Source organism: Thermus caldifontis (genome assembly GCF_003336745.1).
Classification (GTDB): domain Bacteria; phylum Deinococcota; class Deinococci; order Deinococcales; family Thermaceae; genus Thermus; species Thermus caldifontis.
In genome coordinates this window covers 1-42336 of record NZ_QGMX01000020.1, presented here as the reverse complement: position 1 = coordinate 42336, position 42336 = coordinate 1, and the positions used below count along the sequence as shown (strand labels likewise).

Here is a 42336-nt window from a genome sequence, read left to right as displayed (position 1 = left end):
GGACGGGCCACCACCTCCAGCTCCAGTCCCAGCCCCCTAGCCTCCCCCCGCAAACCCCGGTAGCCCCAGTCCACAAAGAGCTTGCGCACCCGGGGCCACAAGGAGAGGTCCATCCCCAAAAGGGACGCCTGCCCACCCCACTTGTCGTGCTCATTGGCCGGGTGGACAAAGGCCTTCAAGAGACGGCCCCCCGTGTCCGTCAGGATCTGCCGCTTTCTCCCTTTGACCTTCTTCGCCCCGTCGTGTCCCCGGGGCCCCCCTTTTCACTCGTCTTCACCGACTGGCTGTCCATGACCAGGGCACTCGGGGAGGCATACCTCCCTTCCCGCTCCCGGTCACGACGGGCCAGAACCTGAGCTACCTTCTCCCAAACCCCTTCCTTCTGCCACTTGCGAAAGTAGTGGTAGACCGTGGACCAGTGGGGCAAGTCGTGAGGCATGGCCCGCCACTTGATACCGTTTTCCAGGACGTAAAGTATGGCGCTGACGATCTCCCTCCTCGGCACCTTAGCGGGTCGGCCACCGGGCTTGGGGGCGGGGATCAACGGCTCCAGGATGGCCCACTCCGCGTCCGACAGGTCACTGGGGTAAGATCTCCGTGTAGAAGCCACCCTTCAAGCATAGCAGACTTTTACGACAGTCTCTTACTCTTGGCCTTATGGCACTGGTTTTGGTGGCGTGTCCCCAGCAGCTTCCTCCACCGCAGGCTAACGCTTCTCCAAACGAAACCGGCCAAGCACTACAAACCTTAGCCACAGAGATTCAACAGGCCATTCAAGAGCTTGAAAACGCCTTCAAAAGCCTTTTCCCCCAGCAACTTTCTGGGCAGAGCCTTGCCTTGGGGCAGACAAGCCTTTCCGATGCCCTGGAAAACCTAGCCGAGCTCCGCTTGGAAAGCATCTTTTCTCTGAAACCTCAGGGGCTTTATCCCCTAGCCATCTCCTCCTTGCCTCGGGGAAAGGTTGAGTGCGTAGGGGGGAACTGTAATCAAGTGGGCCCCTCCGACGACTTGGAGCTGCGCTTCAAGCAACAGACCACCGACCCCTGGAACAAGGCTTTGGCGGACTGGGATGCGTCCACCAAGGGAACCCCCTCCCCCACCGTGGAAACGCATCAGCCCTGGGATACGCAGAACACCCAAGAAATGCCTACCAAGGCCTTCTTCGCCGTGGACTTCGGCGAGAACGGATCCAATGAAGGAGAAGCTACCTTCACCGCCAGCTGGCGGCCCAGCACCTGCCTGAGCGGCAAATACCTTCTGGAGCCGGTAAGCCTTACCCTGAAGGGCTTCCTAGACCACCCTAACGGTAGCCAGCGCTTGGCGGACCTCACCAATCTCAGCGTCACCACTAGCGCTACCCGCTTGGCCCTAGAATGGAATCTCAGCCTTTTGGCCCAAGGAAATAACAGCGCCCTCCACACCGAGGGCCAGGTGGTGGTAAACGGCAGCTCCACGCCGGGGGCTTGCGGCAACCTGCTGGAAAACTTCAACGCTTCCTCGGGTGAGGTTTCCGTTGATCTGAGCACCCGTAACAGCTCTTTGCACCTCGGTTTCCAGGTGACCCAAGTGGAGGAAAACACCGGGCGCATTCACATCCAAAACGGGCTCTTGCGGGTGGACAGCAAGGTGGTGACCTTTGAGGGCATCCTGGACGACCAAAACCACAACTGTGTCCCCGGGGAGAACCTAACCCTGCACTTTGCTGGGGACCAAACCATGAGCTTGGAAGACTTCCTCATTCAGCACATGGGTGCCCAGCCTTGTAACCAGCCATAAGCCTTTACCCTCCTCCATGCCCCCGGCTTGAAGCCGGGGGCTTTTGCTAGGATAAGGGGGATATGAAGCGGATTCTCCTCTTCCTTACCCTTTCTCTAGGCCTCTCCCTGGCCCAAGCGCCCGCCTACCCGGAAAACACCCTGGGCCTGGGGTATGCCCCGGACAAGGGCCTGTACCTGCAAGGAAGCGCCCTTTTGCCCTTTAGCCCCTTGGGGATTGACACCGGGCTGGACCTGCAGGCCCTCCTTTCGCAAAACCCCGAGGTCTTCGCCTTTTTCAAAGCGAACCTCTTCCCCGGCCTAGTCCTGGCCGACCTCTACACCTCGGTGGGGCTGGGGCTGGACCTCCGCTACCCCTTTGGCGTGCACCTGGGGCCGGTGGTGAGCCTCGAGGTGCCGGGGGGTGCCCTTTCCGCCTATGGGGGACTGGGCTACCAAGGGGGCTTCCACCTGGCCTGGGGGGCAGGCTTCAGGTTCTACCTGGAACCCCTGGCCCTGGAGGTTTCCGCCTCCGACCGGTACCCCTTCCTCCTAAGCCTCCTCTACCTTTGGTAACCCGTGCGGCGCCTTCCCCTGGTTCTCTTCTCCCTCCCCGCCCTCCTCACCCTGGGGGTTTTCATCCTCTACCCCTTTTTGGATGTGATTCGCTTTTCCACCTGGGAGTGGTCGGGGCTTTCCGAGCCGAAACCGGTGGGGCTAAAAAACTACCAGGATCTCCTGAGGGACCCCGCCTTCTTTGGAAGCCTCTTTGTGACCCTGAAGTTCATGCTCCTGGCCCTGCCCCTTTTCGTGGGGCTTTCCCTGGCCTTGGCGGTGGCCTTGGAAGGAGCCCCCTACGAGCGCCTGGCCAAAAGCCTCCTCTTCCTGCCCGGGCTGGTGACCCTGGGCGGGGCCACCTTGAGCTGGTACACCCTCTTCACCCCCGAGTACGGGGCCCTGGCCCAGTTCCTGCCTATCCCTCCGTGGGACCGGGAGGGGTTTTGGGCTTTGGTGATGGTGGTCCTCTTCACCCTCTGGCGGCACCTGGGGTATGGGGTCCTGGTGGCCTCGGCCCGGCTTAAGGCCATCCCCAAAACCCTTCTGGAGGCGGCCTATGTGGACGGGGCAGGGCCTCTTGAAGCCTTCCGCCACGTGGTCCTCCCCCTCATGCGCCCGGCGGTGGCCTTTTTGGTGGTGGTGGGTACCATCCTCTCCTTGCAGTCCTACTCGGCGGTCTTCCTCCTCACCCGGGGCGGGCCCTACGGGGCCACCCGGGTGTTGGGCTACTACCTTTACGAATCGGGGTTTGAGAACTTCCGGTTGGGCTACGCTGCCGCCGTCACCGTGGTCATCCTCCTCCTCACCCTCTTCTTCGCCTACGCCCAGCTAAGGCTGTTGCGTCACGGGGAGGAGTAGCGGTAGCGGTTTAGGCCCTGAAGATGGGCCTCAAAATCGGTGCTTAGGAAAAGCTGCCCTCGAGCGTGGAAAAAGTAGAGGTAAGGCCGCCCCTGGGCGTCGGTGCGTACGGGGTTGAGCACCGCAAGGAGGGCCGCCCGCCCGGGGTTGCCGATGGGCCCCGGGGGAAGCCCGGCATAGCGGTAGGTGTTGTAGGGGGAGTCGTGGGCGAAATCCCCCGCCTTCCGGGAAAGCTCGGGTAGCCGCTTGCCTAGGGCGTAGGCCACGGTGGGATCCGCCTGTAGGGGCATGCCCCGTTCCAGCCGGTTCAGGAAAACCCCGGCGATCTTGGGCATCTCCTCGAGGCTCCCCGCCTCCGCCTGGACGATGGAGGCCAGGGTCACCCAGGCGTGAACGGAAAGCCCCCTCTCCCCCAAAAGGCGCTTTACCGGAGGGGTAAGCTCGGCCTCAAAGCGGCGCAGGAGGGCCCGAAGCACCTCCTCGGGGGTGGCCAACAGGTCAAAGGTGTAGGTGGCCGGGAAGAGGTAGCCCTCCAAGGTCCTTCCCTCCACGTAGGGGGGGCGCAGGGCGCCAGGCTCCTGGACGAGCCTTAGGAAACCATCCCCATCCAGGCCTGCCTGGGAAAGCCTTCTGGCGTAGTCCACCGCCCTTTCCCCTTCGGGGAAGGCGAGGGTCACCGTAAGGGGCTTCTCTCCTCCCGTAAGGGCCCGGGCCAGGCGGAAGGCCCCCTCCCCCTTAAGGCGGTAGACCCCGGGAACCAGCCTCTTGGCCCGCCCGGAGAAGCGGAGGTAGGCGGAAAAGAGGTGTCCGGAGCGCAAAAGCCCCGCCTCCTCCAGGATCCTCGCCACCTCCTGCCCGGTGGCCCCCCGGGGGATGCGCACGGTGGCCTCCCTCCCCGTGGGACCCAGCAGCCAAAGGGCGTAGAAGAGGAGGAGGGCGAAGGTGAGGAACAGGGCCACCACCCCCCGCCAAAGCCAGCGCCTAGAGCCTTCCCGCAAGGTAGTCCTCCAATAGCACCACGGCGCTCATCTCGTCCAGGCGGCCCTTCTCCTGGCGAACTCGCTTGGGGGCGTGTTTTAGGCGCCTGGCTGCCGCCTGGGTGGTGTAGCGCTCGTCCAAAAGCTCCACCTCCACCCCCTTGGCCCTAAGCGCCTCCACCAGGGGAAGGACCCGCTTGGCCTGGGCGCTTTCCTTGAGGTCGGTGCGCAGGGGAAGGCCCACCACCAGCTTCCCCACCCCCTCCCGGCGCACGAAGTCCAGGAGGGCCGCCACATCCTCTTCCAGGCTTTTCCGCACCAGATAGCCCCGACCAAAGGCGAAGGGGCTTCCTTCCTCCCCCACCGCCAAGCCGATCCTGGCCTCTCCCACATCAAGCGCGCCCAGACGCATACGGCACGCTACGGTCCGCCAAAACCACCCCCAGGTAGAGAAGGGCAACCCCAATGGCCCTTCCCACCTCCTCGAGGCCCACCACCCCGAAGCGGTTCAAGGTGCTGGTGGAGGCCAACGCCAAGGCCGCCAGGAAGATGAGGGCCGTGCCCTGGGCCCTAAGGAGGTTTTTCCGCCAGAAGAGCAGGGTGGTATAGAGGGCCACCCCCGCCATCAGCACCGTGCCCAAAAGGTTAAAGGGAATGGTCCAAAGCCGAGGCGAGGTAAGGCTGGGCTCAGGAAAGGCCTTGCCCGAGGGGGCATAGGGGAAAGGAAGCTGGGAAAAATCCAAGGGCGTTGCCAGCACCAGGTAGAGCCCATACAGGATGAAGGGAAGAAGCACCCAAAGAAGCCCCCGGGCCGCCCTCGGGTTCAGAAGGGCCAGGCTCCCCAGGCCCAAAAAGGTCACCCCGTGCATGGCCCCGGCGAGGTACCAAAGCCGGTAAAGAAGGGGGTTCCAGGCCCCTAGGAGCTTGGCCAAAAGCTCGGCGGAAACCGCCAGGGCAAAGAGGAGAAGGCCCAGGGAGTAGAGGGCGTTATGCAGGGAAGGGCGCATGCGGTAGCGCCCAAAGGTGAGGCCGAAAAGGGCCCAGGAGAGGGCCACAGCTAGAAGGCTAAGGGCTAGTGCCATGGCGCCATTTTACCCCAGGATACGGGGAAGGGGTTTAAGTACCTTCCCCGTAAAATACCCCCATGCCTGCACCCATCCGTATCCATCTGACCCCTGAGGAGGACCGGCTTCTCCTGCAGCTGTCCAAGGACCCCGGCGTCCACCCCAAGACCCGCAAGTGGGCCCTGATGGTGCGCCTTGCGGGCACGGGGTGGACGGCACCCAGGATTGCCCGCTTCCTGGGCCTTGACCCCACGGGGGTGCGCCAGGTGTTGCGCCGCTTCCTCCGGGAAGGACTTCCAGGCCTGGCCTATCGCAAACCCCCAGGGGCCAAGGCCAAGGTGACGGATGCTTTGGCCGAAGGCCAAACACATTTGCGTAAGCAAGAGGAGATACGGGCCTTCCTGAGGACCTGCCTGGCGGAGGAGCGGACATGGACCATTTCCCAGCTGCGGGAGGCGGTGTGGGAGCAGTTTGGCCTGTGGTTGGGGCACAATACCCTTCACCGGCACCTGCGGGGCATGGGGTACGTGTGGAAGCGGACGCGGTACGTGCCGGCGGGCAGGCCCAGTCCCGAGGAGGAGGCGGAGTTCAGGAGGGCGGAGGCGGAGGCAAAAAGGGGGCAGAGGCTGGGGTGATGGCGGTGGGGTACATGGACGAGGCGGGCTTTGCCCTTTCCCTTCCTCCGGCGTACACCTGGGTGCGGCGGCGGGAGAGCAAAGGGGTGCCACGGGTGCGGGGGAAAGGGGGTAGGCTGAACGTGCTGGGGCACCTGGTGTGGGACGGGGAGGGGTGGCGGCTTTGGTACGCCCTGTGCCGGGGGAAGGTGGGTGGGGCGGAGGTACGGGCCTACCTGGACCGGGTGGCGGAGGGGCTAGGAAAGCCTTTGCGACTCTTTTGGGACCATGCTTCCTTTCACCGGAGCAAGGAGGTGAGGGGTAGGGTGGAGGATTGGGGGAGGAGGGGGTTGGGGCTAGGGTACCTACCGCGGTACTCTCCGCACTGGAACCCCATGGAGACGGTGTGGCGGCGGGTGAAGGGGTATTTGCTGCCGAGGAGGCACTACCGGGACCTTGATGAGTTGGAAAAGGCGGTGCGGTTGGCCCTGCAGGCCCTAGGGGGAGTGGAGGTGGTTTTCTAAGGGGAAGGCACTTAATACCACCCCACCCTGGCTTGGGCCAGGGTGGGGCCCCAGAAAGGCCCAATCGCGGGAGTACCTGACGAGGGAAATGGGTAACCCTACCCCACTTCGCAACTAGCCCGTGGCCACGTGGGTTCCGGTACGCCCTTTCCCCAAACCAAGGGAGCGAGAAAGGATTTCGGCCCTAGGGCAAGAGGTGGGGAAGGGCCTCCCGCGCCTTCTCGGGGGATAGCCCACCCCCTTGGGCCAAGGCCCCCTTCCCACCCCCCCGGCCCCCAGCCCGCTCGGCGAGGGCCCGGAAGAGGGCCCCCGCCTCGAGGCCCCTTTCCTGGGCCCTGGGGGAAAGCTTGAGCACCGCCTGGCCTCCGCTCAGGACCAGGGCCACATCCGCTCCCCGTTGCACCAGATCGTCCGCCGCCTGGCGCAAGGCGGCCATGTCCACCCCGGGAAGCTCCAGCACCCCGTAGCGCAAATCCCCTTTCTCCAAGAGGGCGAACTCCTTCTTAAGCTCCGCCTGCACCAGGCGTGCTTTGAGGCTTTCCACCTCCTTCTCCTTGGCCTTGAGCTCCTGCAGGAGCTTTTCCAGGCGCTCCTCCAGCTTTGCCTCCCCCACGGAAAGCCGCTCGGCCAAGGCCCTAATCCGGTTGAGGCCACCCCGGGCGAAGCGCACCGCCCACTCCCCGGCCACCGCCTCCAGGCGCCTCACCCCTGCGGAAACCGCCTCCTCCTTCTGGATGAGGAAGGCCCCGATCTCCCCCGTGCGCCGCACGTGGGTGCCCCCGCAAAGCTCCTTGGACTCCACCCCGGGCAGAGGGCTTCCCTCCACCCGCACCACCCGCACCACCTCCCCATACTTCTCGCCGAAAAGGGCCATGGCCCCCTCCCGCTTGGCCTCCTCCAGGGGCAGATAGCGCCAGGTGACGGGGAAATCCGCCATGATCCAGCGGTTCACCAAAAGCTCAATCCGCTCCAGCTCCTCTTCCTTGAGGGGCTCGGGGTGGGTGAAGTCAAAGCGCAGCCGGTCCGGGGCCACCAGGCTTCCCGCCTGGCGCACATGGGGGCCCAGGACCGCCCTCAACGCCGCATGGAGGAGGTGGGTGGCGGTGTGGTGGCGCTCCGTATCCCGGCGGGCGGGGTCCACCACCGCCCGCACCCTTTCCCCCACCCGCAAGGTCCCCTCCTCCACCCTGGCCCGGTGCAGGAAGATCCCCTTTTCCGTCTTAAGGGTGGTCTCCACCCTGGCCCGGCCCATGGGCCACTCCAGGTGGCCAAAGTCCCCGATCTGCCCACCCCCTTCCGCATAGAAGGGGGTCCGGTCCAAAACCACCTGGACCTCGGTGCCAGGGCCCGCTTCCTCCAGGCTTTGGTCCCCGGCCAAAAGGGCCAAGACGGTGGCCTCCCCTTCCAGGGTCCCGTAGCCCAGAAACTCCGTGGCCCCCCTTTCCGCATAGAGCTCCTCCAGCACCTGGGCGCTTTTCTTGAAGATCTCCCGCTCAAAGGCCATGGCCGCCCGGGAGCGCTCCTGTTGCTCCTCCATGGCCCGCTTGAAGCCCTCGGTGTCCACGCCAAAGCCCCTCTCGGCGGCGATCTCCACCGTAAGGTCCAGGGGGAAGCCGTAGGTGTCGTAAAGGCGGAAGGCCTCCGCCCCCGGCACCACCTCACCCGGCTTGAGGCCCGCAAGCAGGGTGTCCAGACGCCTGAGGCCCCCTTCCAGGGTTTCCAGGAAGCGTTCCTCCTCGAGGCGGATCTGCTTCTCCACCGCAGGCAGGTTGGCCTGCATCTCCGGGTAGAAGTCCCCCAGAACCTCGGCCACCACCGGGGCCAGGCGGTGGAGGAAGGGGTCTTGCAGGCCCAAAAGGTAGCCATGCCTCAAGGCCCGGCGAAGCAGGCGGCGGATCACGTACCCCCGGCCGGTGTTGGAGAAGGTCACGCCATCGGAAAGGGCCGCCACCACCGCCCGGACGTGGTCCGCGATCACCCGGTGGCTCACGGATGCCTTCCCCTCGTAGGGCTTACCGCTCCAAAGGGCCACCCGCTCGATGATGGGGTAGAAGGTGTCCGTGCGGTAGAAGTCCTCCACGTCCTGCAGGATGGCCGCCACCCGGTACAGGCCCATGCCCGTGTCGATGTTCTTCTGGGGCAAGGGCTTCAGGATGCCGGGGCCGGGAATGGGGCCTTGGCGGTCGTACTGGGTGAAGACCAGGTTCCAGATCTCCACGAACCGGTCCCCGCTTCCCGTGTTGGGACCCGTCTCGTCGGGGGTGCCGAAGGCTGGGCCCCGGTCAAAGAAGATCTCCGAACAGGGGCCCGAAGGCCCATTGGGCCCATGGGTGATGGCCCCGCCCGGCCAGTAGTTCTCGTCCTCCCCAAAGCGGCCAATCCTTTCCTCAGGCACCCCCACCAGGTCCCGCCAGATGGCGTAGGCCTCGTCGTCGTCCTCGTAGACCGTGACCCATAGCCGATCCGGATCCAGGCCCAGCCACTTGGGGTCGGTGAGGAACTCCCAGGCCCAAAGGATGGCCTCCTTCTTGAAGTAGTCCCCGAAGGAGAAGTTGCCCAGCATCTCGAAGAAGGTGTTGTGCCGGGCGGTTCTCCCCACGTTCTCTATGTCTCCAACCCGGAGGCATTTCTGGCAGGTGGTGATCCTTCGCCACTCCTTGCCCCCGAAGATGGGCTTGGCCCCCAGGAAGTAGGGCTTTAGGGGGGCCATGCCTGCGGAGGTGAAAAGCAAGGAGGGATCGTTTTCGGGGATGAGGCTGAAGGAGGGCAGGCGCAGGTGCCCCTTGCCCTCGAAGAAGGACAGGTACTTTTCCCGGATCTCCGCCGTGCGCATGCCTTTGATTATAGGCGGTAAGCTAAGGCCATGACCGTCCAGATGCGCCGCTACCGGTTGAAGGAAGGCGCCAAGGAGGCCTTTCAAAAGGTGTTCCTCGAGGTCATCGTCCCCTTGCGCCAGGCCACGGGCTTCCAGGTGTTGGGGGCCTACTGGATCGGGGAGCGGGAATTCTTGTGGTTCGTGGGCCACGAGAACTTCGCCGAGGCGGAAAAGGCCTACTACCATCACCCCGAAAGGCAGAAGGTGGACCCCAGCCAGTTCCTGGAGGAGATGGAAACCCGTTTTGTGGAAAGGCTTCTTTAGCCCCTTCTCTGTAGGCCCCTCCACACCCCGCCCTGCGCCCAGGGGGTAAGCTTGGAGGCGTGGAGCTTTTTCGCCTGGTCCTCCGCAACCTCTTGGCCCGCCCCGTGCGCAGTTTCCTCACCCTCTTGGGTGTGCTCATCGCCACCACCAGCATGGTCCTCTTCCTCTCCTTCGGGGAGGGCTTAAGGCGCTCCTTGGCCCAGGAGCTATCCCGGGTGGGCCCTGCCATCCAGATCGTCCCCGAGGGCATGGAGGGGTTTGGGTTTTCCGGCTACCCCGAGATCACCCCCAAGGAGTACGGGCTGGCCCAGGAAGCGGGCAAGGAACTGGGCGTGCGGGCCATCATCCCCACCCTTTTCCTAGCCCGGGGCGGGTTTGACCCCCAGAGTAGCTTCTTCTTCCAGGGCCTACCCGAGGGCGTGGCCCCGGACCTCCTCTACCCCGGGGTAAGGCTCCAGGCTGGAGGGCTCCTCCCCTCGGAAAGGGGGGCCATCGTGGGGGGCAAGGTGGCCAAGCGAAGCCAGCTTGCCCTAGGAAGCCCCCTCAGGCTTTCCCCCCGGGTGGAGCTTAAGGTGGAGGGCATCCTGGAGGAAAGCGGGGGGCTTGCCGATAACCTCATCTTCGTGCCCCTGAAGCCCCTCCAGGAGGTCTTGGGCACGGAGAACTACACCGCCTTGCTGGTGGCCCTAAACCCCGGGCAGAAGGCGGAGGAGGTGGCCCGGGCCCTCGAGGCCAGGCTCCCTGGCCTCAAGGCCCAGACCACCGGGGACGTGATGCGCTTTGCGGAAAGGGCCCTGCGCATCAGCGACCTGGTGCGCTTCGGCATCAGCCTGGTGGCCTTGGTGGTGGGGGGGCTTTTGGTGGCCAACACGGTGATGATGTCCGTGTACGAGCGCACCCGGGAGTTCGGGGTCATGCGGGCCCTCGGCGCCAAGCGGGGCTTCATCTTCCGGCTGGTGGTGCTGGAGGCCCTTCTCCTGGCCTCCTTCGGGGGGCTCCTGGGCCTGGCCCTGGGAAGTGCGGTTTCCCAGGCCATCAACCTCTACACCCTGGACCAGGTGGGCCTTGCCCTTTCCGCCGTCACCCCAAGGCTTTCCCTCTTCGCCCTCCTGGTGGCCCTGGGGCTTGGGCTTTCCGCAGGGCTCCTTCCCGCCTACCACGCCAGCCGCATACCCGTGGTGGAAGCCCTGGGGAGGGTCTGATGCCGCTACGCCTTGGCTTTGCCGTCAGCCTTTGGAAGGATGGGGAAGCATGAGCCTCTTGCGAGCGCAAAACCTCGGCAAACGCTACCGGCAAGGCGATAGGGAGGTGGTGGCCCTGGAAGGGTTCACCTTCGCCTTCCCCCAAGGGAGCACCGCGGTGGTGGGGCCTTCGGGTAGCGGCAAAACCACCCTCCTTAACCTCCTGGCCGGCTTTGACCTGCCCACGGAAGGGGGGGTCTACCTGGGGGAGCTGGCCTTGCACCGGCTTTCCGAGGACCAAAGGGCGGAGGTGCGCCTCAAGCACATGGGCTTTGTCTTTCAGCAGTGGAACCTGATCCCCACCCTCACCGCCTGGGAGAACGTGGCCTTCCCCCTTTTCCTGGCTGGCCTTCCCCCAAGGGTCCGCAAGGAAAAGGCCCTGGATCTTTTGCAAAGGGTGGGCCTTCTGGAAAGGGCCCACCACCTGCCAAGCCGCCTCTCCGGAGGGGAGCAACAACGGGTGGCCCTGGCCCGGGCCCTGGCCCTGGACCCTCCCATCCTCTTCGCCGACGAGCCCACGGGCAACCTGGACGCCGCTTCCCGGGAGCAGGTGGCGGCCCTCCTCTTTGAGGCAGGGCGAAAGCGTACCCTGATCCTGGTCACCCACGACCTGGAGCTGGCGAGCCAAGCAGACCGGATACTGCACCTAAAGGGTGGGCAGCTCCAGGCCGTTGAAGAACTAAATGTTCCGCAAAGCTAGCACCTCGAGGGCAGGCTGACGATTCCCGTCGCAACTGATCCGCCGAGGGGCGGCAAGAAAGCGGAGCTCATAGCCTAACCCTTTGTACAGATCCACGATGCGTTTTGTGGCTTGGTTTGAGATAACCACTGGGCCAGGGTGTGAGGAAAGCAACTCGGCCAGGTCCACTTGGTCTTGCCAAGAAAAGCCATCGGGAGCATACTTGGTGAACTCCACATCGTAAGGAGGGTCTGCGTAGACAAAATCCTCCGGCTCTAAGCTCACTTGGCGGAAGTCTAAAGCCGTGAGCTCAAAACGGGCAAAAAGCGGCTGGTAATCACGAAAGTCACGCCTATAGGTGATGGTCTTGTATTTTCCGAAGGGAACGTTGAACTCCCCCTTTTTGTTAAAGCGGCAGAGGCCGTTGTAGCCCGTACGATTCAGGTAATAAAACAACTCTGCGGCTTCCTTGGTAGCCCATAGGCCTTCCCGTATCAAGTCGTTAAAGCGTTTTCTGTGTGTATAGTACAGGTTCTTATCGTTGGCGAGGGGTATGTCCACCACCAAACCCCTTTGAACCCACCGATAAAAGTTTATCAAGTGGGGGTTGGCATCGTTCAGGCGAGCCTTTTCGGGCAGAAGGCCCAGGGTTACGGCCATACCGCCCACAAAGGGTTCCACCAACGTGCGATGACGATGCAGGCCATATATCTCGTTAAGGTAAGGAACCAACCAACGCTTACCCCCCGCCCACTTGAGGGGAGGCGGCAAACCCCCCTCCTCCCCTGAACCCGTCTTCGCTGGAAAGAGCAACGGGAGACTCATCTTCCAAAAAACTCCCGCAACCAAGTTTCCAAAAAAGCTTCGTGCACAAAACCCTCTGTCAAGGCCCACCTATAGACTTTTCTATTAAAACCACTCCCTCCAAGCACCACCACAGAGTGAACCCCAAAAATACGGTCCCTTCTCGCCTCTTCTGCCGAACGAAATAGCTTGTCTTCGGCTGTGCCCGAGCTGGTTTGCCATTTGCATTCAATAAATAGATAGGGGCGGCCCTCGGAGTCCAATACCGCCACATCAACCCTGCGGTCTCGGTCTCGTACTACACTCCCATGGGGAGAAAGATACTCGGTTTCTACACGAAAGCGTTTTTCAAGCCCCATCTCTGAGATCACCTTCTCCACAAGGAGCTTTACCCTCTCCCGAAAAACCTGACCCGAGGCCGACATGACCCCATTTTACCCCAGGGACATCTGACCCCTTTTCTTGAGGGAGAATAAGCCCTATGGGCAAGCGGCTCGTGGTGATCGGTGGGGTGGCGGGCGGGGCCTCCGCCGCCGCCAAGGCCAAGCGGGAGAACCCGGACCTCGAGGTGGTGGTCTACGAGAAATCGGGATGGGTTTCCTACGGGGCCTGCGGCCTGCCCTACGTGCTTTCCGGGGAGATTCCCCGTCTGGAAAAGCTGGTGGCCCGGACCCCGGAGGAATTTCAAAAGCAAGGGGTCCAAATCCACACCCGCCACGAGGTGGTGGACGTGGACCCGGAGCTTAAAACCCTTACCGTCTTTGACCACCAGGAGGGCCGCACTTTCCACGACCGGTACGACCACCTGGTGCTGGCCACCGGGGCCAAACCCACCCTTCCCCCCATCCCGGGCACGGAGCAGGAAGGGGTCTACACCCTAAGGAGCATGGAGGATGGGGAGAGGATCCTTAAGGCCCTGGAGGGGGCCAAACGGGCTGCCATCCTGGGGGCAGGGTACATCGGCCTCGAGGTGGCCGAGGCCTTCCGCAAGCGGGGCCTCGAGGTCACCCTCCTGGAGCTCAAGGACCGCCCCCTACCCCACTGGGATGGGGAGGTGGGTCATCTTCTAAGGGAGGAGCTGGAGCGGCACGGGGTGGAGGTCTGGACCGGGGTAAAGGCGGCGGCCTTCAGGGGCCAGGGCCGGGTGGAGGCGGTGGAAACCTCGGAAGGGGTGGTGCCCGCCGACCTGGTCCTGGTGGCCACGGGGGTCAGGCCCCACACCCTTTTGGCCCAGGCCATGGGGGTGGCCTTGGGCCCCACGGGGGCCATCGCCACCGACGAGAGGATGCGCACCAACCTGGAAGGTGTCTACGCTGCCGGGGACGTGGCGGAAAGCTTCCACCAGGTGCTGAAGCGCCCCTACTGGCTTCCTCTGGGGGACGTGGCCAACAAGCATGGCCGCACCGCCGGGGCGGCCATCGCCGGCAAGGAGGCCCGCTTCGCCGGGGTGGTGGGCACGGCCATCTTTAAGGCCTTCGGTTTGGCGGTGGCCACCACCGGGCTATCCCAGGAGGCCGCCTCAAGGGAGGGCTTCCAGGCCAAGAAGGTCTTCATCCAAAGCCGGGACGGGGCCCATTACTACCCGGGAAGCCAGCCCCTTTGGGTGGAGCTCATTTATGAGGATGGGACGGGAAGGCTTCTGGGTGGGGCGGTGGTGGCCCATGGGCACGGGGCCCTGCGCATCGATGCCCTGGCCGCCCTCCTGCACCAAGGGGGCACGGTGGAGGACCTGCTGAGCCTGGACCTGGCCTACGCCCCGCCCTATAGCCCCGTCTGGGACCCCCTTCTCATCGCCGCCCAGCAAGCCAGGTAACCCCAAAGCCAGGCTGGGGTCCCCCGTAAATCCCCGACAAGGGTGTAATACCACCCCACCCTGGCTTGCGCCAGGGTGGGGGCCCCGGAAAGGGCCTCCGGTAGGCGTCACCTCGTTGGGGCTTAGCGAAGGAAAAAAGAGGAAAGGGTATAAACCGGTGTAGTTAAGAGGGGAAAACACCATCAAGGGGTGTTAAGCCTCTTGCCTTACACCCTACACTGTAACTTCTCCCAGCTCCAGACTGGGCTTGGGAGGTGAGGGATGGATCCCTTAAGCATGCTGACCCCCGAGATGCGGCAAGAGGCGGAGGAGCTTAGGCGGGAGTGGGCCACCAACCCCCGTTGGAAGGGGGTGAGGCGGGACTACCGCCCCGAGGACGTGGTGCGGCTTCGCCCCAGCGTGAAGGTGGAGTACACCCTGGCCAAGCGAGGAGCGGAAAGGCTCTGGCAGCTTCTGCACGAACGGCCCTACGTGCACACCTTCGGGGCCTACACCGGGGCCATGGCGGTGGAGATGGTGCGGGCCGGGCTGGAAGCCATCTACCTCTCCGGCTGGCAGGTGGCCGCCGACGCCAACCTGGCCTGGCAGACCTACCCCGACCAGTCCCTCTACCCCTATAACTCCGTGCCCCAGATCGTGAAGCGCCTCAACAACGCCCTGATGCGCGCCGACATGATCGAGCGCTCCGAGGGCAAGGTGACCCGGGACTGGTACGTGCCCATCGTGGCCGACGCCGAGGCGGGCTTTGGCGGGGCCTTGAACGTCTTTGAGCTCACCAAGGCCATGATTGAGGCGGGGGCCGCCGGTATCCACTACGAGGACCAGCTGGCCTCGGAGAAGAAGTGCGGCCACCTGGGGGGCAAGGTCCTGGTGCCTACCTCCCAGCACATCCGCACCCTGCAGGCCGCCCGCCTGGCCGCAGACATCATGGGGGTGCCCACGGTGATCATCGCCCGCACCGACGCCGAGGCCGCCACCCTGATCACCAGCGACATCGACGAGCGGGACAGGCCCTTTATCCTGTCCGGGGAGCGCACCCCTGAGGGCTTCTACCGGGTCAGGAATGGCCTCGAGGCGGGGATCGCCCGGGCCCTGGCCTACGCCCCCTACGCCGACGTCATCTGGATGGAAACCTCCAAGCCCGACCTGGAAGAGGCCCGCAAGTTCGCCGAGGCGGTGAAGAAGGAGTTCCCGGATAAACTTCTTGCCTACAACCTCTCCCCCTCCTTCAACTGGAAGAAGTTCCTGGACGACGAGACCATCGCCAAGTTCAACCGGGAGCTGGGGGAGATGGGGTACAAGTTCCAGTTCATCACCCTGGCGGGCTGGCACACGGTGAACTACTACACCTGGGAGCTGGCCAAGGGCTACAAGACCCGGGGCATGCCCGCCTTCGTGGAACTCCAGCAGAAGGAGTTCCTGGCCCAGGCCCAGGGCTTCACCGCCGTGAAGCACCAGCGGGAGGTGGGGGCGGGCTACTTCGACGAGGTGGTCCTGGCCCTCACCCAGGGGGAGGCCTCCACCCTGGCCCTCAAGGGCTCCACCGAGGAGGCCCAGTTCAACGAACCCGTGCACTGAGGCCAGGCCTTTCGCCCCTTCCTACCGCCCCCAAACCGGGGGCGGTTTAATCTGGGTAGGCTGTAGCCACACCGGGGCTGGTATAGTGTAATCACCATGTCGGATGCGAATACACCCTGGTTGCGCTATCTGGAGGAGCTCCGCCCTCACCTCAGGGGCCGGGACCACCGGGGCAAGCGGGGCTCCTTGCGCTGGCTGGAAGCCCTTATGACCGAACGGGGGGGCAAGGCGGGGACGGTGCGCAACATCCTCTACAAGGACCTGGGAAGCCCCGAGGAGAAGGAAAGGCTTTACGGGGTCATCGCCCAGCTATACCAGGAGGCGGGCCTCCCACCCCCCCCTCCCCCGGCGGAGCTTTTCCTAGAAAGCGCCCGCAAGACCCTGGGCCGGGACAAACGCCGTATCTTCCGCCGTTTCCTGAAGGAACTGGAGGCCGGAGGTAAGCCTCAGATGGTGGTGGTGGGGGGGCCGGCCACGGGCAAGGGGGTTCTCTTGGCCGCCTTAAGCCGTGCCCTCTCCGCCCTGCCGGGAAAGGAACCCTTTCTCCTCAACCTGGGGGGGGAACTGGCCCAGGCCCTGGTCCCCTTGGCCGAGGGCTTGGGGGCAGGGGAGGAGGTGCGGTCCCTTCTGGCCCAGCTTTCCCCCACCCAGCCCTACATCCTGCAGGGGGCCTTGGAACAGGAGGTCCTGACCCTTTTGGCCCGGGGCCTGAACCGGGAGGGGCGCCCCCTCCTCCTGCGGGCCGAGGCGGAGGGCACCCTGGAAGGCCTCCCCCTGCGGGGCCCGGACGGCACCCAAAGGGGGCTTGCGGCCTGGCTGGAGCCTTTCCTAAAGGCCTTGACCATCCCCTACGTGGCGGCCTTAAGCGAGCCACCCCCCACCCTGCCCCACCAACCCCTTTCCCCCCCGAGCCGGGAGGAGGCCCGGCGCTTCGTGCGGGAGCGGCTTCCCCACCTGTCCCCGGAGAGGCTAGAGGCTTTGGTGAACCAGGCGGGACGCAACTTCGGGGAGCTTTCCCGCTTGGTGCTTCTGGAAGCCGCCAAGCACGATCCCCAAACCCCTTTGCAAGACGACCCAGCCCTCAAACCCCTGCTCCTGGCCCTTTCCGCCTTCAGCCCCGAGGCCGATCCCGCCTTCCCCGCAGAGCTCTTGGAAAAGGCCCTGGGCAAGCCTCTGGAACGCCTTTCGCAAGCGGAAAGGGCCCTTTTGGACTGGGTAGGGGAAGGCCTGGTGCGCCCCACCTTAAGAAGCCTCCTCCCCCAGGAGGCCCCCAAGGAGCTCCACCGCCTGGCCCTCTCCTTCTTCCCTAAGGAAAACCTCTTCCGCAAGCTGCATCACGCCTACAAGGCGGGGGAGATCCGGATACTTTTGGATCTTCTGCAGGAGGACCCTGCCCGGCTGGCCCTCCTTCCCGGGCTCTGGCAGGAAGCCCAGGCCTGGCCCCGGGAGGACCTCGAGGCCCTGGCCGCGGTGGTGGTGCGCTACCGGGCCGTCTTGGGCCAGTACGCCCACCCCGAGGCGGAGGAGGCCCTCCGGGTGCTCTCCGAGGCCCAAAGCCCCTCCTTGCGCACCTGGGCCCGCATCAAAAGGGCGGAGGCCAAGGCGGACGCCGCCCTTTACAAGGAGGCGGAGGAACTCCTCCCCCCCAAGAAGGACCTCACGCTCCTGAACGAAACCGCTCAGGCGGAAGGGCTTTTGGTCATGGCGGCGGTGGAGCGCTGGAAAGGGGATTACGAGAAGGCGGCCCGGTTCGTAGAGGAGGCGCAAGGGCTTCCCGTGGCCCCCTTCCTCCAGGACCGGGTACACCTGTGGCGGGGCCTGGTGGCCAAGGACCTGGGCCGCTACCGGGAGGCCTTGGAGGCCCTTTCCCAGGTGGGCCACGACCCCCTCCTTCTGGGAAGGGCCCGCTACCAGATGGGGGACCTCCTCATGCGCCTAGGAAGCCTCGAGGCCAAGCCCCGCATGGAGGAAGGCCTAAAGGCCCTGGAGGAAGGGGGTGCCCCTAAGGACGAGGTGGCCCGGGTAAGGGCCCGCTACGCCACCCTCCTGCGGCGCCTGGGCCTCTACGAGGAGGCGGGCAAGGCCATAGAGAGGGCCCTGGCCGAAGCGGAGGACCCCTTCACCCGGGCCCGGGTGGAAAGCGAGGCCGGGATCCTCGAGGCCGCCCGGGGCCGCCCTTTTGCCGCCCTACGGCTTCTGGTTTCGGCCGAAGCCTACTTTCGCACCACTAGGGAAAGGCCCAAGGAGGCCCGCTACCGCCACCTGCGCACCCTCTTCCGCCTAGGAGCCACCTATCTTCTCCTGGAGGCCGGCCAGCCCTACCGCCCCCCCTTCCTTGGGGGCCTTACCGCCCCCACCGCCTTCCGCCTTCTTCAGGACCTCCTGGCAGAGATTCCCGAGGAGCCCACCGAGCGCTATACCGCTCTCCGCCTGGACACCCTTAGCCTCCTTTCCCTCCTCCTGCCCCCGGAAGAGGGCAAGGCCCTCTTAAAACCCCTCCTTCCCCTGAAAAACCCCTACCTGGAAGCCCAGGCCCGCCTGGGCTATGCGGAGGCCCTGGCCCGGGGAGGCTGGTTTGGGGAGGCCCTGGCCCAGGTGGTGGCCCTGCCTCCCCTCGAGGACCCAGGCCTCCTGGCCCAAGCCCGGGCGGTGGAGATCCTGGCCCTTTTGGGCCTGGGGGAGAAGGAGGCCGCCTGGCAAAAGGTTCTGGAGGTGAGGAAAAGCCCCCTTCCCGAACCCCTTCGCTTCCAGCTGGGCCGGGCCCTGGGCCGCTTCTGCCCCGAGCTACAAAGCCGCCTGCCCCCCTCCCCCCTGGCCCTCCCCGAGGCCCTGGGCTTCCACCTGGCAAATCCCGACTAAATCACTATACTTTAGGGGGTGAAGGGTCTATACTCTTACTGCGAATGGGTCGCAGTAAGAGCCCGACCCAGCATCAGGAGGCAGAACGATGAACCAGCTAGAAATCCGCGACCTCTGGGCTTCCATTGACGGCGAGACCATCCTTAAGGGCGTGAACCTGGTGGTCCCCAAGGGCCAGGTGCACGCCCTCATGGGCCCCAACGGGGCCGGCAAGAGCACCCTGGGCAAGATCCTGGCCGGGGACCCCGAGTACACGGTGGAACAAGGGGACATCCTGCTGGATGGGGAGAGCATCCTGGACCTCTCCCCGGACGAGAGGGCCAAAAAGGGCCTCTTTCTGGCCTTCCAGTACCCGGTGGAGGTGCCGGGGGTGACCATCGCCAACTTCCTGCGCCTGGCCCTCCAGGCCAGGCTGGGCCGGGAGGTGGGGGTGGCGGAGTTTTGGACCAAGGTGAAGAAGGCCTTGGAGCTTCTGGAGTGGGACGAATCCTACCTCTCCCGCTACCTCAACGAGGGCTTCTCCGGCGGGGAGAAGAAGCGCAACGAGATCCTCCAGCTCCTGGTCCTCCAGCCCACCTACGCCGTCTTGGACGAGACCGACTCCGGGCTGGACATCGACGCCCTCAAGGTGGTGGCCCGGGGGGTGAACGCCATGCGGGGCCCCAACTTCGGCGCCCTGGTGATCACCCACTACCAGCGCCTCTTGAACTACATCGTCCCCGACCGGGTGCACGTGATGATGGACGGGCGCATCGTGGCGGAAGGGGGCCCGGAGCTGGCCCTGGAGCTGGAGGCTAAGGGCTACGAGTGGCTTAGGGAAAGGGTAAAGGAGGGGGCATGAGCGAGGTAGACCTGAAGGCGCTGGGCGAGGAGTACAAGTACCACTTCGTGGACGAGGTCAAGCCGGTCTATATAGCCGAGCGGGGCCTCACCCGAAGGGTGATCGAGGCCATCAGCTACCACAAGGGGGAGCCCGAGTGGATGCGGAAGTTCCGCCTGCGGGCTTTGGAGATCTTCCAGAAAAAGCCCATGCCCACCTGGGGCCCCGATCTTTCCGGCCTGGACCTGGACAACCTGGTCTACTACGTGAAACCTGCGGAAACCCGGGACGCCAAAAGCTGGGAGGAAATCCCCGAGGAGATCCGCCGGACCTACGAGCGCCTGGGCATCCCCGAGGCGGAAAGGAAGGTGCTCGCCGGGGTGGGGGCCCAGTACGACTCGGAGATGGTCTACCACCGGGTGAAGGAGGAGCTGGAGCGGCAGGGGGTCATCTTCGTGGCCATTGAGGAGGGGATGAAGAAGTACGAGGACCTCTTCAAGGAGTACTTCGCCAAGGTGGTGCCCCCGGAGGACAACAAGTTCGCCGCCCTGAACTCCGCCGCCTGGTCCGGGGGCTCCTTCGTCTACATCCCCCCGGGGGTGAAGGTGGAGCTCCCTTTGCAGGCCTACTTCCGGGTCAACACCCCCGAGTTCGGCCAGTTTGAGCGCACCCTGATCATCGTGGACGAGGGGGCCGAGGTGCATTACATCGAGGGTTGCACCGCCCCCATGTACTCCAGCGAGTCCTTGCACACCGGGGTCATTGAGATCGTGGTAAAGCGGGGAGCTAGGAGCCGCTACACCACTATTCAGAACTGGTCCACCAACATGTACAACCTGGTGACGCAAAGGGCCTTGGTCTATGGGGAAGCCTTCCACGAGTGGCTGGACGGCAACCTGGGCTCCAAGGTAACCATGAAATACCCCTCCAGCTACCTCCTGGAGCCGGGAGCCCGCACGGAGATCCTCTCCATTGCCTTTGCCAAGACCGGCCAGCACCAGGACACCGGGGCCAAGATCCTCCTGGGAGCTCCCCACACCTCGGGCACCATCGTTTCCAAGAGCATCTCCAAAGGGGAAGGCCGGGCCAGCTACCGGGGCCTGGTGAAGGTGCTGGACGAGGCCAAGCACGCCAGGGCCAACGTGGAGTGCGATGCCCTTCTCATCGACCCAGAAAGCCGCACCGACACCTATCCCTACATCGAGATCGAAGAGGACACCGCCCACGTGGGCCACGAGGCCACGGTGTCCAAGATGGACGACGAGCAGATCTTCTACCTCCAGACCCGGGGCCTTAAGGAGGACGAGGCCGCAGCCCTCATCGTGCGGGGCTTCATTGAACCCATCGCCAAGGAGCTGCCTTTGGAGTATGCGGTGGAGCTCAACCGGCTCATCGAGCTGGAGATGGAGGGCTCCGTAGGCTGAGGGTCCCCGTCAAGAGCCTTAACCTTGGCGCTAGGAGGATTCATGCAGGTACTGGACAAAACGCAGGTGGAAACCATCTCCCGGGCCCTAGGGGAGCCGGGCTGGGTGCTGGAGAAAAGGCTAAAGGCCCTCGAGGCCTTCGCCCGTCTGCCTTACCCCAGCAAAAAGGAGGAGGCCTGGCGCTACACCGACCTTTCCGAGGCCCCCCTGGAAGGGGAGGTGGAAACCCCCAAGGGGCTTAGGCTTTCCCGGGACGAGCTTCCTGAGCTGGTAAAACACCGCCTGGAGAGGACCGATGTTTCCGGTTTTCTGGTCTTCGTGGGGCCGGATTTGGTCTACGCCGAGGTCCCCGAGGAGCTTTTGGCTAAGGGCCTGGTCTTCACCAGCCTGGCGGAGGCCCTTAAGGCCTATCCCGCCAAGGTGGAGGCCACCCTGTTCCAGGGGGTGTACACCGAGGACAAGTTCGCTGCCCAAAACGCCGCCTTCTTCACCCACGGGGCCTTCCTCTACGTGCCCGCGGGGCTGGAGGTGGAAAAACCCCTGGGGGTCTTCAAGGTGCTGGAAGGGGGCAAGGCCTCGGCGGGCCGGAGCCTCCTCTTCCTGGAGGACAACGCCCAGGCCGCCTACATAGAGGAGTACCTTTCCCCCGATCTTTCCCCCACCCTGCATCTTTCCGCCACGGAGATGGTGCTAAGGCCCGGGGCGCGGCTGCGCCACGCCCACGTCCAGACTTTTGGCCACGGAGTCTGGCACTTCCACCGGCAAAGGGCTCTACTGGAGCGGGACGCCTCCCTAAACGACCTGGTGGTGAACCTGGGTGGGCGCTACGCCCGGAGCGAGGTGGCCTCGGAGCTATTGGGCCCGGGGGCGGAAAGCGAGATGCTGGGGCTTTACTTTGGCCACGGCCAGCAGCACTTCGACCATTACACCCTGCAGCACCACGTGGAGCACCATACCCGAAGCGACCTTCTCTACAAGGGAGCGGTGAAGGACGAGGCCCGGGCGGTCTTCTCCGGCCTCATCAAGCTGGAACGGGGGGCCCAGAAGACCGACGCCTACCAGGCCAACCGCAACCTCATCCTCTCCCCCACCGCCCGGGTGGATTCCATCCCCCAGCTGGAGATCGGGGCCAACGACGTGCGGTGCACCCACGGGAGCACCACCGCCCCCGTGGACGAGACGCAGCTTTTCTACCTCCAGTCCCGGGGCCTATCCCGCAGCCTGGCCCAGGAGCTTTTGGTCAAGGCCCACCTGGCGGACGTCCTCACCCGCATTCCCCTTAAGGCCCTAAGGGCTCACCTCGAGGCGGTGATCGAGGAAAAGGTTAGAATCTAAGGCCATGTGGACCCCGGTAGCCAAGCTGGGCGATCTGGAAAACGGCAGGCTGGTGGTCAAAAGGCCCGAGCACAAGAAGCCCATCCTCCTCCTCTACACTGGGGAGGAGGTCTTCGCCCTGGAGGACATCTGCACCCACGATGACGGCCCCCTCCACGAGGGGGAGGTGGAAGACAGCCAGATCCTCTGCCCCCGGCACGGGGCCCGCTTTGACCTGAGGACGGGCCGGCAGACCCTCCCTGCCCCCAAACCCGTGAAGGTCTTCCCCGCCAGGCTCGAGGGGGAGACCATCCTCCTGGACCTTTAGGCCACGCCTTTCCCCTGGGCCCCAAGGAAAACCTGGGGGTCTTTGTCCTTGACGTCAGGAAGGGAGAGGGGGTAAGGTGGGAATACCCACCCCACCTGGGGTGGGGGGAGGCGAAGGATGCTGAAGCTCAAGGTAGAAGGCATGACCTGCAACCACTGCGTGATGGCGGTAAAGAGGGCCCTCATGAAGGTGCCTGGCGTGGAGAGGGCCGAGGTGAGCCTGGAACGGGGCGAGGCCCTGGTGGAGGGGAAGGCGGACCCCGAGGCCCTGATCCGGGCGGTGGAGGAGGAGGGGTACCGGGCCGCCTTGGCGGGTTAAGGAGGCCCTGTGCCCCGCGACCACCTTCACCTGGATCCCAAGGTGCGGGAAGAGGCTAGAAAGCGCCTTCTCTCGGCCAAGGGCCACCTCGAGGGCATCCTGCGCATGCTGGAGGATCCCCACGTCTACTGCGTGGACGTGCTCAAGCAACTCAAGGCGGTGGAGGGTGCCCTGGACCGGGTGGGGGAGATGGTCCTAAGGGCCCACCTGCGGGACCACGTGGCCACCGCCCACGAACGGGGGGATGTGGAGGAGATTGTGGAAGAGCTGATGGAGGCACTTAAGTACCGTTAAAGCCAACCCATCCGGTCCTTGAGCGGATGAGGGGATCTCCCAAGTGAAAGCAGGGGGTTTGCGCAAGGCAAGAAGGGATCTAAAGCCATGGCACTGGAAGTAAAGGTAGGGGTAAAGGGCATGACCTGCGCCGCCTGCGTGGCGCGGGTGGAAAGGGCCTTGAAAAGGGCCCCAGGCGTGGAGGAAGCCCGGGTCAACCTCACCACCGAGGAGGCCTTTTTGCGGCTACAAGAAGGCGTGAACCTAGCCGAGGTGCTCAAGCGGGTGGAGGAGGCCGGCTACGAGCCCGTGGTAGCCCGGACGGAAATCCCCATAAGGGGCATGACCTGCGCCGCTTGCGTGGCCCGGGTGGAGCGGGCCTTGAAGAAACTGCCTGGGGTCCTTTCGGCAAACGTCAACCTGGCCACGGAAAAGGCCCGGGTGGAGTACCTGCCGGACACCGTGACCCTCCCCCGCCTGCGCCAGGCCATCCGGGAGGCCGGCTACGAACCCCTGGAGGTAGCCCAGGAGGAAAGGAAGGCTCCCGCTTACCCCACGGATCTCCTTATCGCCTTGCCCTTTGCCTTCCTCACCCTCCTTCTGGCCATGGGGCCCATTCTCCTTCCCCTCCCCCACGTTCCCCCTATCCTCCAGGTCCTCACCGCTCTACCCGTGCTCTATGCGGGCCGGCGTTTCTTCCGCCAGGCTCTGGCCGAGGTGCGCCACCGGGCTTTGGGCATGAGCACCCTGGTGGCCCTGGGGGCGGGAAGCGCCTACCTTTACTCCTTTTTGGTCCTTCTCTTCCCCACCCTCTTCCCCGAAGAGGCCCGCCACCTCTATTTGGAAGCGGGAGCGGTGATCCTGGCCCTGATCCTCCTGGGCAAGCACCTGGAAGAAAGGGCCAAAGGCAAAGCCTCGGAGGCCATCCAGAGGCTCCTCGCCTTAAGGCCCAAGACCGCCCGGGTGGTGCAGGAGGGGGAGGAAAGGGAAATTCCTGCCGAAGCCCTCATCCCCAACGACCTGGTGCGGGTGCTTCCTGGGGAGCGCATCCCCGCAGACGGGGTGGTGGTGGAGGGCTTCAGCCATGTGGACGAGGCCATGCTCACCGGGGAGCCCATCCCCAAGGCCAAGGGACCAGGGGATGAGGTGGTGGGGGGAACGGTGAACGGGGAAGGCCCCCTCCTCATCCGGGTAAGCCGGGTGGGGGAGGCCACGGTCCTGGCCCAGATGGCCCGCCTGGTGGAGGAAGCCCAGGCCTACAAGCCCCGGGTGCAGGAGGTGGCGGACCGCATTGCCAGCGTCTTCGTGCCCATCGTGCTCCTCATCGCCTTGGCCACCTTCGCGCTTTGGCTCCTCCTGGGGCCTGGTCTCTCCTACGCCTTTGTGGCCCTTCTTTCCGTGCTCCTCATCGCCTGCCCCTGCGCCATGGGCCTCGCTACCCCGGCGGCCATCGCTGTGGCCACGGGCAGGGCAGCCGAAATGGGCCTCATCTTCCGCAAGGGCCAAGCCATAGAAGGCCTGGCCCGGGCGGATACCGTGGTCTTGGACAAAACGGGGACCCTCACCCAAGGAAAACCCACCCTCACGGAAACCCTTGGGTTCGCCCTGAAGCCCGAAGAGGCCTTGCGGCTTGCCGCCGCCTTGGAGCGAGGGAGCGAGCACCCCATCGCCAAGGCGGTTCTAGAAGCGGCCAAAAGCCTTCCCCTACCCGAGGCCGAGGGGGTGCGGGTCCTGCCCGGGGAGGGCATCGAGGGGGTGGTGGAAGGGAGGAGGCTTTACCTGGGAGGTCCGGCCCTCATGGAGCGGCTCAAGGTGGCCCTTCCCGAGGAGGTCCAGGAGCTATCCCAAAAGGGCTACACCCCCCTTTACCTGTCGGATGGGGAAAACCTCCTAGCCGCCTTTGGCGTCTTTGACCCCCCCAAGCCCGAAGCAGAGCGGGTGGTGGCCGCCTTGAAGGCCCTGGGCCTCAAGCCCGTCCTCCTCACCGGGGACCACCCCATCCCGGCAAGGCGGGTGGCCGAAGCCCTAGGAATCCAGGAGGTCCTGGCCGGGGTACGCCCTGAGGGCAAGGTGGAGGCCATACGGCAACTTCAGGCTCAGGGGCGGAAGGTGATCTTCGTGGGGGACGGGATCAACGACGCCGCCGCCTTGGCCCAGGCGGATGCGGGCATTGCCCTGGCCACGGGCACGGACATCGCGGTGGAGGCAGGGGATGTGATCCTGCTTTCGCCCAGTCTCTGGGGCCTGGTGCACGCCATCCTCCTCTCGCGGCGCACCTTGAGGACCATCTACCTCAACTTCTTCTGGGCCTACGCCTATAACCTCCTCCTCATCCCCGTGGCGGCAGGGGTCCTCTACCCCTTCACCGGGCTTCTCCTAAACCCCATGCTGGCAGCTGGTGCCATGAGCCTCTCCAGCCTCTTCGTGCTCACCAACTCCCTGAGACTGAAAGGATTCCAGCCGCGGAGCTTAACCGGGGCTTAACCAACCCCGGCTAAGGTGCACAGGGGAGGTGAAAGGTATGTGGTGGTGCGGAAACGGGTGGTACATGGGTTGGTGGGGGCCCCTTCTCGGACTTCTCTGGTTCGTCCTCCTGGGCCTTTTCATCTACTGGCTGGTCCGGAGCCTGGTTCCAGAGCGGCGGGATAGGGCCCTGGAGATCCTCAAGGAGCGGTACGCCCGCGGGGAGATCGACAAGGAAACCTTTGAGCGCATGAAGCGCGAGCTCTCATGAGGGTGCTTCTGGTGGACGACGACCCAGCCCTCCTCGAGGTCCTGGGGGCCTACCTGAGGGGGGCTGGGTTTGAGGTTTTGGAGGCGGGGGATGGGGAAAAGGCCCTGGAGCTTTTTCCCCGGGCCGACCTCGTGATCCTGGACCTCATGCTGCCCAAGCTGGACGGCTTTAGGGTCCTGGAGGAGGTGCGCCGGAAAAGGCCCGAGCTTCCCATCCTCATGCTGACCGCCAGGGGGGAGGAGGAGGAAAGGGTGAGGGGATTGGAGCTGGGCGCCGACGACTACGTGGTCAAGCCCTTCAGTCCCAAGGAGGTGGTGGCCCGGGTCAAGGCCCTCCTCAGGCGAGCCGGCCTGAAGGAGGAGCTCAGCTACGGCCCCCTCTGCCTTCTTCCCAAAGAGCGGAAGGCCTACCTGGAGGGCAGGCCCCTTTCCCTTTCCCAGCTGGAGTTTGACCTTCTTCTCACCCTGGCCCAGCACCCGGGCATGGTCTTCACCCGGGAAAGGCTTCTGGAAAAGGTGTGGGGGCCCGACTTCCCGGGCATAGACCGGGTGGTGGACGTGCACATCGCCGCCTTGAGGAAGAAGCTTATGGACGATCCGGAAAACCCCCGGTTCATCGAAACGGTGCGGGGTGTGGGATACCGCTTCCGGGAAACCGATGCGCCTCAAGATAGCTTCGCTGATCTTCGCTAAGCTCTTCCTCAGCCATCTCCTGGTGGCCCTCCTGGCCTTGGTCCTGTTCTTCCTCCTGGCGGAGGCCCTGGCCCCCTCCTTCTACCGGGGGCACGTGGAGCGCATGTATCACGCCCTCTCCATGATGGGGGGGCTCATGATGGGCGAGGCCTTGCGACGGGACCTCGAGGAGGGTCTGCGCTCCACCCTCACCACCGCCCTCCTCGCCGCCCTCCCCCTATCCGTGCTTGGGGCCGCCCTCTCCGCCTCCTTCGCCAGCCTGCGCTTCTCCCGCACCGCCAGGCTTCTGGCGGAGGGCAGCCGGCGCATGGCCCAGGGGGAGTACCGGGTGCGCCTTCCCACCCTCGAGGAGGACGAGCTGGGCCAGGTGGCCCTCCACTTCAATCGCCTGGCCGAGGCCCTGGAAAAGGTGGAACAAAGCCGGGTAGAGCTGATCGGCACCGTAGCCCACGAGCTCAGAACCCCCCTATCCGCCCTGCAGGCCTACGCCGAGGCCCTGGCGGACGGGGTCATGGAGCCGGAAAAGGCGGCGGAAAGGATCCAGCAGGAGGTGAGGGCCATGAGCCGGCTGGTCCGGGACCTCTCCCTGGTTTCCCAGGTGGAGGCAAAAGCCGTGGAGCTTCACCCCAGACCCCTGGATCCCAAAGGCCTCCTGGAGCAGGCGGCGGAGCGCTTCCGCCCCGCCTTCCAGGCCAAGGGGGTGGCCCTGGAGGTGGGGGCCCACTCCCTCCCCCTGGTCTGGGCCGACGAGGAACGGACCCTCCAGGTGCTCGCCAACCTGCTTTCCAACGCCCTTCGCCACACCCCAGAGGGAGGAAGGGTGAGGCTTGGAGCGGAGGCCATGGGCCAGGCGGTGGTCTTCAGCGTGGAGGACACCGGGCCCGGCATACCCGAGGAGCATCTCCCCCACATCTTTGAGCGGTTTTACCGCATTGACCCCTCTCGCAGCCGCCAAGACGGAGGAACGGGGGTGGGGCTCACCATCGCCAAGGGTTTGGTGGAGGCCATGGGGGGAAGGATCTGGGCACAAAGCCGGCTGGGCCAAGGAAGTGTTTTCCGCTTCACCCTGCCCCTTTACACAGGCTTAACGGGAAAGGCTTAGGGTGGAGGCCATGAAGAAGCTTCTGGCGCTTGCCCTCGGCGTGGCTTTAGGTGTGGCCCAGGCCCCTAGCCCCGAGGCCCTCAAGGGCCTGGGGCCCGAAGAGGCCCTGGCCCTGGCCAAGCGATGGCGGGAGGAAGGGCAAAAGGTGGTGAGCTACGTAACCCCCGAGGCCTTCTTCTTCGAGTTCCCGGACGGCCGCAAGGCCCAGGTGGCCCTCAGGGACCGCTTCCTCCTGGCGGTGGCCCCTTATGTGAGCCGGACCCACCCCTGCCAGGTCCACTACTTTTCCAGCTGCACCGGGGAGCTACAGGAAGAGGTCTTTGAGGTCCGGGTGCTGGAGGGAGAAAAGGAAGTCCTCAAGACCCAGCTCAAAACGGGAAGGGACGGCTTCTTTGAGCTATGGTTGCCCCGGAACCGCCGCTACACCCTGGAGATCCGCCGGGGGAACCTGGTGGCCACCGGCTTCGTGACCACCTTCAGCCAAAGCCCCACCTGCCTTACCGGCTTCCGCCTTACCTCACGGTAGAAGGCCATGCGCCCTCTCACCCTCCTTCTCGCCCTCGGCTTCGCCCTGGCCCAAACCCCCTTGGGCCCGGTGCCTACCCGCGACGTCCACGCCCTTTTATGGCACCCCTCGGGAGCCCTGTTTCTGGGCCACCATGACGGCATCGTTCTATGGGATACCAGCACCCCCCAGCACCTGGTGCGACGCCGAGACTGGGACGCCATGAACCTGGCCTGGGACGGCAAGCGCCTCCTGGTGGCTGGGCACTGGGTTTATGCGGAAAGCCGGGACCTGAAGCGCTTCCGCGACCTAAAGCCCAAGGGCCTTCCCGCGTTAGACCTCCACGCCTACGCCATAGATCCCAAACGGCCTGAAGTCCACTACGTCCTCGAGGCCACCCACGGCTACTTCCGGAGCCAGGACGGCGGGCAGACCTGGAGCAAGCTTCCCGCCCGGGGCCTGCCCAAAGGGGGGATGGCCTTTTTCCTGGTGGACCAAAGGGGCCGCCTCTGGGCTTCCCTCATGGAAAGGGGTCTCTTCCTGAGCGAGGATGGAGGCGAAACCTTCCGCCCCATTTCCTCCCCAGACCCCGCCCCGGGACCCCTGGCCCTCTCCCCCTCCGGCACCCTGTATCTGGGAGGAAAGCTCGGCCTCTGGCGGCGGACGGAGGCAGGGTGGCGCAGGATCTGGCAGGGGGCGGTGTTGGCCCTGGCCGCCCATCCCCAGGAGGAGGATTTGCTGGCCTGGGTGGACGAAAGGGGCACCCTCTGGCAAGGGCGCTGAGGGCTATCCTTTCCAAGCCACCCCGGCCACATGCGGGGCTACCAAGGGAAGGGGCAAGGCGAAGGCCTCAGCCTCCACCCGGGCAAACCCGGCCTCCCGGATAAGGGCTAAGGTTTCCCGGTTGGGATGGCACCCATCCCCTAAAAACGCCCATAGGGGGCAGAGGAGGTCCTGGGCCCGGCGCAGGCGGGACCCCTGGGGGGCGGCCACGTGCTCCAGAAAGACGAAACGCCCCCCGGGCCGCAACACCCTGAGGATCTCCGCCAACGCCCGCCTGGGTTCCCCCACCGAGCAGAGGACCAAGGTGGCCACCACGGTATCCACGCTTCCCTCCGGCAGGGGAATGGCCTCCGCCTGGCCTAAAAGGATTTCGCCGGGAAGCCCCTTGAGCTTTAGGGCCCTTTTCAGGTGGGGGTGGAAGTAGGGATTGGGCTCGAGGCCAAGCCAATAGACCCCATCCGGCATGTAGGCCAGGTTGATCCCCGTTCCCGGGCCGATCTCCAACACCTTGCCCGCCAGGCCTCGCAAAAGCTCCTTCCGCCAGGGTTCGCTTACCTGGGCGTGCCCCCGGGAAAGGGTGGGTAGCAGCGCGGCGAAGAACCGAGCCCTTAAGCCTCTCCTAGCCCCCATGCTTCCCATACTAGAGGTCCCAGTAAAGCACCGTGTCCAAAAGCCCTAGGACTACCCAAGCGCCAGGAGCCCTCTTCGCATGCCCATCAGCTTAAGCGCCAAACGTTAAGCGCCGGTAAAGCCCCTTTACGCCAGCTTAACAGTACCGGCCTAGGGTATAGGTGGAGGTGGATCGTGGGCATGATGGGTTGGGGCGGCATGGGTTTCGGGTGGTTCTTCGGACTTCTCAACATGCTCCTGGTACTGGCCCTCTTGGGTCTTCTCCTGTACCTGGGCCTTCGGACCTGGGAACGGGGAAGCGGGGAACGGAAAAGGGATGCGGCCCTGGAGGCCCTGCGCCTCCGGTACGCCATGGGCGAGCTGGACGAGGAAACGTACAGAAGGTTGCGGAGGGAGCTGGAAAAAGGAGGTGAGGCATGAAGCGTTACGGTATAGCCTTAGGGGTTTTGACCCTTTTGCTTTTGGGCCTCGCCCTTACCCAGGGCATGATGGGAGGCTTTGGCCCAGGAATGATGGGCTACGGCCCCCACTACGGCCCGGGAATGATGGGCGGCCACGGGATGATGGGCATGATGGCGGTCTACCCCCCGGAGGCCCAGCCCATCCCCCAGAAAGAGGCCAAGGCGCGGATAGAGGCTTACGCCAAGCGGCTTTACCCAGGAGCACGCCTTAAGGACTTTATGGCCTTCAGCCAAAACTACTACGCCCAGGTGGTGGACGAGAAGGGGCAGGGGCTTTTTGAACTCATCGTGGATCGCTACACCGGAGTGGTTTCCCCGGAGCCCGGGCCCAACATGATGTGGAACACCCGTTACGGCACGATGGGCGGCCCCGCCGGGACACCGGCCCGCTTCTCCTTAGAGGAGGCCAATAAGCTGGCGCAAACCTTCCTGAGCGATTATCTCCCCGGTGCCCGGGTGCTGGAAGCTGGGGCTTTCCCCGGGTACTACACCTTTGACTTCGGGCGCAAGGAGGTGGAGGGCATGCTTTCCGTAAGCGCCTACACAGGGGAGGTTTGGGTCCACACCTGGCACGGCTTCTTCCTGGGAGACTAACCCCGGTTGGGCCCTTGCCTGGGGAAGCCACCCCGGGCAGGGCCTAGGGCCTTTCCCATACCCCCTTATATGGCTCGTTGCAACCTCCAGGAAAGGCCTTCTCCCACAGGTTCCGCTACACTTAGGTAAGGAGGGTATCATGACGGATCTGAAGAAAACCCTGAAGACCAGCCTGGCCGAGGCCCGGACCCGCCTGGAGGCCGCCTTGAAGGAAGAGGGCTTCGGGATCCTCACGGAGATTGACGTGGCCGCCACCCTGAAGGCCCGCCTGGGCCTGGAAAGGCCCCCTTACCTGATCCTGGGAGCCTGCAACCCCAGGCTGGCGGCCAGGGCCCTGGAGGCTCTGCCCGACATCGGCCTCCTCCTTCCCTGCAACGCCGTGCTCCGGGAAGGCGGGGAAGGGGTGGAGATCCTCCTCCAGGACCCCAGGGGCATGTTCCAGGTGCTCCCTCGGGAAACGCAGGAGGCGCTCAGACCGGTGGTAGAGGAAGCCAGAAGCCGGTTGGAGAAAGCCTTGGCCAAACTCTAGGGGGACCTTTATACTCCCTTTACAAACCTTCGCTACCCTCTGGAGGTATGAACGCGAACCGTCGGACCCTTTTAAAGCTTACCGCAGGCCTCCTTCTTTCCCCCTTGGCCCGGGGCCAGGCCTCCTTTCCCGAGCCCCCAGTGCTCAAAAGCCAGGACGGGGTCTTACAGGTGCGGCTGAAGGCTGCTCCCACCCCTGTTACCGTGGCCGGGCGGGAAGCGCGGCTTTGGACCTACGGGGGCAGCTTCCCGGGGCCCACCCTCAGGGTGCGCCCCGGGGATACGGTGCGCCTCGAGCTGGAAAACCTCCTCCCCGAGTCCACGAACCTGCACTGGCACGGGCTTCCCATCTCCCCTAAGGTGGACGATCCCTTTTTGGAAATCCCGCCGAAGGAAACCTGGAGCTACGCCTTCACCGTCCCCCAGGACCTGGCGGGAACCTTCTGGTACCACCCCCACCTGCACGGCCGGGTAGCCCCCCAGCTCTTCGCCGGCTTAGCTGGGGCCCTGGTGGTGGAAAGCCCCCTGGATGGGATCCCCGAGCTTAGGGAAGCCGAAGAGCACCTTCTCATCCTTAAGGACCTGGAACTTGCGGGGGGCCGCCCTGCTCCCCATGCCCCCATGGACTGGATCAACGGCAAGGAGGGGAACCTCCTCCTGGTAAACGGGGCCTTCCGCCCCACCTTGCGGGCCGGCAAGGCCACCTTGCGCCTGCGCCTGATGAACGCCAGCAACGCCCGCTACTACCGGCTCCAGTTGGAGGGGCATCCTCTTTACCTCATCGCCAGCGACGGGGGATTTCTGGAGGAACCCTATGAGGTGTCCGAACTCCTCCTAGCCCCAGGGGAGCGGGTAGAGGTGCTGGTAAGGTTCCAAAAAGAAGGGGCCTTCCGCCTGCTTTCCTTGCCTTACGACCGGGGCGTTCACATGATGGGCGGGATGGAGCACATGGGCCACGGGGGGATGTCCATGGGGGCAAGCCCAAGCAGCCCGCAGACCCTCCTCACCCTTGTGGCCCCACCCCGCCCCAAACCCCTCCCCCTGCCCAAGGCCTTGGCCAAACTACCCGCCCCCAACCCCAACCAGGCCAGGGTGACCCGGCGCCTCACCTTCGCGGAGGACATGATGGCCGGGAAGTTCTTTATCAACGGCAAGACCTTTGACCAATTCCGGGTAGACCTCCAGGGGCGTGCGGGGGACCTCGAGGTCTGGGAGGTGGACAACCAAGGGGACATGGACCACCCCTTCCACCTGCACACCCACCCCTTCCAGATCCTCTCGGTAAACGGCGCGGCCTTCCCTTACCGCGCCTTCAAGGATGTGGTCAATCTCAAGGCCAAGGAGGTGGTGCGCCTTTTGGTTCCCCTTAGGAACCTGCCCGGGAAGACCGTCTTCCATTGCCACATCGTGGAGCACGAGGATAAGGGCATGATGGGGGTGCTGGAGGTGGGCTAATGCACCTCCATCCCCATCCTTCCCCCGCCCCTTCTTCCCAGGTCCAGAACCGGCATGTAGGCCACACCCCGGAGATGTTCCGGGACCGGTTTTTGGTGTGCCTCCTCCTCACCCTCCCGGTCCTCTACGCCTCCCAGGAGGTGCGGGACCTCCTTGGCCTCCCCCCCTGGGAGGGAGCTGCCTGGATCCCCCTCATCTTGGGAACCCTGATCTACCTCTACGGCGGCGGCGTATTTCTCCAGGGGGCCCTGCGGGAGCTTGGGGGCAGGCGGCCAGGGATGATGACCCTGGTGGCCCTGGGAATCACCGTGGCGTACGCCTACAGCCTGGCCGTGGAGTTGGGCCTCAAGGGGCAGCCCTTCTGGTGGGAACTGGCCACCCTGGTGGACGTGATGCTCCTCGGCCACTTCTTGGAAATGAAGGCTATCCTGGGAGCCGGGGAGGCTTTAAGGGCCTTGGCCAGGTTGATGCCCCAGACGGCCCACCGGCTCCGGGATGGCCGGATTGAGGACGTGCCCACCAGCGCCCTCCAGGAGGGGGACCTCATTCTCATCCGCCCGGGGGAGCAGGTGCCCGCGGACGGCGTGGTGGTGGAAGGAGCCACCAGCATGAACGAGGCCTTCCTAACCGGGGAGTCCCGGCCCGTGGCTAAAGGGGTAGGGGATGAGGTCCTGGCCGGGGCGTTAAACGGGGAAGGGGCGATCCAGGTCCGGGTAACCCGCACCGGAACCGCCACCACCTTAGGGCAGGTCATGCGCCTGGTGGAGGAAGCCCAGGCTTCCCGGAGCCGCTTCCAGGACCTGGGCGACCGGGCCGCGGGATGGCTTTTCTACCTGGCGGTGCTGGGGGGAAGCGCAACCTTCCTCCTTTGGCTTGGGGCCGATGCTTCCTTGTCCTTCGCCCTGGAGCGGGCGGTGACCGTGGTGGTCATCGCCTGCCCCCACGCCTTGGGCCTGGCCATACCCCTGGTGGTGGTCAACGCCACGGCCATGGCCGCCCAAAGAGGCATCCTCATCCGGAACCGGGAGGCCTTTGAGCGGGCCACGGGCCTAAGGTACGTGGCCCTGGACAAGACCGGGACCCTCACCGAGGGGCGGTTCGAGATGCGGGGGGTGTATGCGGAGGGCTTGCAGGAAGAAGAGGCCCTGGCTCTGGCCGCGGCCCTCGAGGCCTTCTCCGAACATCCCCTGGCCGAGGCCATCCGGGAGCACGCCAAGGCCCACCTGAGCCCCGAGGTCCCCCTTCCTTCCCCTACCGGGGTGCAGGCCGTGCCGGGCAAAGGGGTGGAGGGGTATCTAGGTGGGCAGCTTTACCGGGTGGGTCGGCCGGAGTGGGCTGAGGAGCTGGGCCTTCCCCTATCCCCCACCCTCGCCCAGGCCCTGAGGGACGTGGCCACCCGGGGGGAAAGCGCGGTGGCCCTCATGAACGCCACCCGCCTCCTCGCCCTTTTCGCCCTCCGCGACCGCCCGCGCCCCTCGGCTCGGGAGGCCATCAAACGCCTGAAGGCCATGGGCCTCACCCCCGTTATGGTCACCGGGGATGCCGAGGAGGTGGCGAAAACCCTGGCTGCGGAGCTGGGCATCGCCCTCTACCACGCCCGGGTCCTGCCCCAAGACAAGGCCCGCATCGTGCGGGAGTTAAAATCCCAAGGCCCCACTACCTTTGTGGGAGACGGGATCAACGACGCCCCAGCCCTCCTGGAGGCGGACCTCGGGGTAGCCATCGGGGCAGGAACCCATGTGGCCATGGAATCCGCCGATGTGGTGCTGGTCAAAAACGATCCCCTGGACGTGGTCCGCCTCCTCCACCTGGCCCAGGCCACCCGGAGGAAGATGCTCCAGAACCTCCTCTGGGCCACGGGGTACAACATCCTTGCCCTGCCCCTGGCCGCGGGCGTGGCCTACCCCTTGGGCCTCCTCTTACCCCCGGCCCTCGCGGCCCTCTTCATGAGCCTTTCCACCGTGGCGGTGGCCCTCAACGCCCTTCTTCTAAGGCGGGCGCACCTGAGCGCTTAGGGCTAGACTGGAGGCATGGACTTCTCTGCCCTAAGGGAAGACTTCCCCCTGATCGCCGCGCGGCCGGATCTGGTCTATTTGGACTCCGCCGCCACCAGCCAAAAGCCCAGGCGGGTCCTGGAGGCTCTGGACCGCTACTACAAGGAGCTCAACGCCAACGTCCACCGGGGGGCCTACCGCCTCTCCGTGGCGGCCACCGAGGCGTACGAGGAGGCGAGGCGCCGCATGGCCCGCTTTCTTGGCGCCGAGGAAAGCGAGATTATCTTCGTGCGCAACACCACCGAGGCCCTGAACCTGGTGGCCTACGCCTGGGGCTTGCGGAACCTGAAGGAAGGGGACGAGATCCTGGTGACGGAGATGGAGCACCATGCCGGGCTCGTGCCCTGGCACCTGGTGGCGGGGCTCAAGGGAGCCCGCATCAAGGCCATCCCCCTCACCGAGGAGGGCCGGCTGGACCTTTCCGCCTTGGACACCCTCCTCACGGAAAGGGTCAAGGTGGTCTCGGTGGTCCACATGTCCAACGTCCTGGGCACCCTCAACCCCGTGGGGGAGATCGCCAGGAAGGCCAAGGAGGTGGGGGCCTTGGTGGTGGTGGACGGGGCGCAAAGCGCCCCCCACCTGCCCGTGGACGTGAAGGCCCTGGGGGCCGACTTCTTTGCCCTCTCCGGCCACAAGATGCTGGGGCCCACGGGGGCCGGGGTCCTTTGGGGCCGGTACGAGGTCTTAGAGGGGATGCAGCCTTTTCTGGGCGGGGGGGAGATGATCCGCGAGGTCCACGTGGACCGCTCCACCTACGCCCCTCCTCCCCAACGCTTTGAGGCCGGCACCCCTCCCATTGCCGAGGCCATCGCCTTGGGAGAGGCGGCCAGCTACCTGATGGAAATCGGCATGGAGCGGGTCTTCGCCCACGACCGGACCCTCCTGGAATACGCCCTAAGGCGCCTTTCCCAGGTACCGGACCTAAAGGTGTATGGCCCTAGGGGGGAGGACCGGGGTGGGGTGATTCCCTTTACCCTAGGCCGCCTCCACCCCCACGACCTGGCCACCTTCCTGGACCAGGAGGGGATTGCGGTAAGGGCCGGGCACCACTGCGCCCAACCCTTGCACCGGAAGCTGGGCCTTGCGGCCACGGCCCGGGCCAGCTTCTACCTCTACAACACCCTCGAGGAGGTGGACCGCTTGGTGGAGGCCCTCCTTCGCATCCACACCCGCTACCGGGCCTGGCTATAATGGGGGAATCCATGAGCGTCCTTGACGAGCTTTACCGGGAGATCATCCTCAAGCACTACCAGAACCCCAAGAACTTCGGGGTCCTGCCCCAGGCCACCAAGACCGCTGGGGGCATGAACCCCTCTTGCGGGGACCAGGTGGAGGTGATGGTGCGCCTGGAAGGGGATACCATCGCCGACATCCGCTTCCAGGGGCAAGGGTGCGCCATCAGCACCGCCAGCGCCTCCCTGATGACCGAGCTGGTAAAGGGGAAGAAGGTGGCGGAGGCCCTGGAGCTTTCCAGGAAGTTCCAGGCTATGGTGGTGGAAGGAGCCCCGCCTGACCCAGCCCTGGGGGACCTTTTGGCCCTCCAAGGGGTGGCCAAGCTCCCCGCCCGGGTGAAGTGCGCCACCTTGGCCTGGCATGCCCTGGAGGAGGCCTTGCGGTGAGGCGTTACCCCGCCCACAAGGTAACCCCCCTGCTGGTCCAGTACCCCGACCTCATGGAGGCCTGGAAGGAGGCGGCCAAGGCGGGGCTTTTAAGGGCGGAAAGCCAGGATGGGCGCAACTATGTGGTGGTGGAGGACCCAAGCCTCATCGCCCGGCTCAAGGCCTTGGGCCTCGAGGGGGAAGCGGTGAAGGAGGCCTAGATGCGGGGCGTGGTATTTTTGCACGCTTTTCCCTATAACCCGGGGATGTGGGAAGAGGAGATGAGCTACTTCCGGGGGAGGCTTCCCGTCCTGGCCCCCCACTACCTGGGGCTTTCCCTCCCCCAGGCGGCGGAGAAGGTGCTGGAGGAGATGGAAGGGGCTGGCCTCGAGGAGGCGGTCTTCGTGGGGCTTTCCATGGGGGGCTACCTCATCTTTGAGCTTTGGCGCAAGGCCCCGGAGCGCTTCCTGGGCCTGGTCCTGGCGGACACCCGCGCCGGGGCGGATAGCGAGGAGGGTAGGAAGGGGCGCTATGCCCTCAGGGAAAGGGTGTTGGCGGAAGGGGTGGGCTTCCTCCCCGAGGCCCTTCTCCCAAGCCACCTGGGCAAGACCACCCGGGAGGAAAAGCCCGAGGTGGGGGAACGGGCCAAGGCCCTCATCCTTCAGGCCACCCCCGAGGCGGTGGCAGAAAGCCTCCTGGCCCTGGCGGAACGGCCCGACTCCACCCCTCTCCTCCCCGGGATGCGCCGCCCCGCCCTGGTCCTGGTGGGGGAGGAGGACACCCTTACCCCGCCCGAGGAGGCCAAAGCCATGGCCAGGGCCCTACCCGATGCCCGCCTACTCATCCTCCCGGAGGCCGGGCACCTTACCAACCTGGAAAACCCCAAGGCCTTCCGTACGGCCCTTTTGGGTTTCCTGGCCGAAGTGCTCTAGAGGCGGAAGGCCTCCTCGGCCCGCAACACGAGGTCCAGGCAGGGGATAGGGGCTTCCTCCCCTTCCTCCTCCACAAAGCCCTCGGAGGTCCTGCGGTAAAGGGTGAAACGGCGGGCCTCGGGGTCCACGAGAAGGTAAACTTCCAGGCTCTCCAAGGTCTCGTAGAGGACCCGCTTCTCCCGCCGGTCCTGGGCTTCGGTGGCTGGGGAAAGGACCTCCACCAGGGCGCAAGGCGCCTCCTCGTAGTAGGGGTGGGGAGGCCCAGACCGGCACACCACCATCACATCGGGGTAGTAGACGGCTTCATCCCGGATCCCGAGCTTCATGTCGCTCATGTACACCCAGCATCCCCTGGGCCTGGCCGCTTCCAGAAACCGGGCGGCGACGTTGAGGGCCACCCGGTTATGGAGGGCGCTGGCCCCCGCCATGGCGTACAGGCGCCCCCGCAGGTACTCCCGCTTCACCGGGGATTGGGCCTCCTCTTCCAGATAGGCCTCCAGGGACTTGGGAAGCTTCGGGGCCAGCATCTCTACCCTTGTAGGCTCCCACCGGGTTTTGGCGGAGCTACTCCCCCTTGGGCTCCCGGGCCATGAGGGCGGAAAGGGCCTTTAGGGGATCCAGCCCCCCATAGACCACCCCATAGACCGCCTCGGCGATGGGAAGCTCAAGCCCGGTTCGCTCCCGCCAGGCCATGACGGCCTTGACCGCATAAAGCCCCTCCACCACCCCCCGGTCCTCGAGGCGCTCCAAGGCCTCCCCCCGCACCAGCCGCTCCCCCGCCCCCCGGTTGCGGGAGTGGAGGCTGTAGGCGGTGGCCAGAAGGTCCCCCAGGCCGGAAAGCCCGTAAAAGGTGGCCTCCTCGCCCCCCAAGGCGGTGCCGAAGCGCACCATCTCCCTAAGGCCCCGGGTGAGGAGGGCCGCCTTGGCGTTATCCCCCAGGCGGAGCCCGTCCACCATCCCCGCCGCCAGGGCCAGGACGTTCTTCAAGGCCCCGCCCAGCTCCACCCCCCGCCGGTCCTGGCCCGTGTACACCCGGAAGGTGGGCCCGGAGAAAAGCTCCTGCACCCTCTTGGCTAGCCCCAAAGGCCCCGCCGCCACGCTGGCCGTGGGCAGGAAACGGGCCACCTCCTCCGCATGGTTGGGGCCGGAAAGGACGGCCACCGGCCTCCCCGTCAAGGCCTCCACCACCTCGCTGGGGGTGTAAAGCCCCCCTTCCTTAAAGAAAAGCCCCTTGGTGGCGGAAAGGTACCAGGGAGCCCGGGGCAGGGCCCCTATTTCCTCCAGGGCCTTGGAGGGCAGGGCCACCACCGCCAGCTCCGCCCCCTCCAAGGCCTCCTCCGGGTCCGCGGTGGGGTAGAGGTAGGCGGGAAGGGCCACCCCCGGCAGGTAGTCCCGGTTCTCCCGGGTGGCCCGAAGGGCCTCCGCCTGTTCCTTTCTCCTGGCCCAAAGGGCCGTGGGAACCCCCTTGCCCGCCAGGAGCACCCCCAAGGCGGTGCCCCAGGCCCCAGCCCCCAGGATGGCCACCTTCATAGGAGCAGGCTCACCTCCCAGGCCTCGTACCAGGCCGCCAGAACCAGGAAAAGGGCCCCTAAGTAGAAGGCCAGAAGCAAGGCCCTAAGCCCCTTCCGATACCCCTCCCCTCCCGCCGTTTTGGCCAGGAGCACAAGCCCCCCGAAGGTGACCAGGATGTAGGCCTGAAGCTCCAGGAGCAAGGTGGGCAGGTGGACCAGAAAGGTGGGGCCCAAAAGGGCCGGGGAAAGGGCAAAGCCAAAGACCAAGTAGCGCAGGGCATTGAAAAGGAAAACCGGGATGCCAAAGAGCAAGGCGGGTATAAGCCCGGTGAGGAAAAGCCCCTGGCTGAAGTTCCAGTGGAAGATGACCCCGGCCAGGACCAGAACCCCCTTTCCCGTGGCCTTTTCCAGGCCGATGGCCTCGAGGGCCCCGCCAAAAAGGGCCTGGACCGCCCTGGCCATCTCCGGCATCCCATAGGCCAAAAGGGCCCCCAGGGCAAAGAGGCCGTAGAGGAAAAGGTTGGTGAAAAGGTAAAGCCCCCTATAGGCGCGAAGAAGGGCGAAGGCCTCCAAAAGCCAGGCGCGGAAGGGGGAGGGCTGGAAGAGGAGAAAGGCAAAGAAGAGGGAAAGCAGCAAAAACCCCCACCCCGCCAACGGGCTTAGGAGGTACCCAGGGAGGGAAAGCCCCTGGGGGCGGAAGTAGACCCGCTTCACCTCCCCCCCCTCCAGGACCACCACCACCTCCCCCACCTCCTCCCCCACGGCCGCGGGGAAGAGGACCCGGTTCCCCTCCACCTTGGGGCTATCCAGGTTGAGGGAAAGGCCCTTAGGGGGTGGCGGGAAAAAGGCATAGCGCTCCAAAAGCCTCGGGGCCTCCTCAGGGGAAGCCCTTAGGACCTCCTCGAGGCTTGGCGAAAGCTTTCCCCCAAGCCAAGCCTCCACCGCCTGGCGGCCCAACTCCACGGGGGAAGAGGCCAGGGCCCAAGGGAGGAAAACGAGAAGCCAGGCCAGAAGGCCCATGGCCTCAAACCTCCTCCAAGGGCACCCCGCCCCGGCAGAGGGGGCAGGACTCGGGGGAATACTGGGGCACCTCCAGCTTAAGAAGGGCCTGGAAGGGAACACCGAACTCCACCCTCCCCCCGCTCCGGTCCACGATGGCCCCCACCCCCACCAGAACCCCTCCCCTGGCCTCCGCCGCCCGGATGGCCTTGCGCACGCTCTCCCCCGTGGTTACCACATCCTCCACCGCCACAAAGCGGTCGCCCGGATTCACGGTGAGGCCCTTGCGCAGGGTCATGCCCCCCTGGCCGTCCTTTTCGGCAAAAAGGGCCCTGGCCCCCAAGGCCTTGGCCACCACGAAGGAGAGCACCACCCCACCCAGGGCCGGCCCAATGACGAAATCCACCTTCTCGTCTTCAAAGAGCTTGCCCAAGGCCTCCCCCACCGCCTCCGCGTAGAGGGGATGTTGCAAAAGGGCAGCGGATTGCAGGAAGACCGGCGAATGCAACCCCGAGCGCAGGAGGAAGTGCCCTTCCAAAAGGGCCCCCGTCCTGCGGTAGAGCTCCAGGACATCCATCCCCCCTACTCTACCAAAGCCTTATGGAAGTCCTCCGCCGCCCGCAACGCCTCCTCGAGGTCCGGCCTGCCCCCCGGGTAGAAAAGGGCGCGGCTAGCGGTGTTTAAAAGCCCGGGGCCCTTCAAGGGCCTCCCCCCTTGCACCCCCACCCCGGGAAGGAGCAAGGGGGCCCGGGGAGCCACCTCCCGCACCTGCCAAACCGCCTCCGGGTAGGTGGCCCCCACCACAAGGCCCACCCGGCTCCACCCCCCTTCGCGGTACCCCTCCCCCGCCTGGGCCAAGGCCTCCGCCAGATGGAGGTAAAGGGGCCTTCCCTCCACCCCCAGGTCTTGCAGGAAGCCCGAGCCCGGGTTGGAGGTCTTGACCAGGACGAAGACCGCCCCCTGGCATTCCTGAGCCGCCTGGAAGAAAGGCGTTAGGGCATCCAGGCCCAGGTAGGGGTTCACGGTGAGGGCGCTTCCGGGGAAGCGCCTAAGGTAGGCCTCGGCATACGCCTCAGCGGTGGTGCCCACATCCCCCCGCTTCCCGTCAAAGATCACCGGCAGGCCCATCACCCGGGCGGCGCTGGCCAGCTCCAGGAGAAGCTCCATACCCCTAGGGCCCAAGGCTTCAAAAAAGGCCAGCTGGAACTTGACCGCCGCCAGCCTGGGCGCCAAGGCTTCAAAGACCTCCAGGGAATACCGCCTTAGGTGGGGAATGGGCTCAGGCCCATGAAGCCCGGGCCTCGGGTCCACCCCCAGGACCAAGGGCGGGCGGGAAAGGGCCAGGAGAAAGTCCATAACCTCCACTATAGGCCTTGACAACCCTGACCTGGGGGAAATAAAGTTGGCGGCGTACCGCAAGGAGGGAGTATGAAAAAGCTCATCCTGGCTTTAAGCCTTCTGGCCCTGGCCGCGTGCCAACAGCAGGACACCCTAAGCCCCCAGGCCTTTAGGGAACCGGGCCAGACCTACATCGCCATCCTGGAGCCCATGGCCTCCCCAGGTGTGGCCGGGCGCTTCCATGAGCGGCTTGCCGCTTTGGAAAGGGCCCATGGCCTCGCCGTGCCGGCGGAGGACCGCCTCGAGGCCCTGGGGGCCGTCATCCTCCGCAACCTCACCCCCGCCCAGGCCCAGCGCCTGGCCCAAGACCCCCGGGTCTACGCCCTGACCCCGGACCAGGAGGTGAGGGCTTACGCCCAGACCATCCCCTGGGGCGTGGAGCGCATCGGCGCCCCCTCCACCACCGCCAAGGGGGCCAACGTCTCCGTGTACGTGGTGGACACCGGGATCAAGGTGGGGCATGAGGACCTCACCAACCTAATGGGGGGGTATGCGGTGGTAAAGTGCCGGGGCAAGTGCCGCACCGCTTACGATGACGACAACGGCCACGGCACCCACGTGGCGGGCACGGTAGCCGCAGTGAATAACAGCGTGGGCGTCTTAGGGGTCGCCCCCGCCGCCGAGCTTTGGGCGGTGAAGATCTTGTCTGGCTCCGGTTCTGGCTCCACCAGCGGCATCGTCCAGGGCCTCAACTGGGTCATCAGCCACAACAACGGCGGCAAGCCCAAGGTCATCAACATGAGCCTGGGGGGTAGCGGCACCGACGACCAAGACGGTCAGTACTGCCCCAGCACCCGTTCCAGCAACGCCTTCCACAACGTCATCCAAAAGGCGGTGTGCGACTACCGGATCACCGTGGTGGTGGCCGCCGGCAACGAGGGAGACAACGCCGCCAACCATACCCCCGCCGCCTACGACGAGGTCATCACCGTAAGCGCCACCAACAGCCAAGACGACTGGCCCTCCTGGTCCAACTACGGACCTGACGTGGACATTGCAGCCCCGGGCGTCTCCATCCTCTCCACCTGGAACTCCTCCACCTCCAGCTACAACACCATCAGCGGCACCTCCATGGCAAGCCCCCATGTGGCCGGAGCCACTGCCCTTGTGCTCTCCCGCTACCCCAGCTACACCCCAGCCCAGGTGAAAGAGGCCCTCCTGCAAAACGCCGAGAGCACCGCAGGTTGGCAGAATACCTCGGGTAAACCCCACCCTGAGCCCTTCCTGAACGTGAGGGGATTCTAGCCCTTCCCAAGGAAAACCCCCCGCCCAAGGGCGGGGGGCGGTCTTTCCCAGAAAAAAAACCCCCTGCCGGGGGTTTACACCGCTAGACCACGGGGTCTTGAAAGCGCAGGAACGGGCCTTGCTTGCTCCTTAGAAAGGAGGTGATCCAGCCGCACCTTCCGGTACAGCTACCTTGT

At 65.2% G+C, this 42336-nt stretch carries 46 protein-coding genes; 32 read left to right on the top strand and 14 right to left on the bottom strand.

Annotated features, from left to right (window positions below; genetic code table 11):
- Together DK874_RS12070 and DK874_RS10345 are read right to left on the bottom strand one after the other, a co-directional pair.
- On the bottom strand, positions 1-203 hold a 203-nt coding region (locus tag DK874_RS12070; RefSeq protein WP_369126467.1), incomplete at its 3' end, for a hypothetical protein.
- Complete coding sequence (locus DK874_RS10345; RefSeq protein ID WP_114313949.1) at positions 200-610, bottom strand: IS5 family transposase; 411 nt, start codon at positions 608-610, stop codon at positions 200-202. The genes DK874_RS12070 and DK874_RS10345, both read right to left, overlap by 4 nt.
- 380 nt (positions 611-990) lie before the next feature.
- Between DK874_RS10345 and DK874_RS10340 the strand changes: the two genes are divergently transcribed.
- The 3 genes from DK874_RS10340 to DK874_RS10330 all read left to right on the top strand — a co-directional run bounded on the left by DK874_RS10340 (position 991) and on the right by DK874_RS10330 (position 3170).
- Positions 991-1776: a hypothetical protein gene (locus DK874_RS10340; protein WP_162798781.1), complete on the top strand. Its 786-nt coding sequence runs from the start codon at positions 991-993 to the stop codon at positions 1774-1776.
- Positions 1777-1838: 62 nt separating this feature from the next.
- The gene (locus DK874_RS10335) at positions 1839-2330 is read left to right on the top strand and encodes a bioflim formation protein (protein ID WP_114313947.1); all 492 of its coding nucleotides are present in this window, start codon (positions 1839-1841) and stop codon (positions 2328-2330) included.
- 3 nt (positions 2331-2333) lie between these two features.
- Positions 2334-3170 carry a carbohydrate ABC transporter permease gene (locus DK874_RS10330; RefSeq protein ID WP_114313946.1) on the top strand — a complete coding sequence of 279 codons (837 nt, stop codon included), beginning with the start codon at positions 2334-2336 and terminating at the stop codon, positions 3168-3170.
- Here DK874_RS10330 and mltG read toward each other — a convergent pair.
- Genes mltG through DK874_RS10315 form a run of 3 tightly spaced genes read right to left on the bottom strand, consistent with a single transcriptional unit; the run spans position 3155 to position 5229 of the window.
- Complete coding sequence (gene mltG / locus DK874_RS10325; RefSeq protein ID WP_162798780.1) at positions 3155-4168, bottom strand: endolytic transglycosylase MltG; 1014 nt, start codon at positions 4166-4168, stop codon at positions 3155-3157. The two genes, DK874_RS10330 and mltG, sit on opposite strands and share 16 nt — an antisense overlap.
- Positions 4152-4559, bottom strand: a complete 408-nt coding sequence (gene ruvX, locus DK874_RS10320) for a Holliday junction resolvase RuvX (RefSeq protein ID WP_114313945.1) — start codon at positions 4557-4559, stop codon at positions 4152-4154. The genes mltG and ruvX overlap by 17 nt, the downstream gene beginning before the upstream one ends.
- Positions 4540-5229: a hypothetical protein gene (locus tag DK874_RS10315; RefSeq protein WP_114313944.1), complete on the bottom strand. Its 690-nt coding sequence runs from the start codon at positions 5227-5229 to the stop codon at positions 4540-4542. Before DK874_RS10315 ends, ruvX begins: the two co-directional genes overlap by 20 nt.
- Positions 5230-5291: 62 nt before the next feature.
- Between DK874_RS10315 and DK874_RS10310 the strand changes: the two genes are divergently transcribed.
- A protein-coding gene (locus tag DK874_RS10310) for an IS630 family transposase (RefSeq protein ID WP_114313943.1) occupies positions 5292-6349 on the top strand; the annotation gives its coding sequence in 2 pieces (ribosomal slippage) (positions 5292-5820 and positions 5820-6349; 1059 coding nt in all).
- Positions 6350-6533: 184 nt separating this feature from the next.
- Here the strand turns inward: DK874_RS10310 and alaS are convergent.
- Positions 6534-9182, bottom strand: a complete 2649-nt coding sequence (gene alaS / locus DK874_RS10305; protein ID WP_114313942.1) for an alanine--tRNA ligase — start codon at positions 9180-9182, stop codon at positions 6534-6536.
- Positions 9183-9212: 30 nt separating this feature from the next.
- On the opposite strand from alaS, the gene DK874_RS10300 reads away from it, so the two are divergent.
- From DK874_RS10300 to DK874_RS10290, 3 genes are read left to right on the top strand one after another with little or no spacing between them, the layout of a single operon-like run.
- A complete protein-coding gene (locus tag DK874_RS10300; RefSeq protein ID WP_114313941.1) occupies positions 9213-9488 on the top strand; it encodes an NIPSNAP family protein in 276 nt (91 codons plus the stop codon).
- A gap of 59 nt (positions 9489-9547) precedes the next feature.
- Positions 9548-10690 (top strand): ABC transporter permease, encoded by a 1143-nt coding sequence (locus DK874_RS10295; protein WP_114313940.1) that lies wholly within the window; start codon positions 9548-9550, stop codon positions 10688-10690.
- A 49-nt stretch (positions 10691-10739) separates the two neighbouring features.
- Positions 10740-11429, top strand: coding sequence for an ABC transporter ATP-binding protein (locus DK874_RS10290; RefSeq protein WP_114313939.1), 690 nt, complete (start codon positions 10740-10742; stop codon positions 11427-11429).
- On the opposite strand, the gene DK874_RS10285 is transcribed toward DK874_RS10290, so the two are convergent.
- Together DK874_RS10285 and DK874_RS11680 are read right to left on the bottom strand one after the other, a co-directional pair.
- Positions 11409-12233 (bottom strand): DNA adenine methylase, encoded by an 825-nt coding sequence (locus tag DK874_RS10285; protein WP_114313938.1) that lies wholly within the window; start codon positions 12231-12233, stop codon positions 11409-11411. The genes DK874_RS10290 and DK874_RS10285 overlap by 21 nt on opposite strands.
- Positions 12230-12637: a PD-(D/E)XK nuclease superfamily protein gene (locus DK874_RS11680; RefSeq protein WP_162798779.1), complete on the bottom strand. Its 408-nt coding sequence runs from the start codon at positions 12635-12637 to the stop codon at positions 12230-12232. The genes DK874_RS10285 and DK874_RS11680 overlap by 4 nt, the downstream gene beginning before the upstream one ends.
- 56 nt (positions 12638-12693) lie before the next feature.
- Here DK874_RS11680 and DK874_RS10280 point away from each other — a divergent pair, with 56 nt between their 5' ends.
- The 15 genes from DK874_RS10280 to DK874_RS10210 all read left to right on the top strand — a co-directional run bounded on the left by DK874_RS10280 (position 12694) and on the right by DK874_RS10210 (position 28755).
- Positions 12694-14025, top strand: a complete 1332-nt coding sequence (locus DK874_RS10280; RefSeq protein ID WP_114313937.1) for an FAD-dependent oxidoreductase — start codon at positions 12694-12696, stop codon at positions 14023-14025.
- 261 nt (positions 14026-14286) lie between these two features.
- Entirely contained in the window at positions 14287-15603 is a 1317-nt protein-coding gene (gene aceA, locus DK874_RS10275; RefSeq protein ID WP_114313936.1) for an isocitrate lyase, read from the top strand.
- A 96-nt stretch (positions 15604-15699) separates the two neighbouring features.
- Positions 15700-18462 carry an ATP-binding protein gene (locus DK874_RS10270; RefSeq protein WP_114313935.1) on the top strand — a complete coding sequence of 921 codons (2763 nt, stop codon included), beginning with the start codon at positions 15700-15702 and terminating at the stop codon, positions 18460-18462.
- Positions 18463-18550: 88 nt separating this feature from the next.
- Positions 18551-19303, top strand: coding sequence for a Fe-S cluster assembly ATPase SufC (gene sufC, locus DK874_RS10265; protein ID WP_114313934.1), 753 nt, complete (start codon positions 18551-18553; stop codon positions 19301-19303).
- Positions 19300-20706, top strand: a complete 1407-nt coding sequence (gene sufB / locus DK874_RS10260) for a Fe-S cluster assembly protein SufB (RefSeq protein WP_114313933.1) — start codon at positions 19300-19302, stop codon at positions 20704-20706. Before sufC ends, sufB begins: the two co-directional genes overlap by 4 nt.
- A 42-nt stretch (positions 20707-20748) precedes the next feature.
- Positions 20749-22041 carry a Fe-S cluster assembly protein SufD gene (gene sufD / locus DK874_RS10255; RefSeq protein ID WP_114313932.1) on the top strand — a complete coding sequence of 431 codons (1293 nt, stop codon included), beginning with the start codon at positions 20749-20751 and terminating at the stop codon, positions 22039-22041.
- Positions 22042-22045: 4 nt separating this feature from the next.
- Positions 22046-22348 carry a Rieske (2Fe-2S) protein gene (locus DK874_RS10250; RefSeq protein WP_114313931.1) on the top strand — a complete coding sequence of 101 codons (303 nt, stop codon included), beginning with the start codon at positions 22046-22048 and terminating at the stop codon, positions 22346-22348.
- Between the two features lie 117 nt (positions 22349-22465).
- The gene (locus DK874_RS10245; RefSeq protein ID WP_114313930.1) at positions 22466-22666 is read left to right on the top strand and encodes a CopZ family metallochaperone; all 201 of its coding nucleotides are present in this window, start codon (positions 22466-22468) and stop codon (positions 22664-22666) included.
- Positions 22667-22675: 9 nt separating this feature from the next.
- Positions 22676-22960: a metal-sensitive transcriptional regulator gene (locus DK874_RS10240; RefSeq protein WP_114313929.1), complete on the top strand. Its 285-nt coding sequence runs from the start codon at positions 22676-22678 to the stop codon at positions 22958-22960.
- A gap of 87 nt (positions 22961-23047) precedes the next feature.
- Positions 23048-25423 carry a heavy metal translocating P-type ATPase gene (locus DK874_RS10235; protein ID WP_114313928.1) on the top strand — a complete coding sequence of 792 codons (2376 nt, stop codon included), beginning with the start codon at positions 23048-23050 and terminating at the stop codon, positions 25421-25423.
- 37 nt (positions 25424-25460) lie between these two features.
- Positions 25461-25673 (top strand): SHOCT domain-containing protein, encoded by a 213-nt coding sequence (locus tag DK874_RS10230; protein WP_114313927.1) that lies wholly within the window; start codon positions 25461-25463, stop codon positions 25671-25673.
- Complete coding sequence (locus DK874_RS10225; RefSeq protein WP_114313926.1) at positions 25670-26365, top strand: response regulator; 696 nt, start codon at positions 25670-25672, stop codon at positions 26363-26365. Before DK874_RS10230 ends, DK874_RS10225 begins: the two co-directional genes overlap by 4 nt.
- A complete protein-coding gene (locus DK874_RS10220) occupies positions 26331-27467 on the top strand; it encodes a sensor histidine kinase (protein WP_114313925.1) in 1137 nt (378 codons plus the stop codon). The genes DK874_RS10225 and DK874_RS10220 overlap by 35 nt, the downstream gene beginning before the upstream one ends.
- A gap of 10 nt (positions 27468-27477) precedes the next feature.
- Positions 27478-27993 carry a CueP family metal-binding protein gene (locus DK874_RS10215; RefSeq protein WP_114313951.1) on the top strand — a complete coding sequence of 172 codons (516 nt, stop codon included), beginning with the start codon at positions 27478-27480 and terminating at the stop codon, positions 27991-27993.
- 6 nt (positions 27994-27999) lie between these two features.
- A complete protein-coding gene (locus DK874_RS10210) occupies positions 28000-28755 on the top strand; it encodes a WD40/YVTN/BNR-like repeat-containing protein (RefSeq protein ID WP_114313924.1) in 756 nt (251 codons plus the stop codon).
- Between the two features lie 3 nt (positions 28756-28758).
- Here the strand turns inward: DK874_RS10210 and DK874_RS10205 are convergent, their stop codons facing one another.
- A complete protein-coding gene (locus DK874_RS10205) occupies positions 28759-29394 on the bottom strand; it encodes a class I SAM-dependent methyltransferase (RefSeq protein ID WP_114313923.1) in 636 nt (211 codons plus the stop codon).
- 171 nt (positions 29395-29565) lie between these two features.
- Between DK874_RS10205 and DK874_RS10200 the strand changes: the two genes are divergently transcribed.
- From DK874_RS10200 to DK874_RS10160, 9 genes are all read left to right on the top strand, one after another.
- Positions 29566-29805 (top strand): SHOCT domain-containing protein, encoded by a 240-nt coding sequence (locus DK874_RS10200; RefSeq protein WP_114313922.1) that lies wholly within the window; start codon positions 29566-29568, stop codon positions 29803-29805.
- Complete coding sequence (locus tag DK874_RS10195) at positions 29802-30440, top strand: peptidase M4 (RefSeq protein ID WP_114313921.1); 639 nt, start codon at positions 29802-29804, stop codon at positions 30438-30440. The genes DK874_RS10200 and DK874_RS10195 overlap by 4 nt, the downstream gene beginning before the upstream one ends.
- A 139-nt stretch (positions 30441-30579) precedes the next feature.
- Positions 30580-30969: a DUF302 domain-containing protein gene (locus DK874_RS10190; RefSeq protein WP_114313920.1), complete on the top strand. Its 390-nt coding sequence runs from the start codon at positions 30580-30582 to the stop codon at positions 30967-30969.
- 47 nt (positions 30970-31016) lie between these two features.
- A complete protein-coding gene (locus DK874_RS10185) occupies positions 31017-32423 on the top strand; it encodes a multicopper oxidase family protein (RefSeq protein ID WP_114313919.1) in 1407 nt (468 codons plus the stop codon).
- A complete protein-coding gene (locus tag DK874_RS10180) occupies positions 32423-34438 on the top strand; it encodes a heavy metal translocating P-type ATPase (RefSeq protein ID WP_114313918.1) in 2016 nt (671 codons plus the stop codon). The genes DK874_RS10185 and DK874_RS10180 overlap by 1 nt, the downstream gene beginning before the upstream one ends.
- A 15-nt stretch (positions 34439-34453) precedes the next feature.
- Positions 34454-35668 carry a cysteine desulfurase gene (locus DK874_RS10175; RefSeq protein ID WP_114313917.1) on the top strand — a complete coding sequence of 405 codons (1215 nt, stop codon included), beginning with the start codon at positions 34454-34456 and terminating at the stop codon, positions 35666-35668.
- An 11-nt stretch (positions 35669-35679) separates the two neighbouring features.
- Entirely contained in the window at positions 35680-36096 is a 417-nt protein-coding gene (sufU, locus tag DK874_RS10170; RefSeq protein WP_114313916.1) for a Fe-S cluster assembly sulfur transfer protein SufU, read from the top strand.
- Positions 36093-36296: a hypothetical protein gene (locus DK874_RS10165; protein ID WP_114313915.1), complete on the top strand. Its 204-nt coding sequence runs from the start codon at positions 36093-36095 to the stop codon at positions 36294-36296. Before sufU ends, DK874_RS10165 begins: the two co-directional genes overlap by 4 nt.
- Entirely contained in the window at positions 36297-37007 is a 711-nt protein-coding gene (locus DK874_RS10160) for an alpha/beta fold hydrolase (RefSeq protein WP_114313914.1), read from the top strand.
- Here the strand turns inward: DK874_RS10160 and DK874_RS10155 are convergent.
- The 5 genes from DK874_RS10155 to pyrF are packed head-to-tail and all read right to left on the bottom strand — an operon-like array spanning position 37004 to position 40873.
- Entirely contained in the window at positions 37004-37534 is a 531-nt protein-coding gene (locus DK874_RS10155) for a Uma2 family endonuclease (protein ID WP_114313913.1), read from the bottom strand. The genes DK874_RS10160 and DK874_RS10155 overlap by 4 nt on opposite strands.
- Positions 37535-37571: 37 nt before the next feature.
- On the bottom strand, positions 37572-38537 hold the full coding sequence (locus DK874_RS10150; protein WP_114313912.1) for an NAD(P)H-dependent glycerol-3-phosphate dehydrogenase: 966 nt from the start codon (positions 38535-38537) through the stop codon (positions 37572-37574).
- Complete coding sequence (locus DK874_RS10145; protein ID WP_114313911.1) at positions 38534-39538, bottom strand: hypothetical protein; 1005 nt, start codon at positions 39536-39538, stop codon at positions 38534-38536. Before DK874_RS10145 ends, DK874_RS10150 begins: the two co-directional genes overlap by 4 nt.
- Before the next feature lie 4 nt (positions 39539-39542).
- Positions 39543-40094 carry an orotate phosphoribosyltransferase gene (pyrE, locus tag DK874_RS10140; RefSeq protein ID WP_114313910.1) on the bottom strand — a complete coding sequence of 184 codons (552 nt, stop codon included), beginning with the start codon at positions 40092-40094 and terminating at the stop codon, positions 39543-39545.
- A 5-nt stretch (positions 40095-40099) separates the two neighbouring features.
- Entirely contained in the window at positions 40100-40873 is a 774-nt protein-coding gene (pyrF, locus tag DK874_RS10135; protein WP_114313909.1) for an orotidine-5'-phosphate decarboxylase, read from the bottom strand.
- A 72-nt stretch (positions 40874-40945) separates the two neighbouring features.
- Between pyrF and DK874_RS10130 the strand changes: the two genes are divergently transcribed.
- Positions 40946-42160, top strand: a complete 1215-nt coding sequence (locus DK874_RS10130) for a S8 family peptidase (protein WP_114313908.1) — start codon at positions 40946-40948, stop codon at positions 42158-42160.
- Positions 42161-42336: the final 176 nt, after the last annotated feature.

Excerpts from the sequence above, each read along its gene's own strand:
- DK874_RS10335 (WP_114313947.1), top strand. The coding sequence starts at position 1,839 with ATGAAGCGGATTCTCCTCTTCCTTACCCTTTCTCTAGGCCTCTCCCTG.
- ruvX (WP_114313945.1), bottom strand. The coding sequence starts at position 4,559 with ATGCGTCTGGGCGCGCTTGATGTGGGAGAGGCCAGGATCGGCTTGGCG.
- DK874_RS10315 (WP_114313944.1), bottom strand. The coding sequence starts at position 5,229 with ATGGCACTAGCCCTTAGCCTTCTAGCTGTGGCCCTCTCCTGGGCCCTT.
- alaS (WP_114313942.1), bottom strand. The coding sequence starts at position 9,182 with ATGCGCACGGCGGAGATCCGGGAAAAGTACCTGTCCTTCTTCGAGGGC.
- DK874_RS10300 (WP_114313941.1), top strand. The coding sequence starts at position 9,213 with ATGACCGTCCAGATGCGCCGCTACCGGTTGAAGGAAGGCGCCAAGGAG.
- DK874_RS10290 (WP_114313939.1), top strand. The coding sequence starts at position 10,740 with ATGAGCCTCTTGCGAGCGCAAAACCTCGGCAAACGCTACCGGCAAGGC.
- DK874_RS10285 (WP_114313938.1), bottom strand. The coding sequence starts at position 12,233 with ATGAGTCTCCCGTTGCTCTTTCCAGCGAAGACGGGTTCAGGGGAGGAG.
- DK874_RS11680 (WP_162798779.1), bottom strand. The coding sequence starts at position 12,637 with ATGTCGGCCTCGGGTCAGGTTTTTCGGGAGAGGGTAAAGCTCCTTGTG.
- DK874_RS10280 (WP_114313937.1), top strand. The coding sequence starts at position 12,694 with ATGGGCAAGCGGCTCGTGGTGATCGGTGGGGTGGCGGGCGGGGCCTCC.
- aceA (WP_114313936.1), top strand. The coding sequence starts at position 14,287 with ATGGATCCCTTAAGCATGCTGACCCCCGAGATGCGGCAAGAGGCGGAG.
- DK874_RS10270 (WP_114313935.1), top strand. The coding sequence starts at position 15,700 with ATGTCGGATGCGAATACACCCTGGTTGCGCTATCTGGAGGAGCTCCGC.
- sufC (WP_114313934.1), top strand. The coding sequence starts at position 18,551 with ATGAACCAGCTAGAAATCCGCGACCTCTGGGCTTCCATTGACGGCGAG.
- sufB (WP_114313933.1), top strand. The coding sequence starts at position 19,300 with ATGAGCGAGGTAGACCTGAAGGCGCTGGGCGAGGAGTACAAGTACCAC.
- sufD (WP_114313932.1), top strand. The coding sequence starts at position 20,749 with ATGCAGGTACTGGACAAAACGCAGGTGGAAACCATCTCCCGGGCCCTA.
- DK874_RS10250 (WP_114313931.1), top strand. The coding sequence starts at position 22,046 with ATGTGGACCCCGGTAGCCAAGCTGGGCGATCTGGAAAACGGCAGGCTG.
- DK874_RS10245 (WP_114313930.1), top strand. The coding sequence starts at position 22,466 with ATGCTGAAGCTCAAGGTAGAAGGCATGACCTGCAACCACTGCGTGATG.
- DK874_RS10235 (WP_114313928.1), top strand. The coding sequence starts at position 23,048 with ATGGCACTGGAAGTAAAGGTAGGGGTAAAGGGCATGACCTGCGCCGCC.
- DK874_RS10230 (WP_114313927.1), top strand. The coding sequence starts at position 25,461 with ATGTGGTGGTGCGGAAACGGGTGGTACATGGGTTGGTGGGGGCCCCTT.
- DK874_RS10225 (WP_114313926.1), top strand. The coding sequence starts at position 25,670 with ATGAGGGTGCTTCTGGTGGACGACGACCCAGCCCTCCTCGAGGTCCTG.
- DK874_RS10220 (WP_114313925.1), top strand. The coding sequence starts at position 26,331 with ATGCGCCTCAAGATAGCTTCGCTGATCTTCGCTAAGCTCTTCCTCAGC.
- DK874_RS10215 (WP_114313951.1), top strand. The coding sequence starts at position 27,478 with ATGAAGAAGCTTCTGGCGCTTGCCCTCGGCGTGGCTTTAGGTGTGGCC.
- DK874_RS10210 (WP_114313924.1), top strand. The coding sequence starts at position 28,000 with ATGCGCCCTCTCACCCTCCTTCTCGCCCTCGGCTTCGCCCTGGCCCAA.
- DK874_RS10205 (WP_114313923.1), bottom strand. The coding sequence starts at position 29,394 with ATGGGAAGCATGGGGGCTAGGAGAGGCTTAAGGGCTCGGTTCTTCGCC.
- DK874_RS10200 (WP_114313922.1), top strand. The coding sequence starts at position 29,566 with ATGATGGGTTGGGGCGGCATGGGTTTCGGGTGGTTCTTCGGACTTCTC.
- DK874_RS10195 (WP_114313921.1), top strand. The coding sequence starts at position 29,802 with ATGAAGCGTTACGGTATAGCCTTAGGGGTTTTGACCCTTTTGCTTTTG.
- DK874_RS10190 (WP_114313920.1), top strand. The coding sequence starts at position 30,580 with ATGACGGATCTGAAGAAAACCCTGAAGACCAGCCTGGCCGAGGCCCGG.
- DK874_RS10185 (WP_114313919.1), top strand. The coding sequence starts at position 31,017 with ATGAACGCGAACCGTCGGACCCTTTTAAAGCTTACCGCAGGCCTCCTT.
- DK874_RS10180 (WP_114313918.1), top strand. The coding sequence starts at position 32,423 with ATGCACCTCCATCCCCATCCTTCCCCCGCCCCTTCTTCCCAGGTCCAG.
- DK874_RS10175 (WP_114313917.1), top strand. The coding sequence starts at position 34,454 with ATGGACTTCTCTGCCCTAAGGGAAGACTTCCCCCTGATCGCCGCGCGG.
- sufU (WP_114313916.1), top strand. The coding sequence starts at position 35,680 with ATGAGCGTCCTTGACGAGCTTTACCGGGAGATCATCCTCAAGCACTAC.
- DK874_RS10160 (WP_114313914.1), top strand. The coding sequence starts at position 36,297 with ATGCGGGGCGTGGTATTTTTGCACGCTTTTCCCTATAACCCGGGGATG.
- DK874_RS10155 (WP_114313913.1), bottom strand. The coding sequence starts at position 37,534 with ATGCTGGCCCCGAAGCTTCCCAAGTCCCTGGAGGCCTATCTGGAAGAG.
- DK874_RS10150 (WP_114313912.1), bottom strand. The coding sequence starts at position 38,537 with ATGAAGGTGGCCATCCTGGGGGCTGGGGCCTGGGGCACCGCCTTGGGG.
- DK874_RS10145 (WP_114313911.1), bottom strand. The coding sequence starts at position 39,538 with ATGGGCCTTCTGGCCTGGCTTCTCGTTTTCCTCCCTTGGGCCCTGGCC.
- pyrE (WP_114313910.1), bottom strand. The coding sequence starts at position 40,094 with ATGGATGTCCTGGAGCTCTACCGCAGGACGGGGGCCCTTTTGGAAGGG.
- pyrF (WP_114313909.1), bottom strand. The coding sequence starts at position 40,873 with ATGGACTTTCTCCTGGCCCTTTCCCGCCCGCCCTTGGTCCTGGGGGTG.
- DK874_RS10130 (WP_114313908.1), top strand. The coding sequence starts at position 40,946 with ATGAAAAAGCTCATCCTGGCTTTAAGCCTTCTGGCCCTGGCCGCGTGC.